Source organism: Mucilaginibacter sp. UR6-1 (genome assembly GCF_020880975.1).
Classification (GTDB): Bacteria; Bacteroidota; Bacteroidia; order Sphingobacteriales; family Sphingobacteriaceae; genus Mucilaginibacter.
Map to the genome: position 1 here is coordinate 749,730 of NZ_JAJIWP010000001.1, position 57,671 is coordinate 807,400.

The 57,671-nt window shown below is 42.6% G+C and carries 42 protein-coding genes, 1 tRNA gene and 1 riboswitch (2 of these 44 cut by a window edge); of the genes, 26 read left to right on the forward strand and 17 right to left on the reverse strand.

Features of this window, described 5'->3' with window-relative positions; translation table 11 throughout:
* From LJ707_RS03270 to LJ707_RS03280, 3 genes are all read left to right on the forward strand, one after another.
* Positions 1 to 5: the final stretch of a PLP-dependent aspartate aminotransferase family protein gene (locus LJ707_RS03270; protein WP_228949303.1), read on the forward strand. The gene continues 1,177 nt to the left of window position 1, outside the view; 5 of the gene's 1,182 nt are visible here — the last part of the coding sequence; its start codon lies off the left edge, out of view; it ends in the stop codon at positions 3 to 5.
* 13 nt (positions 6 to 18) lie between these two features.
* Positions 19 to 843 (forward strand): maleylpyruvate isomerase family mycothiol-dependent enzyme, encoded by an 825-nt coding sequence (locus LJ707_RS03275; protein ID WP_228949304.1) that lies wholly within the window; start codon positions 19 to 21, stop codon positions 841 to 843.
* Positions 844 to 1,109: 266 nt separating this feature from the next.
* A complete protein-coding gene (locus LJ707_RS03280; RefSeq protein ID WP_228949305.1) occupies positions 1,110 to 2,477 on the forward strand; it encodes an OmpA family protein in 1,368 nt (455 codons plus the stop codon).
* Between the two features lie 75 nt (positions 2,478 to 2,552).
* Here LJ707_RS03280 and LJ707_RS03285 read toward each other — a convergent pair whose 3' ends face one another.
* A complete protein-coding gene (locus LJ707_RS03285) occupies positions 2,553 to 2,936 on the reverse strand; it encodes an SRPBCC domain-containing protein (RefSeq protein WP_228949306.1) in 384 nt (127 codons plus the stop codon).
* A 23-nt stretch (positions 2,937 to 2,959) separates the two neighbouring features.
* Positions 2,960 to 3,550: an acetate uptake transporter gene (locus LJ707_RS03290; RefSeq protein WP_228949307.1), complete on the reverse strand. Its 591-nt coding sequence runs from the start codon at positions 3,548 to 3,550 to the stop codon at positions 2,960 to 2,962.
* 112 nt (positions 3,551 to 3,662) lie between these two features.
* Here LJ707_RS03290 and gpmA point away from each other — a divergent pair, with 112 nt between their 5' ends.
* Positions 3,663 to 4,352 carry a 2,3-diphosphoglycerate-dependent phosphoglycerate mutase gene (gene gpmA, locus LJ707_RS03295; protein ID WP_228949308.1) on the forward strand — a complete coding sequence of 230 codons (690 nt, stop codon included), beginning with the start codon at positions 3,663 to 3,665 and terminating at the stop codon, positions 4,350 to 4,352.
* Here gpmA and LJ707_RS03300 read toward each other — a convergent pair.
* From LJ707_RS03300 to LJ707_RS03315, 4 genes are all read right to left on the reverse strand, one after another.
* Positions 4,330 to 4,764 (reverse strand): hypothetical protein, encoded by a 435-nt coding sequence (locus tag LJ707_RS03300; protein WP_228949309.1) that lies wholly within the window; start codon positions 4,762 to 4,764, stop codon positions 4,330 to 4,332. The genes gpmA and LJ707_RS03300 overlap by 23 nt on opposite strands.
* A 76-nt stretch (positions 4,765 to 4,840) precedes the next feature.
* Positions 4,841 to 5,980 (reverse strand): efflux RND transporter periplasmic adaptor subunit, encoded by a 1,140-nt coding sequence (locus tag LJ707_RS03305; protein ID WP_228949310.1) that lies wholly within the window; start codon positions 5,978 to 5,980, stop codon positions 4,841 to 4,843.
* An 11-nt stretch (positions 5,981 to 5,991) separates the two neighbouring features.
* Positions 5,992 to 10,344, reverse strand: coding sequence for a CusA/CzcA family heavy metal efflux RND transporter (locus LJ707_RS03310; protein ID WP_228949311.1), 4,353 nt, complete (start codon positions 10,342 to 10,344; stop codon positions 5,992 to 5,994).
* A 112-nt stretch (positions 10,345 to 10,456) separates the two neighbouring features.
* Positions 10,457 to 10,837, reverse strand: coding sequence for a hypothetical protein (locus LJ707_RS03315; protein ID WP_228949312.1), 381 nt, complete (start codon positions 10,835 to 10,837; stop codon positions 10,457 to 10,459).
* A 132-nt stretch (positions 10,838 to 10,969) separates the two neighbouring features.
* A riboswitch (SAM riboswitch) is annotated at positions 10,970 to 11,078 on the forward strand.
* A gap of 73 nt (positions 11,079 to 11,151) precedes the next feature.
* Here LJ707_RS03315 and LJ707_RS03320 point away from each other — a divergent pair.
* The 4 genes from LJ707_RS03320 (at position 11,152) to LJ707_RS03335 (ending at position 15,995) form a co-directional block, all read left to right on the forward strand.
* Positions 11,152 to 12,288 (forward strand): cysteine desulfurase family protein, encoded by a 1,137-nt coding sequence (locus LJ707_RS03320; protein ID WP_228949313.1) that lies wholly within the window; start codon positions 11,152 to 11,154, stop codon positions 12,286 to 12,288.
* Between the two features lie 9 nt (positions 12,289 to 12,297).
* Positions 12,298 to 12,368: transfer RNA gene (locus tag LJ707_RS03325), tRNA-Cys, on the forward strand.
* 882 nt (positions 12,369 to 13,250) lie between these two features.
* Positions 13,251 to 14,153, forward strand: coding sequence for an AraC family transcriptional regulator (locus LJ707_RS03330; protein WP_228949314.1), 903 nt, complete (start codon positions 13,251 to 13,253; stop codon positions 14,151 to 14,153).
* Between the two features lie 3 nt (positions 14,154 to 14,156).
* Positions 14,157 to 15,995, forward strand: coding sequence for a DUF885 family protein (locus LJ707_RS03335; RefSeq protein ID WP_228949315.1), 1,839 nt, complete (start codon positions 14,157 to 14,159; stop codon positions 15,993 to 15,995).
* 123 nt (positions 15,996 to 16,118) lie between these two features.
* Here the strand turns inward: LJ707_RS03335 and LJ707_RS03340 are convergent, their stop codons facing one another.
* From LJ707_RS03340 to LJ707_RS03360, 5 genes are all read right to left on the reverse strand, one after another.
* Entirely contained in the window at positions 16,119 to 17,102 is a 984-nt protein-coding gene (locus tag LJ707_RS03340) for a DUF5007 domain-containing protein (RefSeq protein ID WP_228949316.1), read from the reverse strand.
* Between the two features lie 28 nt (positions 17,103 to 17,130).
* Positions 17,131 to 17,820: a hypothetical protein gene (locus LJ707_RS03345; protein WP_228949317.1), complete on the reverse strand. Its 690-nt coding sequence runs from the start codon at positions 17,818 to 17,820 to the stop codon at positions 17,131 to 17,133.
* Positions 17,821 to 17,844: 24 nt separating this feature from the next.
* Positions 17,845 to 19,371, reverse strand: coding sequence for a RagB/SusD family nutrient uptake outer membrane protein (locus LJ707_RS03350; RefSeq protein ID WP_228949318.1), 1,527 nt, complete (start codon positions 19,369 to 19,371; stop codon positions 17,845 to 17,847).
* 13 nt (positions 19,372 to 19,384) lie between these two features.
* Positions 19,385 to 22,549 carry a SusC/RagA family TonB-linked outer membrane protein gene (locus tag LJ707_RS03355; RefSeq protein WP_228949319.1) on the reverse strand — a complete coding sequence of 1,055 codons (3,165 nt, stop codon included), beginning with the start codon at positions 22,547 to 22,549 and terminating at the stop codon, positions 19,385 to 19,387.
* 312 nt (positions 22,550 to 22,861) lie between these two features.
* A complete protein-coding gene (locus tag LJ707_RS03360) occupies positions 22,862 to 23,347 on the reverse strand; it encodes a DUF6702 family protein (protein ID WP_228949320.1) in 486 nt (161 codons plus the stop codon).
* 117 nt (positions 23,348 to 23,464) lie between these two features.
* Between LJ707_RS03360 and LJ707_RS03365 the strand changes: the two genes are divergently transcribed.
* The 3 genes from LJ707_RS03365 (at position 23,465) to LJ707_RS03375 (ending at position 28,158) form a co-directional block, all read left to right on the forward strand.
* Positions 23,465 to 24,046 (forward strand): HupE/UreJ family protein, encoded by a 582-nt coding sequence (locus tag LJ707_RS03365; protein WP_228949321.1) that lies wholly within the window; start codon positions 23,465 to 23,467, stop codon positions 24,044 to 24,046.
* Positions 24,047 to 24,091: 45 nt separating this feature from the next.
* Positions 24,092 to 26,494 (forward strand): M1 family metallopeptidase, encoded by a 2,403-nt coding sequence (locus LJ707_RS03370; protein ID WP_228949322.1) that lies wholly within the window; start codon positions 24,092 to 24,094, stop codon positions 26,492 to 26,494.
* A gap of 98 nt (positions 26,495 to 26,592) precedes the next feature.
* Positions 26,593 to 28,158 (forward strand): M20/M25/M40 family metallo-hydrolase, encoded by a 1,566-nt coding sequence (locus tag LJ707_RS03375; protein ID WP_228949323.1) that lies wholly within the window; start codon positions 26,593 to 26,595, stop codon positions 28,156 to 28,158.
* Positions 28,159 to 28,243: 85 nt separating this feature from the next.
* Here the strand turns inward: LJ707_RS03375 and LJ707_RS03380 are convergent, their stop codons facing one another.
* Complete coding sequence (locus LJ707_RS03380; protein WP_228949324.1) at positions 28,244 to 28,735, reverse strand: YajQ family cyclic di-GMP-binding protein; 492 nt, start codon at positions 28,733 to 28,735, stop codon at positions 28,244 to 28,246.
* Between the two features lie 144 nt (positions 28,736 to 28,879).
* Here LJ707_RS03380 and ppk1 point away from each other — a divergent pair, with 144 nt between their 5' ends.
* The 8 genes from ppk1 to LJ707_RS03420 all read left to right on the forward strand — a co-directional run bounded on the left by ppk1 (position 28,880) and on the right by LJ707_RS03420 (position 44,669).
* A complete protein-coding gene (gene ppk1, locus LJ707_RS03385; protein WP_228949325.1) occupies positions 28,880 to 30,928 on the forward strand; it encodes a polyphosphate kinase 1 in 2,049 nt (682 codons plus the stop codon).
* A gap of 2 nt (positions 30,929 to 30,930) precedes the next feature.
* Positions 30,931 to 31,818, forward strand: coding sequence for an exopolyphosphatase (locus LJ707_RS03390; protein ID WP_228949326.1), 888 nt, complete (start codon positions 30,931 to 30,933; stop codon positions 31,816 to 31,818).
* Between the two features lie 172 nt (positions 31,819 to 31,990).
* Entirely contained in the window at positions 31,991 to 32,554 is a 564-nt protein-coding gene (locus LJ707_RS03395; RefSeq protein ID WP_228949327.1) for a UbiX family flavin prenyltransferase, read from the forward strand.
* Between the two features lie 89 nt (positions 32,555 to 32,643).
* Complete coding sequence (locus LJ707_RS03400; protein ID WP_228949328.1) at positions 32,644 to 33,729, forward strand: SGNH/GDSL hydrolase family protein; 1,086 nt, start codon at positions 32,644 to 32,646, stop codon at positions 33,727 to 33,729.
* Positions 33,730 to 33,990: 261 nt separating this feature from the next.
* Positions 33,991 to 38,136, forward strand: a complete 4,146-nt coding sequence (locus tag LJ707_RS03405) for a CshA/CshB family fibrillar adhesin-related protein (RefSeq protein WP_228949329.1) — start codon at positions 33,991 to 33,993, stop codon at positions 38,134 to 38,136.
* Between the two features lie 41 nt (positions 38,137 to 38,177).
* The gene (locus LJ707_RS03410; RefSeq protein WP_228949330.1) at positions 38,178 to 39,143 is read left to right on the forward strand and encodes a type IX secretion system membrane protein PorP/SprF; all 966 of its coding nucleotides are present in this window, start codon (positions 38,178 to 38,180) and stop codon (positions 39,141 to 39,143) included.
* Positions 39,144 to 39,149: 6 nt separating this feature from the next.
* Entirely contained in the window at positions 39,150 to 41,105 is a 1,956-nt protein-coding gene (locus LJ707_RS03415) for an OmpA family protein (protein ID WP_228949331.1), read from the forward strand.
* Positions 41,106 to 41,252: 147 nt separating this feature from the next.
* Positions 41,253 to 44,669: a ThuA domain-containing protein gene (locus tag LJ707_RS03420; RefSeq protein WP_228949332.1), complete on the forward strand. Its 3,417-nt coding sequence runs from the start codon at positions 41,253 to 41,255 to the stop codon at positions 44,667 to 44,669.
* Here the strand turns inward: LJ707_RS03420 and LJ707_RS03425 are convergent.
* Positions 44,653 to 45,717, reverse strand: a complete 1,065-nt coding sequence (locus LJ707_RS03425) for a hypothetical protein (protein ID WP_228949333.1) — start codon at positions 45,715 to 45,717, stop codon at positions 44,653 to 44,655. The two genes, LJ707_RS03420 and LJ707_RS03425, sit on opposite strands and share 17 nt — an antisense overlap.
* Positions 45,718 to 45,843: 126 nt before the next feature.
* Between LJ707_RS03425 and eat the strand changes: the two genes are divergently transcribed.
* Genes eat through eutC form a run of 3 tightly spaced genes read left to right on the forward strand, consistent with a single transcriptional unit; the run spans position 45,844 to position 49,326 of the window.
* Positions 45,844 to 47,196 (forward strand): ethanolamine permease, encoded by a 1,353-nt coding sequence (gene eat, locus LJ707_RS03430; protein WP_228949334.1) that lies wholly within the window; start codon positions 45,844 to 45,846, stop codon positions 47,194 to 47,196.
* 1 nt (position 47,197) lies between these two features.
* Entirely contained in the window at positions 47,198 to 48,574 is a 1,377-nt protein-coding gene (locus LJ707_RS03435; RefSeq protein ID WP_228949335.1) for an ethanolamine ammonia-lyase subunit EutB, read from the forward strand.
* Positions 48,571 to 49,326, forward strand: coding sequence for an ethanolamine ammonia-lyase subunit EutC (gene eutC, locus LJ707_RS03440; protein ID WP_228949336.1), 756 nt, complete (start codon positions 48,571 to 48,573; stop codon positions 49,324 to 49,326). The genes LJ707_RS03435 and eutC overlap by 4 nt, the downstream gene beginning before the upstream one ends.
* Here eutC and LJ707_RS03445 read toward each other — a convergent pair whose 3' ends face one another.
* On the reverse strand, positions 49,327 to 49,827 hold the full coding sequence (locus tag LJ707_RS03445) for a DUF4251 domain-containing protein (protein ID WP_228949337.1): 501 nt from the start codon (positions 49,825 to 49,827) through the stop codon (positions 49,327 to 49,329). It abuts the gene before it with no gap.
* A gap of 143 nt (positions 49,828 to 49,970) precedes the next feature.
* The gene (gene htpG, locus LJ707_RS03450; protein ID WP_228949338.1) at positions 49,971 to 51,854 is read right to left on the reverse strand and encodes a molecular chaperone HtpG; all 1,884 of its coding nucleotides are present in this window, start codon (positions 51,852 to 51,854) and stop codon (positions 49,971 to 49,973) included.
* A gap of 540 nt (positions 51,855 to 52,394) precedes the next feature.
* Here htpG and LJ707_RS03455 point away from each other — a divergent pair.
* Positions 52,395 to 53,009, forward strand: coding sequence for a porin family protein (locus LJ707_RS03455; protein ID WP_228949339.1), 615 nt, complete (start codon positions 52,395 to 52,397; stop codon positions 53,007 to 53,009).
* 83 nt (positions 53,010 to 53,092) lie between these two features.
* Here the strand turns inward: LJ707_RS03455 and LJ707_RS03460 are convergent, their stop codons facing one another.
* Positions 53,093 to 54,352, reverse strand: a complete 1,260-nt coding sequence (locus LJ707_RS03460; RefSeq protein ID WP_228949340.1) for a nucleoside permease — start codon at positions 54,350 to 54,352, stop codon at positions 53,093 to 53,095.
* A gap of 157 nt (positions 54,353 to 54,509) precedes the next feature.
* Positions 54,510 to 55,112 carry a bifunctional nuclease family protein gene (locus LJ707_RS03465; RefSeq protein WP_228949341.1) on the reverse strand — a complete coding sequence of 201 codons (603 nt, stop codon included), beginning with the start codon at positions 55,110 to 55,112 and terminating at the stop codon, positions 54,510 to 54,512.
* 296 nt (positions 55,113 to 55,408) lie between these two features.
* Between LJ707_RS03465 and LJ707_RS03470 the strand changes: the two genes are divergently transcribed.
* From LJ707_RS03470 to LJ707_RS03480, 3 genes are all read left to right on the forward strand, one after another.
* Positions 55,409 to 55,792 carry a tetratricopeptide repeat protein gene (locus LJ707_RS03470; protein WP_370632368.1) on the forward strand — a complete coding sequence of 128 codons (384 nt, stop codon included), beginning with the start codon at positions 55,409 to 55,411 and terminating at the stop codon, positions 55,790 to 55,792.
* A 686-nt stretch (positions 55,793 to 56,478) separates the two neighbouring features.
* Complete coding sequence (locus LJ707_RS03475; RefSeq protein ID WP_228949342.1) at positions 56,479 to 57,186, forward strand: hypothetical protein; 708 nt, start codon at positions 56,479 to 56,481, stop codon at positions 57,184 to 57,186.
* Between the two features lie 61 nt (positions 57,187 to 57,247).
* On the forward strand, positions 57,248 to 57,671 hold the 5' end (the start) of the coding sequence (locus LJ707_RS03480) for a PhoH family protein (protein ID WP_228949343.1). The gene runs 926 nt beyond the window's last position; 424 of the gene's 1,350 nt are visible here — the first part of the coding sequence; its start codon is at positions 57,248 to 57,250; its stop codon lies off the right edge, out of view.

Here is a 57,671-nt window from a genome sequence, read left to right on the forward strand (position 1 = left end):
AATAATTATGTAGCTATAATGAGCAGCCTGATACCGATACCTACCTTGCATTTATTTCCGGTGTTGGACAGGCTGCTTATTGAAATGCTGCGTTCGCTCTCACCGTCCGACTGGCAAAAGCCTACAGTTGCAAAATTATGGACGGTTAAGGATGTAGCAGCCCATTTGCTTGATGGCAATATGCGGGCAATATCTGCCATGCACAATCACAGCGGAAAACCGCCTCAAAATATTAATTCATATCCTGATCTGGTAAGTTATCTTAACCGGCTTAATGCCGTTTGGGTTGAGGCTATGGATAGGGTAAGCCCTGAACAGATAACAGATATGCTGGAGGCTACCGGACCTGAATATTATCAATACCTTTCATCACTTGATCCGTTTGCGCCGGCTTTATACCCTGTAGCCTGGGCAGGTGAGGAGCAATCTCTCAACTGGTTTCATATAGCAAGGGAATATACCGAAAAATGGCACCATCAGCAGCAAATACGCCATGCTATTGGCAGTAATATTTTGTTGACGCGTGAGTTGTTTTATCCTTGTATTACCACTTTTATACAGGCCTTGCCTTACAACTATCGCTATGTTGATGCACCGTATGGAACTGTAATCAATATTAATATAACCGGCGATGTTTGGTACTTACACAAGCATGAATCAGGTTGGCGGTTAATTGAGAACTTTGATAATGGAGCTACCACTACCATAACCATTAAGCCTGAAGCAGCGTGGCAAATGTTTACTAAAGCACTATCTCCGCAACAGGTGCAACAGCATTCACTAATTGAAGGTAACATACTCCTTGCTCAGCAATTTTTTAGCAGCATAGCTGTCATGGCTTGAACCCCTCTTGCTACAAAGTGTATTTAATAGAGTTCACTTTACTATGATTGTTGGCAAAACAACAAAATGTTTAAACGTTGAATTATAAAAGTGTTAACGAAAAGGTTTAAAGCTTATTGTTCAATGAATTAATTTTAATATTTCATCAATATTTCATCAAATTCTTAAAACTTAAAGTTGTGCTTAAGTTGCAGTTAGGCCGCATGGCACCAATGTTGCCCCTATTGGACAATTCCTTAATGAGGATATTGATTAATTAAAATAACATGAAAACAACTTTAAAAAAAGCTTCGCTGCTGTTGACAGGCGTAATGGTAGGAGGCAAACTTTTTGCACAAACTCCTGATACTACAGTTTCAACAACAAATTATGTAGAGCCGTTCTCAGGCGGCAGTAACCTACGCACATGGTCAGTAGGTGTGCACGGTGGTTTACTTTCACCATCATCAATACTGGTGAACATGAGCCGCCAGGATTTTAAAAGCCCGCACGAAAATATTGGCTACGGCGCTTACATCAAAAAGCAAATTCTTCCATCATTCGGCTTACAGCTTGATTTCTTACGTGGTAAGCTTGAAGGCGGTTTAGGTCAAACCAACAATGCTACAGGCAACACACCGCAAAGCTTTAGTACTGATCTGAACTGGTCGGCAGCTTTAAGTGGTCAGTTTACTTTAGCTAACATTAACTGGAGGCACAAAAAAGGCGCTATACAGCCTTACCTTACCGCGGGTGGTGGTGTGATAGCTTATCGCCCAAGCATTGTAAATGCCGATGGTTCAACCAGCAGCTTTAGTGATGGCGGTGGTAACATACACAAAGTGTACATTCCGGTAGGTGCCGGTGTTAAGGTTAACCTGGGTTCAGGTGTAAACCTTGATTTGGGTTACCAAATAGGTTTTGTTAACGGCGATAATCTTGATGGTTATAACTACTCACAAAACAATGACAAATTCTCTTACGCTCACGTAGGTTTAGAGTTTGCATTAGGCAGCAGCAAAAAACCGCAAATGGCAACTTACAACCCGGTAAACTCAATGCGTACCGAGTATTTACGCAAAACCCAGGATTTGCAAGGCCAGCTTAACATGCAGAAAGAAGAAAATGCTAAACTGCGTACAGATCTGAATACAACCAACGAAAATCTGGCGAAACTGAGCGCTGATACTGATGGCGACGGTGTGCCTGATATGTATGACAAATGTCCTGGTACACCAGCAGGTACACAAGTTGATGGTTCAGGTTGCCCTATCGGCAAACGTGAAGTTAAAGTTTACGTAACTGAAGAAGACAAAAAAGTAGTTAAAGACGCGATTGATAACCTGGAGTTTGATTTTGGTAAAGCTACCATCCGCGCTAAATCATATCCAAGTCTTGACAAAGTAGCACAATTGCTTGTTGATAAAAACTTCAGCCTGAAATTAGCCGGTCATACTGATAATGTAGGTTCAGACGCAGCTAATCTTAAACTTTCAAAAGCACGTGCTGAATCAATCAAATCATACCTGGTAAGCAAAGGTGCAAACGCATCACGTGTTGAAGCTACCGGTTACGGTGAAAGCCAGCCAATCGCCAGCAATAAAACTGCCGAAGGCCGTCAGCAAAACCGTCGTGTAGAATTTACCTTATATTAATAGCTACACATTATAAATAAACAATTAACGGCGCATGGTTTGTAAACCATGCGCCGTTTTTAGTATAATAACAATTTAGTGTACGCTGTAAAAATCAGCTATGCCGCCAAAATAAGTATCGCTCCAGCCTTCAACAATATCATCATAAGCCTCATCAGGTATATTGGTGTGTTTTAGCTCAGCCGAGGTGCCGTGTTTATCGGCATGAAGCTTAATGGTTACTATTGATGGCTCATCCTGCTCACCAAAATACCATTGCTGTACCACCTTTTTGCCATCCTCAAATTCAATATTCCTGCCTGATATACTGCCATCCCACATAGTAAATTCGGAGCCGGGCTCTGTCGACATTTCTGCCGGTTCGCCTGTCCAGAGCTCAATGGTAAGCGGATTAGTTATGGCCGCGTAAACCTCTTCGGGTGTGGCGGGTATGGTATAGTATTTCTTAAAATCTTTCACAGGTGCAAGTTAGCTAAATCCGGCTATTTTGCTACCGGGCCAAGCGGTAATACCACACGGCCATATACTTCATTCAACACCTGCGCTATTCCGGTATATATGGCTGATGCACCGCATATAATGCCTTCATAACCTGCCAGGTGCTTAATATTTTCATTTCCGGTAGCATCACCCCAAACCAATAAACCGAATAGTATAACTAACGAGCCGAATACAAATTGAAGCGCCTTACTTAATTTCAGGGTGCCAAAAAATAATAGCAGCGTGAACAATCCCCACATGGCCAAAAAGGCTACCAAAGCGTTATTGGCTGTTTTTTCGGCAAGGCCGAGTTTGGGTAAAAAATTCATACCCACAAAGGTTAACCAAAACATGCCATAGGAGGTAAAGGCGGTAAGGCCAAACGTGTTGTTCTTTTTAGCTTCAATAATGCCGGCAATAACTTGTGCCGTGCCGCCGTAAAAAATCCCCATGGAGAGGATCATGGCATTGATCTCAAAAAAACCGGCATTGTGAATGTTTAATAAAATGGTTGTCATGCCGAAGGCACATAAACCAAGCGGGGCAGGGTTAGCCGTGCTATCAACCACTGATACAGGTGTAGTTGTACTCATAATTGTAAAGGAATTAAAAGGTATATTATTGGATACCTGCAATGTATGTTTAAAAACACATTAAGCAAAATTTTTTAAACCCGGCGATGTTTTTAGCGTTGTAACATTAATTATGCAGAAACTGGTTTTGCTTCGCCATGGCGAAAGTGTTTTTAATCAAGAGAACAGGTTTACAGGGTGGACAGATGTTGACCTGTCCGAAGAAGGGTACGCGCAGGCCCGCCGTGCCGGACAATTGTTAGCCAAACATGGTTATAATTTTGATGCCGGATATACATCAGTATTAAAACGGTCTATCAAAACACTCCATATTGTTTTGGAGGAGCTGGATCATTTATGGATACCGGTTACCAAATCGTGGCGGTTAAACGAGCGCTTTTATGGTGCCTTGCAAGGGCTGAACAAAGAAGAAACCATTGCCAAATATGGTGAAGAGCAGGTGCATAAATGGCGCCGCGACCCTAATGAACATCCGCCTGCAATAACAAAAGATGATGAGCGTTATCCCGGTCACGATATCAGGTATAAAAACCTGACAGGCCGTGAATTGCCTTTAACCGAAAACCTGAGCGAAACCATGGAAAGGGTATTGCCATTTTGGGGGGAGGTGATCGTTCACGCCATGCGCGAAAGTAAGCAGGTGATCATCTGTGCGCACGGTAACAGTTTGCGGGCGCTAATTAAATATATCGACCTGATGAGTGATGAAGAGGTAACCGATCTGGAAATACCAACAGCAACGCCATGGGTTTATGAGCTGGATGAAGAGCTTAATCGCATCAGGCATTATTACCTGGAATAAGTTTTTCACTACGCATTAACCATTCGTAAAAACCCCAGGTTGCCAATGCAGCTAATGGGTACGTTATAATATTTTTCCAGTCATCAGTATGAATAGAAAAATTCCAGTCATCTTTACCAAAGTATTTACCACTAATTGCGGCTATAAATAAAACTACACAAACGCTAAAAAATTTATTTATTAGCGTTTGTGTATTACGAGTAAACAAATAATATATCAAAATAAGCCCTAATACTAACCAATTTCTGAGCATTAAGTAATATATGACATATGCACCAATGTATTCAGGGTTTTGTAAAGAATATGATGGATTGATAATGATATCGAATATATAATTTATCAAACTTAAAAACACAAAAGCCATCAAACCGGAGGAAATAGCCTTTAAGTGCCGCCTGCTTTGCCAACTCATAAAATAAGGTTATAAAAATTAAAGATACATATAAGCAGCAAGCACGGCAGTAAAAAAATACTGCCGTGCTTGCTGCTTATTCATCTTCAGCGCTGTTCTTCATCTTCATGAGCAGGGAGTAAGCATTTTTGGTAACTAAACGGGTGGTGCTGTCAATACCTGTTCCGTTAATCTCCTCGCGGCCTGCATTAACTTCGCCGGGCATAACCTCACTCATGCGGTATGTATTATTGCCGATTTGCTTAAAAACATAATGCTTGTTTTGCCAGCGTACCACGGCGTCCTCATTTACGGTAAGCGCTTTTTTATTTTTAACGGCTACTTCGGCATTCATGAACATGCCGGGCAGCAATCTCGCGTCAAATTTTTCAAAATGGCAGTGTACGGTAGCCATACGGTCCTGATCCAGGTTTTTGCTGATGAGTAATATTTCGGCTTCATACTTTTTTTCAGGATGATCATTAGTGTAAGCTATCACCCGCTGGCCGATGCGCAACTGGTTTACATCCTTTTCAAAAACATTTAGCGCAAGGTGAATATCCTTTGGGTTCACCAGTTCAAAAAGCACGTCGGTAGGTGAGGTGTACTTGCCAATATTTACGTTTACTTTAGCCACGAAACCATCAATAGGCGATAATATATTTACACTTTTTGAGATATTGCCCGGCGTTAAACGCAAGGGGTTGATGCCGATAAGGTTGAGCTTTTGTGCAAGTGCCTGCATATTAATACGCTGGCCTTCCATTTCGGTTTTACTTTGCTGTAATACCTTATCACTGCTGGCTTTGCTGGCGTTAAGCTCAAGTTGGCGCTTATATTCGGCACTTGAAAACAGGAATTTCTCTTTAGCCGAAAGATAATCCTGCTGTAGCTGGATGAATTGCATATCCTCAAGTACGCCAAGCACCTGCCCGCGTTTTACATGAACACCGGGCAGCAGTTCAGTGCTTTTTAAGTATCCGCCCAAAGGGAAACTTACACTTATAGTGCTTTGCGGCGGTACATCAATGCTGCCTTGCAAGGTAAGTTCGCCGCTTATGTTTTCTGGTTGTGGCGTGCCGGTTTCAATACCTGCGTTCTTAATTTGCTCGGGTGTTAGTTTTACTATGGTGGTATCAGCAACAGGTTCTTCCTGTTGTTTTTCGGTATTCTTATCATTGCCGCAGGCGCTGATAAGCAAAGCGGCAAAACTTAATATCGGGATGTATCTTTTCATAATGTGTGATGCTATAGGTTATTTACTTTTTGCGCCTGTATAACCGCCTGGTTATAATTGTTAAGCGCATCAAGGTATTCGCTTTTTATGTTGATCGCCTGGTCTATCAGTATTACCCATTGCAGGTAATTAATTTCACCGCCCACAAATTGCTTATCGGCAGTGGTAATAATAGTATCGGCATTTTTAAGTCCGGTAGCTTCAAAGTAATTTAAACCGGCAGCATATTTGGCTACTTGCTTAGCCACGTTTTCTTGCTCGGTTTTAAGTTGTAGTTGAGCCAGTTGGGTGTGTTTTTGCAATATTTGCCACTCAACCTTTGCTGCAGATGCTTTTGCCGACTGCGCGCCGAAGAACAACGGTACACTGATGCCCGCGCTTACATAATTAAAGCGTCTGCCGGTGCCAAAGTAAGTTTCCCGGCCTTGCACTATCTGGCTGCCTGTAATACTTTGGTTATTATATCCCACAAAAAACTCAGGTAATAAACGGGCTTTCTCCATTTTCCAGCGCCATTTTGCTGCTTCGCTCTGATGATCCAGGAGTTGTAGCTGAGGCAGATCATCCACATTACTATTATTATTTGCCAGGGGCAGCCTCAAGGTATCCGCTGATGGTACATAACGAACGCTATCACCCAGCCATGTGTTTAACTGGTTAAGCACAATATCCATATCAACATTCAGCATGCGTAACTGGTTGGCTATCTGCTGCCGATGGGTTTCGGCAGTTGTTTTTTCGAGAATATCAGCTTCGCCTACCTTAAAACGCAGGTTTGTCTTTTTCTCAAAAAGGGCATATAGGCTATCGGCATATTGTAATAACTTTTGCTTTTGGCGGAGCAATACCCATTCATAATATAAACGCCTTACACTGCTTTTTACATCCTGCTTGGTTATGGCGGTTTGCGCCTGCGCGCTTAAATAATTTTCATTCAAAGCCCGCCGCTGGTTACTGTACACCGTAGGGAAACTCATGGACTGGCTTACCGTAAATTTAGTATCATTTAAAATGCTGTTTATTTGACCATATTCACCGCCAAGTTGTGTTTTGGGCAGATCAAAGGATGTTTTCTTCCTGATCTGCTCCGCCTTTTCGTTAAGCATAGCGCTCTGAGCCTGCAAATTCTTTTGCAGCGCCGTGTTCACTGCCTCGCTAAGGCTTACAGGTGCCGGGGATTGTTGTGCATCAGCCTGTGTAACCGTTATCAAAAACAGAATGATGGTTGCAACAACACTTTTATTTATAGCACGCTTTTTTTCAAACAGCAAATACAAGGCTGGCAACACAAATAAGGTAAGCATGGTAGCGGTGATCAGGCCGCCTATAACAACAGTAGCCAAAGGGCGCTGAACCTCGGCGCCTGCACCGTTGCTTAATGCCATGGGCAAGAAGCCTAACGAGGCCACGGCGGCGGTCATTAACACGGGGCGCAGCCTGTTGCGTGTACCTGTTTTAACCAGTTCGAGCATATCGGTAATGCGGCCTTCTTTTTTAATGCGGTTAAACTCAGAGATGAGCACAATGCCGTTCAGCACCGCCACGCCGAACAAGGCTATAAAACCCACACCGGCAGATATACTGAATGGCATTCCCCTTAATGCCAGCGCAAACACGCCACCAATAGCCGAAAGTGGAATGGCCGTATATATAAGCGCGCCTTCTTTTACCGATGAAAATGCAAAATACAGCATAATAAATATCAGCAGCAGTGCAACAGGTACGGCTATGCTGAGCCGTTTTTTAGCCTGGGTAAGGTTTTCAAAAGCGCCACCATAAACAATGGTATACCCCGGCTCAAGCTTAACTTTGGCATTTACCTTTTGCTGTAGTTCTTCAACTATGGATTGTACATCACGCCCTCTAACGTTAAAGCCTACACTTATGCGGCGACGTGTATTTTCACGCTGTATTTGGTTGGGGCCTTCAACCTCATCAACATTGGCTAATTGGTAAAGCGGGATCTGGCTGCCGTTAGGTGTAGTTATCGTTAGGTTGCGTACGTCTTCAATGCTTTTACGTTTTTCGCTGCCTACACGTACCACCAGGTCGAAACGCTTTTCGCCCTCATAAATTTGCCCTGCGGAGGCACCTGCAAAGGCTGAGTTTACCGTACGGTTTATTTCGCTGATGTTTAGACCGTACTTGGCAATCTCAGCGCGATTATATTTAATTACAACCTGCGGCATTCCGGTCACTTTCTCCACATACCAGTCGGCGGTACCATCTACGGTTTTGCTGATGCTGCCAATCTGCTCGGCATAACGGGAAAGGGTATTCAGGTCTTCACCAAAGATCTTGCAAACCACATCCTGCTTGGCACCGGTCATTAACTCATTAAAACGCATTTGCACCGGGAACTGAAAGCTCTGTGTTACGCCGGGTATAGCATTTTGTACCACTGCCGACATTTTTGAGGCCAGCTCCTGAAAGCTTGACGCGCTTGTCCATTCGCCTTTTGGTTTTAATACAATGATCATGTCGCCGCCTTCAATAGGCATCGGGTCGGTAGGTATTTCGGCAGCACCAATACGAGAAACGATCTTTTCTATTTCCGGAAAATTATCCTTTAATAAGGTTGAGATCTGGTTAAAGCTTTTTATGGTCGTGCTTAGGTTAGTACCCACCAGTAACCGTGTTTCTACCGCGAAATCACCTTCTTCCAATTGTGGGATGAATTCGCCACCCATCCTCGAAAATATGAATACGGCTATGGCGAACAGTGCGAAAGCTATTGCTACGATAGTTTTACGTATCGTAAGCGCTTGGTTAAGCAAACGTTGATAAACGTTTTCAATACGTGTCATCACCCTGTCGGCCAGGTTGGGTTGATGGCTGATCTTTTTGCTGATGAATACTGAGCTGATCATCGGCACATAGGTAAGCGAGAGTATGAACGCGCCCAATATGGCAAAAGCCACGGTTTGCGCCATGGGCTTAAACATTTTGCCTTCGATACCAGTGAGTGATAATATAGGCAGGTAAACGATCAGGATAATGATCTGCCCGAAAACAGCGGCATTCATCATCCGCGATGCCGAACCGGTAACCTCCTCATTCAGTTCCTGCTGGGTTAGCTGGTTGGTATTCTGATATTTTTTAGAGAAATGCAGGTGATGCAGTATAGCCTCTACTATAATTACGGCACCATCTACTATCAACCCAAAATCAAGTGCGCCAAGGCTCATCAGGTTGCCGCTTACGCCAAAGGTGTTCATCATAATAATGGCAAACAACATGGATAACGGTATTACCGAAGCCACAATCAAACCGGCCCGCAGGTTACCTAAAAATATAACCAGCACAAATATTACTATCAAAGCACCTTCCATCAGGTTATGCTCCACGGTGCCAATGGCGTTGTTCACCATTTTTGTGCGGTCTAAAAAAGGCTCTATTTCAACTCCTTCGGGCAGTGTTTTCTTTATTTCTTCGATGCGTTGCTTTACGTTCTTGACAACATCAGATGAGTTTTCGCCTTTCAGCATCATCACGATAGCCCCGGTAACTTCACCAATCGGATGATAGGTTAACGCGCCATACCGTGTTGCCGAGCCCAGCTTAACCTCCGCAATATTTTTTATCAGCAGGGGAGTACCGGCTGCTGTTGTTTTTACCACGATGTTCTCGATATCAGCAATACTGCCCGCCAAACCCTCGCTGCGGATGTATAATACGGTAGGCCCTTTTTCGATATACGCGCCGCCGGTGTTCTGGTTATTGTTTTGCAGGGCATTAAACACATCTGAGATACTTAAACCCATTGATTTTAACTGCATAGGATTAACCGCTACCTCGTATTGTTTAAGCTCGCCGCCAAAGGTGGATACATCGGCTACGCCTTTTGTGCCTAATAACTGGCGGCGTACTATCCAGTCCTGAATAGTACGGAGATCGGCCAGGGAGTATTTGTCTTCATAACCTGCTTTGGGGCGTAATACGTACTGGTATATTTCGCCAAGCCCGGTTGATACAGGTGCCAGTTCGGGTTTGTTGGCGTTCTCGTTGATTTCTATCTGTTGCAGCCGTTCAGTAACCTGCTGGCGCGCCCAGTAAATGTCTACACCATCCTCAAATACTACGGATATAAGCGACAAGCCGAACCTTGAAAGGCTGCGGCTTTCTTTTAAACGCGGAATATTGCTGAGCGCCTGCTCAATTGGAAAAGTAATAAGGCGCTCTACATCCTGCGCGCCCAATGATGGCGCCGTGGTGATGATCTGTACCTGATCATTAGTAATATCGGGTACGGCATCAATAGGCAAGCGGCTAACTTCAAACACACCATAGATAACCCATAGCGCTATGAATATGCCAATTGCCAGTTTGTTTTTAACTGAAAATTGAATGATTTTATTAAGCATGATTTGCCTGTTAAATGATACAGAACAGTATTAAACAATAGCGTGTAAGCGTATACATTAAGTGTACGCTGCTAATTATTTGATACCGGTTTAAAAAATAAATAAAGGCAAATCAGGCACAGGGCGGACGGAACAGTGCAGATAAGGCAGGATCAGGAATAAAGCCCTGCCTGTATAAAGAGTATGGTTTATTTAATGTTTCAATATAATTTTTAATGGTGATGCTGCGCACAACAGGCAGAAAGAAAACATGAGTAACATGCACATCCAGCTTTTTAAAGGGGAGCTGCATATCGCGATCATTGTCATTGTCGTTCAAATCATCGCCCCAATAGTGCATGGATAGGAATTCCATCAAACTAACACTTTTATCACGTTGCTTATGCTCTGCAAAATGCTCAAATAAAATGGGCAGCTTAAAAAGCTGGTGCAGCTCGGTAGTATCGGCGGCAATAAGCAATAGCAATATGTAAACGTAGAGTTTGTTCACCATTACAAATGTAATGGTTAAAGGCGCTTATGCCAAACCTTAAATAAGGCCTGTTTGTAACAAAAGAAAAATTATTCTATAAATTCTATGTAGTTAGTAGAATATATTCTATATTTGCATTGTTGTTCTTTTAAATACTTATCCAGAAAGACGGAGGGAAAGGCCCTATGACGTCTTAGCAACCTGTACTTATATGGTATAAGGTGCTAATTCCTGCCCGGTAACATGCCGGGATAGATAAGATGGTGTTATGTTTCATACGCACTTTCCCGGATAAGTTAACTGTTTAAAAAAATTAATTTATAAAGGATTTATATATGAGCATTTACTTTGATAACGCCGCAACAACCCGTATTGACGGAGAAGTATTTAACCACATCACTCCGTACCTTATTGATAATTTTGGCAATCCTTCATCAGCCCATCAGCATGGGCGCGCAGCAAAGCAAGCTATTGAGCAATCGCGCGAAACCATAGCCGGTTTAATTAATGCCAGCCCAACCGAGATCATTTTCACCAGCGGCGGCACAGAGGCCGATAATACAGCCATATTATCAGGAGTACGTTTGCAAAACATCAAACATGTAATAACTACTCCGTTTGAGCATCATGCGGTATTAAATACGCTTAAAGCATTACAATCGGCAGGAGAAATAGAATTAAGCTACATTAATATTGATGACTCCGGCAATCTTGACCACGACCATCTGGAGTATTTGCTGCAAAGTAAAGGCCGCGCTTTGGTATCGGTTATGCATGCCAATAATGAGATAGGCAACATCAATAATATTGAGCTTATATCTGAGCAATGTTGTAGGCACAATGCTATATTTCATACTGATACCGTGCAAACCATGGGGCATTACAGGCACGATCTTAAAGCGCTTGGTGCACATTTTATAGCGGCATCGGCACATAAGTTTCATGGCCCTAAAGGCATAGGTTTTTTATACTGCCGCGATGGTGTGAGCCTGGAGAAACTGATACACGGTGGCTCGCAGGAGCGGCGCTTACGTGCCGGTACCGAAAACATACCAGGTATAGTAGGTTTGGCAAAAGCGCTTGAGGTAGCCTACAGCCATATTGATGCGCATGCCGACTATGTACAATCACTTAAAAGCAGCATGATACATAAGCTGACCGAGCTGGTACCGGGTGTACAATTTAACGGTAACTCAGCCAGCGCTGATAAAAGCCTGTATACTGTATTGAGTGCCGCCTTCCCTTTAAATTTTGCTAATGGTAACCTAATCGGGTATCTGGATGATAACAACATCTCTGTTTCGGGTGGCAGTGCCTGTTCAGCGGGTTCGGCGTCGCATGTGCTGCAGGCTATCGCGGCCGATCCGTCAAAACAAACCATCAGGTTCTCGTTCAGTAAATACAATACCATAGCAGAGGTTGAGCATACCGTTAACCTGCTGGCCGCGGTGCGCAATACGCTTGCGGCATAATAATAAAATAGTCGCGTGACCGAGAGGAGAGGTGGGGGTCTGCAAAACCTTATACGGCAGTTCGAATCTGCCCGCGACGTCAGTACGCATCAACATGTGGTTGTATAGTGCATTTAACAAATAATCTGCCTGCAATAGGCGGATTATTTTGTTTTAAACCCTTTGTGTTTAAATACAATTAAACAATTGTTAAAAAATTGAAATAGCGAAACAAACAGGTACGCATTCCGTTTACAGCTATAAAATTATAATTTACAACAAAATGCATTGCCAAAAGAGGAAAAGGAAATTTGTGAAGTATCCGTATGGCTCCCGTAACATTACATTCACATTAGGCGTCGGCATCATCACGATAGCCGCGATAGTATTATCATTTATAACAGTCGGCAAGTAAAACCGGCTGTTAGTTTAATGCTTATTGCCTTAATAAGCATATTCTTTTTTCAGGCTGCATCATCTATTTGGCGCTATCACTCCTCGCAATTATCTGTCAATTGTAACAAACATGTTAATATCGGACTATAAGCGGTTAATAACCTGCGAATTAACCGGTAATGGTTTCATTAAGTTTGTTAAGTGATCATATCACATAAAAATGAATTTATTATAGCCGTTTCGGTTTGTAATATGATTAGTTAAAAGTTGGATGGAGCACCGCCGCGATGGAGGTGCTTTCTTCATTTTAATATTATGATATATATAATAATACATTGCTGATATTTTTAATTCATCAGCTATATCTACCATCTAAGAAATACCTTATAATCTTTTATATTATCCTGTATAATCAATTTATTGTACTGCACAACCTATTGTTGTATAGAATTTGATTTTACGATCATCTTATGTAGCAATATATTATCTACTCCTTATTGAATATTATCAATATGCTGTTAATAATTGATTTTTAGTGTTAAATAACTGTAAATTGAGGTAACTATTAACTCTCTAACTAATTAACGATGAAAGTACTACAGTTCACCATCCCCATGCCATACGATAAAAGTGTGGTAGTTGAAAAAGTGTGCCAACCGCATCATTACCCCTTTTTGCATCGACACAAAGAAGTACAGTTAACCTGGATACAAAAGGGGGAGGGAACACTTATTACCGGTAATAACATGCACGATTATTCGCCCGGAGATGTATTCTTTATCGGGGCAAACCTGCCGCATGTATTTAAAAGCAACCCGGAGTATTTTAGTACAGACAAGGGAAAGCAGATCGAGGCATTGACGATCTTTTTTAACCCTGAAGGTACACTGGCACCGCTTTTCGCTTTACCCGAAATGAAGATCAATTCCATGTTCTTACAGCAGAATCAGCAGGGCTTTAAGTTTCCGCATTACATGGTAAATGATATAATGCAGATCATGGCTGATCTGCAAAAAACTTCGGGCCAGGATCAGTTAGTAGAATTTTTTAACCTGATGAAGAGCATGAGCGGTATCAAAACCAAGCTTGAGCCTTTATCAACCTATGGTACCCTGCCCGGTATTACTGATAGCGAGGGCTTGCGCATAGGTAAAATATATAACTACATTATACAGCACTATGCCGAGCCGCTTACACTGGAAGATGTAGCCAAGGTGGCCTACATGACGCCCGAATCATTTTGCCGCTACTTTAAAAAGCATACCGGGCATACATTTGTATCATTTTTAAATGAGATACGCATAAATGAGGCCTGTAAAAAGCTTATATCTCAACGGTTTGAAAATATAAACATCATTGCCTATAAATGCGGTTTTAAAAGCATAACCAACTTTAACAGGGTGTTTAAGTTCATAATAGGTAATTCGCCGCGCGGCTATCTGGATGCCTATAACAATAACCTGATAAACTTAAACCGTGCCGCAAGCTGATATATGAAGATACCTATACGTAAACGTACATTAATAAGGCACTACATCAGGCAAACAAAAAAAGCAAAATATAACTCATTAGCTGCTGTTTGTGCATTGCTGGCATTGGCCGGCAATGCACTTGGGCAAGTTCAGCCGGCATCTGTTTTGTACGAGCAATCAAGCGAGCTGGCAGGGCCCATTATACAATATGAGCAGGATATTGATGCCATACGCGATTTTTACGCACCTTATGAAGTTAATGAACGCAGTGAGTACCAATACAAAATACGTGTACTTAACTCTCCTGAACAACGGTACCGTTTAAAACAAATTGATAGTACCTATATGGCCGATCTGAAAAAGATCGACTTTAATAAAATAAGTGTTTACGGCCAAGCCGATTACCTGATGCTTAAAAAGGAGATCCGCAAGCATTTGGCCGGTTTAAAAGAAGAAGAAGTAAAATATAACAGTATTAAAGAATACATCAGTTTTGCTGATGATATTTACTCGCTCGAAAAAAAACGCAGGCGGGGGGATTGGGTCGACGGAGAGAAGATAGCCGCTTTACTTGATGACCTGTCGAAAAAAATCGCAACTGATTCGGCAAAACTTAGCAAGGTGCCGGTGTTGGATATGCCATTGGCCAATACCCTTCGAGATGCAGCATCGGCACTAAAAGCCCGGTTAAAAAGTTTTTTTGATTTTTATGATACTTATGATCCGGCTTTTACATGGTGGGTACCTGTACCTTACAAACGTGTAAACGGCAAACTTAGTAGCTTTGCCGACCTTGCCGGCTCAAAAGGTAAATTAAATACCACACAAAAAGATGATGGCAGTGGCATTAAAGGTAAACCTATCGGCCGTGACGCGTTAATAGCGCAACTGCATGATGAATTTATACCCTATACTCCCGAAGAACTTATTGAACTTGCCAACAAAGAATTTGCCTGGTGCGATAAAGAAATGCTGAAAGCCTCGCGCGAGATGGGTTTTGGAGATGACTGGAAAAAGGCGCTCGAAAAGGTAAAGAACAGCTATGTGCCAATGGGGCACCAGCCCGAGCTGATTGTAAAATTATATAACGATGCTATCGGTTTTATAAAAGCCCGCGACCTGATCACGATACCGCCATTAGCCGAAGAAACCTGGGGCATGGTGATGATGTCGCCCAGGCGGCAATTGGTAAACCCATTTTTTACAGGAGGTAAGGAGATCAGTATATCATACCCAACCAATAGTATGGCTTATGATGACCGACTGATGAGTATGCGGGGCAATAACCCATATTTTTCACGCGGTACCGTGCAGCACGAACTAATACCCGGCCATAACCTCCAGTATTTTATGAATAGCCGCTACAAGCCTTACCGGCACGAATTTTCAACACCTTTCTCGGTTGAAGGGTGGGCGCTGTATTGGGAGATGCTTTTGTGGGATCAGGGTTTTGCCCAAAAGCCCGAAGAACGCGTAGGAATGCTTTTTTGGCGCATGCACCGCTGCGCGCGTATTATCTTTTCAATGAGTTACCACTTAAACAAATGGACACCACAGCAATGTATCGATTTTTTGGTTGACCGGGTAGGGCATGAACGAGCCAATGCGGCAGGAGAAGTGAGGCGATCATTTGAAGGGGGCTATAGTCCGCTTTACCAGGTAGCATACCTGTTGGGTGGTTTACAATACATGGCCCTGAAAAAGGAGCTGGTTGATAGCGGCAAAATGAGCTATAAGCAATTTCATGATGCTGCCATCAAAGAGAACCTGATACCTGTTGAAATGCTGCGCGCTATTTTAACCAAGCAACCGCTAAGCGCTGATTTTGAAACCAGGTGGCGCTTTTACAATCTTAAATAACAACATCAGTTATATAACAGAACGCCCCGCCAAACGAGGCGTTTTTTATTGCAGCAGATTGTTGAAACAAAAAAACGACCTGTGCAACAAAGCACAAGCCGTTTACTATTAAACTGTTATAAATTAACCTTTTTTAGTAACATCGGTAAATTTTACCTGGATGATGTAGGTGCCCTCAAGCTTCAACTGCCATGACCAACGCGGGTTAACCGAAAAGGTGCCAAGCGTTGCGGGAAAACCATCAATATTCACAAACTGGCTTGGTATACGGTAATACATTAAAAAACCCCAGTCAGTAGTTGGTGTAATATATTTGGTTAGCGGAAACGGCGCGATCTCAAAATCACATATCATAGCCGTATCTGTTAACGTTACCGGATTGAATTTAGCGTAGTTTTCAAAAACCGGCCTGTCACCACGTTTTATAATTTCGCCGGCTTTAGGATTAAAGGGTTTTCCGTTTTTATCAACCATTTTAAGTATGGCCCTGGCACCTTCGTTTGAAATTTTGGTACAAGTGATCTGCGGATTTTTCATAGGTGTTACAGCCCCTGTTACATCATGAAAAGCATTAGCTACGTTATCGGTAATGGTAAAAAGGTCATCAGTGGCCGGATCAACAACATTGATGGTAGCTAATGATGGATACATTTTTGTACCCGTCGGATTGGTCATCTGCACATCAAAAATATATCTGCCCAAGGGTAAATTTGCTGATGCCCTGTTGAAAGTAAGCTGCCCGCTCGTTTCGTTAAATTCCATGGGTAAGCGTTTAACTGTTTCTCGTTTTAGGTTAAGCAGTTCAATGGTGGTATCCGTTTCAGCATTGAATGACATTCCCGGCTTAAATAGCGTTATTTCATACTCGGTGTTAAATTCTTGAGGTAACGGACCACCATCCACATTACGAAGATTCAACATTTTGTATTTGTAGGGCGGGGTAGATCCGTCGGCATTTATCCTGTCTGACTGGAATAGTATTAATCCTCGCTTGGCATAAATATTATTGTCTTTATAACGAATGTAATCACTTTGAAAGCCATTGTCGATCTTTTTACAAGCCACGGCGCTTGCTATGATAAACAAACCCAATATAACTTTTTTCATATCTTTTAAATTATTGATCTGTTTATAATTAATTTCCTAACGGTTGCGCGTTGAAGAACAAGCGATGCCTACCGTCAATTACGTGCACTATACCGGTTTTGGTAATAATGCCAGAAGTTTGGCATTCAATTGATCTGTCTTTTTGACTTTCCGGTATTTTGTCAGGGTCGGGTTCTCTGTCGTCACGCGTGCCTACTACTTTAACATAGCTTACGTAATCAACATAATCAACAAACTGACTATAGTCAAACGTGCGTCTGAATTTTATCAGATAACTTACTCCGGCGGGTGGTGTAGTTAGCAGGGTAGGATAGAACTTACCGGAAACTGTAATTACATCACGATTAATCTTGCCCGGAAACATGTAGGTTTTCATCGAGTCAGCAAGCTCATTTGCGGGAATATCTTTTATTCCAAAATCAATATTTTCATTATCTACCTCTACTGATTTTTGATATTTTTTAGCCGCTACGTAAGGTACAGCGCTGTAATTTGTGGTTGCAAAAAATGTAACGTTACCATTAACAGCATCTTTAAGTCCCGCATGGTCTATTATTTTAACCAACGAGTCAAACTGCGGTTTCGACTTCAGGAAGTCGTAAGTGGTCATGTCCACATAAGGGTTGCTTGTGCCACCGTCATTTTTATAGTCATCTTTTTTACATGCGCTTAGCAAAATCGCGGTAGCGCATACAATTGATCCTATATATTTTTTCATAATTAAATTCATTTGAGTTTAATATTATACTTTGCCTAACCAGTAAGTAGTTTGTTTAAGCTTCGGATTTTGCCTGAACAACGCCGGGTCAACCGGGAAATAGAAACCCTCGAGTTGAAACCGTTGGTCTGTAAGCCAATCAACCACGTTGCCATATTTGCGCGTGCGCAGTAAATCATAAAACAAATGGCCTTCCAGAAATAATTCCCTGCCGCGTTCTACAATATACTCGTCCATCACTTCGTCTTTTGTAAGATTGTTTTCAAGTAGTGTTGGATTGGCGTTGTGGCGTCTTCTTGAGTCGTTAATAATATTAATAGCAGTGCCTACATTATTTTTATAAAGCGCTATTTCAGCTCTTAGCAGGTTAATGTCACTCAACCTAAAAACCACCATATTGTTGCTCAGGTAAGGATCAAGCTGCTGCCCCTGGTTGCGGTAAACAACGTTGGCATATTTAATACACATCGGCCTTTCAGACGTAGTAAGTGCGAAGTTCTTTTTAAAACGTACATCACTGGTATCATTACCCTGGTAATGGTTACGAATATAAGTTGGTGTAACAAACATGCGCGGGTTGTTTGTACCGTTGTTTATGTATGAGCCGTTTAAGAAGAACATACCGATTGAGCTGTTTGAGCCTTCGAGAGTATTTTCGCTTACATTTATTTCAAAAATACCTTCTGACGAGCGACCTACAAATATGCTTTTGTAGTTAGCTGTATCAACCAGCCTGTAACCACCTTTACTAACTATCGCATTTATGGTGGTATCAGCACTATTTACATCCGCCATATTAGGAGTAGCGCTGCTAACATCAAGCATTGTGGCTCTCCAAAGGTATAGGTGTGTAAGTAAAGCGTATACCGATCCGCGGTTAGCTGTAACCTTTGCATCGCCAACATTTGCATAAGTCCAGCTCAGCAACGGTGCAGCCTTATGGCAATCATCCTCAATCAGCTTCATCACCTCAGCTTTAGGGCTTCGGGCAAGTTGCGGCGCGTTTATCGGGTCATCATAAGCCTCGGTTACCACCGGAACATCGCCCCATACCCTAACCATCATAAAATAACTCAAAGCACGTAAAAAGTAGGCCTGGCCTAATATCTTGTTTCTGAATTCTTCCGGATCATCAGCATCCTTTAATTGTGCATCAGTCATCTTGCTTACATTCTTCAATATGATGTTTGACATCGCTACTGATTTAAAGTAGAGCGTATAGTTAGCTAATGAATTTAAGTTGTATTGAAAAGTGAAATCGCCACCTTGTATGCCCTCAATGCCATCACCACCATATTGAATGGTGAAATAATTTTTAGCAACGGCATCACCATACATATAGTACCGGTTGTATTTATTGCTCATGGCGTTACGCAGCAGCGCATAATTACCCGCTATGGCGTTGTTAGCATCTTGGGCGGTTTTCCAATAAACATCAAAGTAGGTTGAGTTTTTTGGTGTTTGTTCAAGCAGTTTTTTACATGAGCTGAATGTTGATAAAGCCGCCACGCAACCTATCACACTTACTACTTTATATATTTTTCTTATCATGATTTATGCGTTATTAAAATTGAATGTCAAGGCCTAAAGTATACTTTTTAGGTATTGGATAACCTGCACCGTTATATTCTCCATACGGGTTAACTGCCTCTGCATCAGGCAGGCGTTTTGATTGCTGGAACATCTTAACGTTGTCCATAATACCATAAACTCTTAATCTACCTAATCCCAATCTCTTTAAAACTTCCGGACGGAAATCATAACTCAGTCTTACACTTTTGATACGGAAATAACCACCTTTTTCCAAGAAGAAGGTTTGAGCGCCGGTATAGTAGTACCTGAAAGTACCTATATCGTATTTAGCGTACTGCGCGTTATCTCCCGGCATTCTCCAAATGTTAAGCTTGCTGAAATCAGGCGTTGAGTAGTAAGCAAATCTGCCTATCGGGTCATTATCGGTTGAGTTAGAGAAACGGTCAGACTCAAAAAGGTTCAGCACATCCCTTTTAAAAGTGAATGTCGAGAAAATGTTTAATGAGAAGCTCTTGTAATTGAAATCATTGCTCCATCCACCTACATATCGCGGATTAGGGTCGCCTATAGGTTTTTTATCGGGATTGATTCCGTCGTTAAAAACATCAACATAATAATCTCCGTCAAGGTCAGCCAGATAAAAATCGCCCGCGTTGTAAGTACCATTGCTATTGCGGTAACGCTCACCAGTATATGGGTTAACCGGAATGCTCTCAACTGTTGGAAACACGCCCAGCGTCTGATACAGATAAAATGCATTAATAGGAGAACCCACTGACAATATATGCGATTTATCAAACCTGTCGCCGCTCATCACCAGGTCACGGTTGCCGTTTGGCAGGTTCATAATCTTGTTTTTATTGTAAGTAACGTTTAAGCGTGTATACCATCTAAAGTTACCTTCTAAAGGGTTGGCTGATATAGTCAAATCAACACCCGAGTTACGAACGCCAATGGCATTGGTAAGTGCCAGGTCATAACCGGTTGTAACAGGTAAGTCAACGCTAAATAATTGCAGAGACGACTCTTTATTGTAAACGTCTAACGATACCGCGTATTTACCATTCTTTATTTCAATGTCGGTACCAATATTCCATTGTTTTGAACGCTCCCAGCTTAAGCTGTTTTGTGCAGCTCCGTCGTAAAAGTTTGGTGTAATAGCGGTAACACCATTGTATGATGCTGCACCACCGTTACCTTCAAAGCCACCATTGTTAACGTTATACAGGTTATATTGCAGGTAGTTATTGGTTGGCAAACTACCTGAAGTACCTATACTACCACGTAATTTTAACAAAGTGAAAGGATTGTTTTCATTATCCTTCATAAACGACTCTTCAGAAATCAACCAACCGATTGACGCGGCAGGGAAGAATCCCCATTTGTGGTTCTTACCAAAGCGGGATGAACCGTCTGTACGGGCACTAACTGATAACAGGTAACGGCTATCATAATCATAGCTGGCGCGACCGTAGTATGAAAGTAGTCCGTAAGCCTGATAATCAGATCCGGCACCAATTTTTGATTGTTGAAAACCTCTTACAGTTTGTATATTATCTGAAGGTCCGTTAAAACCAGAAGCGGTAGTGGTTTGAAAAGTATTATATAATATATCCTGACCGGCCACACCACTTACGTTATGCTTACCAAATGAGTTGTTATAAGTAAAAAAGTTTGATGTATTTATTTGCATACCTGCATCAGCATAGCTATATGAGTAGTTACCCTGGCCGTTTTGCAACAAACTACTTCGGCTCAAATCGCGCCGGGCGTTTGTTTGCAGGAACGATGATTGCGAGGTTAGCGTTAAGTGTTTGTTTATTTCAAGCGCGAGGTTTAAATTGAAAGTCAACTGGTTACTTATATTCTTATCAAGGTTTGACTGATAAGCGCCTAAGTAGTAGTCCTTTTTATCAGGAGATAGATTAAATAATGATGAAGGCATGTTGCCGGCACCCAGACTGATCGGGCTTGAGTTATCACCATTACCACGTGCCCTGTCAGAGCGTGAATAAGCAATAAGCGGATTAATGGTAAGTTTATTGTTTAGCGCGTGTGCGGTAAGATTTAACCTGCCAGTATAACGTTTAAAGCCTGTAGCTTTAATGATACCTTCCTCGTTATAATAGCCGCCGCTAAAGCGGTATACCATGTTACCTGCGCCGCCACCGCTTAAACCAAGGTCGACGTTTGAAATTTTACCGGTTTGGTAAAATAGATCCTGCCAGTTGGTATTGCCATTAAAAGCTTCGTTCAAGCTATCAGTAAGCATAAAAGGAAGTTGTTGCTTCTGATCGTAATTTAACTGACTGTTCAATATCTGCATTTTTTGGCGGCGTTCTTCGGCGCCAAGGGTAACATCACGCAACTGGGGGCGTTGCGTTAAACCATAGTAACTGTTAAGAGTCACCTTCGGATCGCCTGACAAACCTTTTTTTGTCGTGATCAGAATAACGCCGTTTGCCGCACGCGATCCGTAAATTGCAGCCGCCGATGCATCTTTAAGCACGTCGATACTTTCAATATCATTAGGGTTAATACCTGCTAAATAGTTAGCGCCTGTACCTGTGCCTGGGCCAACATAATCTTCAGTAGGTTGAGGCACGTTGTCAACAACATAAAGCGGGCTGTTTACCACGTTATACTCGTTATAACCACGGCTCACCAGCGAGTTACCACGTACCGACACGGTTGGCGTGGCGCCCGGCGCACCCGAAAAGTTTTGCACGTTAACGCCTGATAAGCGGCCTTGCAATAACTGGTCAAAACTTGCGGCAGGTAAGTTTGCTATTTCTTTTGCTGATAAGCTGGAAACCGCTGCTGTCGATTTTTTACGGGTGATTTTTTGATAACCGATCAAAACAACCTCGCTTAGCTGCTGTGGGTTGTCCTTTAATGAAATGGTTAAGTTTTGTTTGCCTGCTGCTTCAATTTCGGCGGTTAAAAAACCAACAAAAGTAACCACAAGTACAGGTTTTGCCGTGGTTGTTTTTAAAGTAAACTCGCCTTGCGCATTGGTTGAGGTAGTGGCGGTTCCACCTTTTTCTCTTACGGTTGCGCCAGGTACGCCAAGGTTGTCTTTGTCAACAACGGTACCTTTCAATACCGTTTGTGCAAAGGTGCTTTTGGGTATGAGCCAGCACAAAAAACCGCACACAACCAAGAAGCTCTTGATAAACGTAAATCTTTTTGTCATAAATTAATTGTTGCGTTGTGAAAGTTTTGAATAATGATCAAATCTATCTTTGAACGCAGCCAATTTTTTTTAATATATTATCTCAAAATAGCTCTATCTTAACCATTTTGTTACAATACAGCTATTGTATTTAACAAAATGATAATATTTAACTATAGTGAGATAATAATGTATCAGTAAAAAGATAAAACGAATTATCAATATGTAACAGATTTGCTACAATAATTAAAGGAATGTGATAAGTATTTTCAACAAACAGTAACTATTATTATCATAAATACAACATATAAACGGAGAGAGAAATAACAAACATCAAAATGTTTGGCTGACTTGTGTTTCCGGGTAATCAATTTTTGTGCTTTTGCGTTTGCCGTTTACAGTAATGTGCACAATATTCATCTGATCGGTATACAGATCATACAATAGATTTATACTACCGTCAACGCGTTTAGGGGTAGTTGCAGTGTCTGATTCGAGATAAACATTAACAACCTCCTTCACTTTTTCAAATCCCAGATAATTAAGCTTGATGGCTGTAGCGGCATTTTTTAATTGTACATGATGATCTACATAATCTTTCACCAACTTATCCATAGCAGCATGTACTTTTGTATCCGACAGATCTGTTTTTGCATGGTATTGTTTAGCTAATACTGCCTCAAAATCATCAGTAAATATAGTGCAGATCACTTCCAGCTTTTTATCCTGCGGGTTAAAACTAATATCAGTGGTACTTACATGCAGCGGGTGAAAGGCGGGCTTATCGGTTGATTTATAGGTAGGGGCACCAAAAATCATGTAACAAAATAATAGCGAATAGTTAAATAGTGCGTACATAACAGCAGCCGGCAATTCCTTTTTTAATAAAAACCGTTAAATTTAGGTTTTATTATTTTAGTTAAAGCTGATTTTCTTTTGCAGGATCTCTATTTTTATTTCGCGTTAGGTTGGGAACACATCATAAGTTCTGATGCGCTCGATCACCAGTTATTTATTTTAGCATTGGTAGCCGTTTATACTTTTGCCGATATAAAAAAGGTATTGATACTGGTGACCGCTTTTACCATAGGCCACTCGCTAACGCTGGTATTAAGTGTGCTTGATATATTCAGGTTTGATAGTAAATGGGTGGAATTTTTAATACCTTGTACCATTTTTATTACCGCCCTTAATAATCTTTTTAATCTTAAAGCCGCAGCAAACGGTAATGCCAGGTCAAACTATTATCTTGCATTAGGCTTCGGGCTGATACATGGTATGGGCTTCGCTAACGCTATCAGGGTAATGCTGGCTAAGGATCAGGCTTTAGGCTGGGGGCTGTTTGGGTTTAACATAGGCCTTGAAGCCGGACAAATAGTTGTTGTAGCGGTGCTATTGCTGGTTACCATGCTGGTATTGCAATTCAGCAACATCAAAAGGCGCGATTGGGTGTTTTTCCTGTCTGCCGGTGTGTTTGCTTTAACTGTAAAAATGGCCCTTGAACGCTTGCCGTTTTAAGTCTTTTTAATTTGTATTATCTGAACTCATAACAATACACCACACATGAAGAAACTATTTACCACAGTAGTTATCCTTTCGTTATTAGCAGGGGAAACCTTTGCGCAGGACATACAGAACAACCCTGGCAGCAACCACGGCAACAAGTTTGAGCAATTGGGTACCATTTTAACTACTCCTAATGAGCAGCGCACCGCAAGCGGCGCGCCGGGTGTTAAATACTGGCAGCAACGTGCCGACTATAACATTAAGTGCGAACTTGATGAAAAAGCGCAAAAACTTACCGGTAGCGAAACCATTACCTACTTCAATAATTCGCCCGATCCGCTGGATTATATTTGGCTGCAGTTGGACGAAAATGAGCATAACAATTTAAAAAATGCCAACTACCAGTCCAGTTCATCAATGCCAAGGGCGGCAACCCTGCAAATGATTGACAAGAGTGCCACTTCGGCAAAAGATAATGGCTATGGCTTTAACATTATTAAACTTACCGATGCCACCGGCAAGGCCTTAAAATATACCATTAACAAAACCATGATGCGTATTGATCTGCCGGTGGTTTTAAAACCCGGCCAGCAATATGTATTCAACGTTAACTGGACATATAATATATCCGACCGTATGACGTATGGCGGCCGCGGTGGTTACGAGTACTTCCCGGAGGATAAAAATTACCTGTTCACTATGGCGCAGTGGTATCCTCGCTTATGTGTATACAGCGATTTTCAGGGCTGGCAAAATCACCAGTTCACTGGTCGTGGCGAATTCGCTTTAACCTTTGGTAATTTCCGTGTGCAAATGACGGTTCCTGCCGATCATATTGTTGGTGGTACCGGCGAGTGTATCAACTACAGCGCGGTACTCAACCCAACGCAACTGGCCCGTTACCAAAAAGCAAAAACGGCTACAGCACCTGTTGAGGTTGTAACCCTTGCCGAAGCTAAAAAAGCCGAAACAGCACCCGTAGCCACTAAAAAAACCTGGGTATTCCAGGCCAATAACGTGCGCGATTTTGCCTGGACATCATCACGTAAATTTGTGTGGGATGCCATGGGGCAGAAGATTGAAGGCCGCAATGTAATGTGTATGAGCTATTATGGTAAAGAGGCTTATAATCTTTATAATAAATTTTCAACCCGTGCCGTAGCCCATACCATCAAAACCTATTCGGATTTTACCATACCATACCCATACCCGGTAGCGCAAAGCGTTGAGGCTGCTAACGGTATGGAGTACCCGATGATCTGCTTTAACTATGGCCGTACCGAAAAGGACGGAACCTACAGCGAAAGCACTAAAAATGGTATGCTTGGTGTAGTGATACATGAGGTTGGCCACAACTTTTTCCCGATGATAGTGAACAGTGATGAGCGCCAGTGGACCTGGATGGACGAAGGACTTAACTCGTTTGTTGAGTATTTGACTGAAGAACTTTGGGATAACAAATTCCCGGTTAAAAAAGGCGCTGCTTACACTATTGTTGATTACATGAAGTTGCCGAAGGATGAGTTGGAGCCGATCATGACCAATTCTGAGAACATCGTTCGTTTTGGGCCTAATGCCTACTCAAAACCGGCAACAGGTTTAAACATATTACGCGAAACCATTATGGGGCGCGAGCTGTTTGATTATGCTTTTAAAACCTATGCTAAACGCTGGGCATTTAAGCATCCAACACCTGCCGACCTGTTCCGTACCATGGAGGATGCCAGCGGTGAGGATCTGGATTGGTTTTGGAGAGGCTGGTTCTATGGCACAGATCCGGTAGATATAGCGCTTGACTCTGTTAAATTCGCCCGTGCTGATCTCACAGCCAAACAACTGCCGGGTAATGGTGGTCGTCGTGGTCCGGCCAAGGTTGATCCGCCTGCGGTAAACAGTTTTGAGGATATCTCCAAAATATTGAATCGTCAGGATAAAGGCATTAAGTTCTACACCGACCGCGATACCGCCGCTCGCGATTTTTACTGGAAATATGATCGTGGTTTAGCATCTGTAGATACCAATAAGTATAACGATAAGGTTAAAGCTACCGCCGCCGCTCAGTCGCCATCAAGCATGTTAGATACGCCTACAGATGAAGATGTGCAAAAATACGGCAGCAAATATTTTTACGAGTTATCATTCACCAACAAAGGCGGTATGGTAATGCCTATTATTGTAGAGTTTACTTATAAAGACGGAACAAAGCAAACCGACCGTATACCGGCACAAATATGGCGGCATAACGAAAAGCATGTAAGCAAATTTTATGTTCAGGATAAAGAGGTAGCCTCCATCAAAGTTGACCCAATGCGCGAAACTGCCGACATTGACGAGAATAATAACTACTGGGGTTCTGCACCGCAGCCATCAAAATTCCAGTTATTTAAACTTAAATCAGGCGGGCCGGTACGTGGCCAGTCAACAGGCGTTAACCCGATGCAGGTTTCGGCGAGTAAATAATTTTTTTGAGTTAAGATAAGCAAGCCGCAGGTATAACACCTGCGGCTTTTCTTTTTGATTATAAGTTGATTATATTTAACCAACAATCCTTTAAATCAATGAGATCACTTATCACCAAAGTACTATGCGGTACACTTTGCTGTACTGCAACGGCCACTTCTGTATTGGCCCAGAACGAGCCGGATACCGCCGTTTTCAATCGTATAAAGGCGGCTGAGCTCAACAGCTCACAAATACCACAGATAGCGCATTATCTGACAGACGTATCCGGGCCGCGCCTTGCTAACTCTCAGGGTTATAAACGGGCCGCAAACTGGGCTGTATCAACCATGAAAAAATGGGGGTTAGTAAATGCAGGCCTTGAGGAGTGGGGCGAGTTCGGCAAACAATGGGATATTGATGATTTTAGCATAACCATGCGCGTACCCTATGCCGCGCCATTGCGTGCCTATCCAAACCCATGGTCGGCTAACACCAAAGGCGTACAGCAGGGGCAGGTTATAATATTATCGCCGCAACAGTATATGGATACAAACTATGTAGCCAAACATGCGACTGAATTTAAGGGTAAATGGGTGCTGATTGCGGGTAACCCACCAAAAAACGATGGTAAGTTCAAACCTGCAGCAGCGCGTTTGGCTGATACTGCCCTTGCCAATATGAAAGATACCTACATGGTAAAACGGGAAGAGATAGAAAGCTTTAGTAAATACATCAGCATTTATAAAAAACTTGATAAACTGATTGAAGATGGTGGTGGTTTAGGCTTGATCACTGCGGGTCGGGCAAATGCTGACGGAGCGGTGTTTGTACAAGCATTCAGCGGCAACCGTGTTACCGATCCTGAAGGTATACCACAATTAACCATGGCCGTTGAGGATGGGCAACGCATCAAGCGCCTTATAGCATCAGGTCATCCGGTTGAAATTGCGGTGAATATTAAAACCATTACATCTACCGCTGATACCAGGGGCTATAATGTTATTGCCGAGATACCGGGCACTGATCCTAAATTAAAATCAGAAGTAGTGATGCTGGGTGGTCACCTCGACTCGTGGCAGGCCGCTACAGGCGCAACCGATAATGCTGCCGGTTGTATTGTAATGATGGAGGCGGTAAGGCTGCTTGATTCGCTGGGCCTTAAACCTAAGCGCACCATACGTATAGCTTTGTGGGATGGCGAAGAGGAGGGACTTTACGGCTCATACAATTATGTACAAAAGCACTTTATGGATGCCGCTAAGTTCAAGGCAAAACCGGAACAATCTAAAATATCAGCTTATTTCAACCTCGATAATGGTACCGGGAAAATTCGGGGCATTTTTGCACAGAGTAATAAAGAGGTGGCACCAATATTTGCGCAATGGTTTAAGCCATTTAATAGCCTGGGCGCATCAACAGTAACGTTAAGCAATGCCGGTTCAACCGATCATTTATCCTTTGATTGGGCGGGTATACCGGCCTTTCAGTTTATTCAAGACGAGATTGATTATGAAACGCGCACCCACCATAGTAACCTTGATGATTACGACCATTTGCAGATAGACGACCTTAAACAGGCGGCCATTATAGTAGCCTCATTTGTTTACCAAACCAGCGTTCGCACGCAAATGTTGCCGCGTAAACCTTTGAAAAAGGAAATTTTTGTATTTGATGGCTTATAATTATTGAATATTAACTTTGAATTAGTTACCAGCAAAAAGCCCGTCTTATTATTTAAGCCGGGCTTTTTGCTGGTAATAAGTACTATTAATTGCGCATGTTGATATATTGCAACGGCTGGCCAAAATCGCCGCTGCGGCACAGGCTAATTACGGCTTGCAGATCGTCGAGCTTTTTGCCTTGTACGCGCACCTGATCATCCATAATGGATGCCTGTACTTTTAGGCCGCTGTCTTTTATCGCCTTAACTATTTTTTTGGCGGCTTCTTTATCTATGCCTTCCTTAACCTTTATCTCTTTGCGTATCATGTTACCGGCGGCATAATGCTCTTTACCAAAATCAAGCGCGTTGGCATCAAGGCCTTGCTTGGTCATGCGGCTGATGATGGAGTCGGTTATCGCTTTCAGGCGCATATCGTTTTCGGTAACAATGGTTATCTCGTTGCTTTTCTTTTCAAGTTCAACAGTACTTTTTGAGTCGTTGAAGTCATAACGATTCAATATCTCTTTTTTAGCGTTATTAATAGCGTTATCAAGGGTTTGTCCGTCTATCTTGCTTACAATATCAAATGATGGCATATTGGTAGTTTTTAGTTTGCAAAAATAGCACAAAAAGCTAACTTAACAGTTAATAAACAATGATGCTTACAATGAGTTAATACTAAATTAACAAATAAATAAGCACATTTGTCAATTCGGCTGCGAAGCTGGATTGTTTACTATATGGATGCCAAACAGATACCGTTAACCAATCGTGAAATAAGCTGGTTATATTTTAATGACCGTGTGCTGCAGGAGGCCGCAGACCCAACTGTGCCGCTGATAGACCGTATACGTTTCCTTGCTATCTTTTCATCCAATCTTGATGAATTTTACCGTGTTAGGGTTGCTACATTAAACCGTTTGGCTAACCTTAACCAAAAATCAAAGCAAATATTAGGTTACAACCCTAAAAAGCTGCTTAACCAGATCAAGAACATTGTAGTAAAACAGGAGCGCAAATTCAACAACCTGTACGAGAATATTATTATTAAGCAGCTTGCCGAAGAAAAGATATTCATACTTGATGAAAAGCAGTTGAACGTAGCCCGTGGTACCTTTGTTAAAAACTACTTTCGCGAAAAGTTGCTATCAACGCTGGTGCCTATCATGCTTATTGATGGCGCGCAATTGCCTGAATTAAAGGATCGTGCCATTTACTTTTTTGTTAAGCTTACCAAAAATAAAAAATCCAGGTACGCGCTTATTGAATTCCCTGATAACCTTTCAAGGTTTTTGGTACTACCTGAAACCAATAACCTGAAGTTTATTATTCTGCTGGATGACATCATCAGGTATAATCTGGAGGATATGTTCTTCATCTTCGATCATGACAGCATTGAGGCATACTCCATACAGCTTACCCGCGATGCCGAGCTTGATCTGGATAAGGAAGTAAGCGAAAAATTTGTTGACGCCTTATCAAAAAGCCTGGTTAAACGCAAAAAGGGCAAACCCATGCGTTTGCTTTATGATACTGATATGCCTGCGGACATGCTGCAGCACCTGGTTGGCAAAATGGGCCTGCATGGCGAAAGCATGATACCCGGCAGCCGTTACCATAACTTTAAGGATTTTATAAAATTCCCTAACGTTGGCAGGCCTGAGCTGGAGTATAACAAGTATCCGGCTTTACCTGTAGATAGCCTTTCATTCGGCAAAAGCCTGATGGGCCTTATCGCTAAAAAGGATTACCTGGTAAGTACGCCCTACCAGTCGTTCGATTATATTATCCACTTTTTACGCGAGGCGGCTATTGATCCCAAGGTTAAGGAGATCAGTATATCCGTATATCGCCTCGCTGATAATTCAAGGGTGGTACATGCTCTTATCAACGCGGCAAAAAATGGTAAAAAGGTAAACTGCCTGGTTGAGCTGCGCGCCCGTTTTGATGAGCAGAACAACATTTACTGGAGTAACCGACTTGAAGAGGAGGGTGTACGCGTGGTTTACGGTATACCGGGCTATAAGGTACACTCAAAAATATGCCTGGTAACCCGGCTCGAAAAAACAAAGCTGGTACATTATGCCTGCCTTTCAACCGGTAATTTTAATGAGAAAACGGCAAGTATTTATGCCGACCATACACTATTTACGGCTAACAAAAAATTAACAGACGAGCTTGCCGAGGTATTTAAAGCTTTAAACAGAAGCGTACTACCCAAAGGGTTTAAAAACCTTATCGTATCGCCGGTTGATTCGCGCCCGGCTATTTATAAGCTTATTGATAACGAGATAAAAAATGCCAAGGCAGGTAAAGAGGCTTACATGATATTGAAGATGAACAGCCTTGCTGATGAACAATTAATAGCCAAGCTTTACCAGGCCAGCAATGCCGGCGTTAAAATACAAATGATAGTGCGGGGTATGTGTTGCCTTATACCGGGGGTAAAGGGCTTTAGTGAAAACATCAATGTTGTAAGTATAGTTGATAAGTACCTGGAGCACGCCCGTGTACATGTTTATTGTAATGGGGGCAATGAGTTGGTGTACCTTACGTCGGCCGATTTTATGACCCGTAATATTGATAACAGGGTGGAGGTTGGTTTTCCGATATATGATGAGGATCTGAAAAAGGAGATCAGGGATATCATTAATTTGCAACTGGCCGATAATACCAAATCGCGCGATATTACTTCAAACAACAATAACAAATACCACCGCACCAGGAATGTTAGTCCGCACCGTGCGCAGATAGACATATATAATTATCTTAAAAACAAAAATATTTAAAAGTGAGATACGCCGCTATTGACATAGGATCTAATGCTGTAAGAATGCTGATCGCCGAGATAGTTGAAAACAACCACTCGGTATCTTTTAAAAAAAACACCCTTATACGTGTACCGCTAAGGCTTGGTGACGACGCCTTCCTGAATCAGCATATCTCTGATAAAAAGGCAACCGACCTGGTGAAAACCATGCAGGCTTTCGGTAACCTGATTGATGTATATAAAGTAACGGATTATATGGCCTGCGCAACATCAGCCATGCGTGAGGCAAAAAATGGCCCGGATGTAGTTGCGGAGATCAAAGAAAAAGCAGGCATCGAGCTGGAGATTGTACACGGTGCCAAGGAGGCTAAGATAATTTATAACAGCCATGCCGATCAGGAGATAGATAAAAGCAAAAATTACCTGTATATTGATGTAGGCGGCGGCAGTACCGAGCTTTCGTTATTTTCGGCAGGGGAACTGATCGCATCGCACTCATTTAACCTGGGTACCATACGCATACTTGATAACCAGGACAAGGAAGAAACGTGGGAAGAAATGCGTGAATTTATACGCAAACACACCAGGGGATTTAAGGATATTGCAGGTATAGGTACAGGCGGAAACATCAACAAACTATACCGCCTTGCCGAACTGAAAGATAAAGCGCCGATGCCTTTCAACAAACTTAAATCGCTTTATAGTTACTTGAGTTCCTTTTCATTAAAGGACAGGATAAATGTTTTAGGATTAAACCACGACCGCGCAGACGTAATAATACCTGCATGTGAAATTTACATTACCGTAATGAAAACAGCCGGTATAAAGCAAATTTATGTACCAAGCGTAGGTATGGTTGATGGCATCATTCAAACGCTGATAGAGAAAAATTTCCCGCAGTACCGATAAGGAATTATTTGAAAATAAATTATTAAGTTTTTGTAAAAATCTTAGTATATTTGTAGTGCCCTCTCATAGGGTATGTTTTTCATAGGTAGATGTAGGGTCGGGTACATAGTATTCGACCCTTTTTTTGTGCCCCAACTTTATCCTCCGGCTTTTGTTATACTTGCATACAGATATGAAAAAGAAGATTGTTATTGCTATAACCGGTGCAAGCGGAGCTATTTATGCCAGGCTATTGTTAGATAAATTACAGCAGTTGCAAAGTCAGGTGGCTGAGGTTGGCATCATCATGTCTGACAATGCGCGGGAGGTTTGGCGTATTGAACTCGGTAATGAGGATTATCAAACTTACCCTTATACATTTTATTCAAAATACGATTTTAACGCGCCTTTCGCCTCCGGTTCGGCAAGGTTTGATACCATGGTGATTGTACCATGCTCAATGGGTACAATGGGCAGGATAGCCAGCGGCATATCTGACGATCTGACCACCCGCGCTGCCGACGTAATTTTAAAAGAGCGCCGCAAGCTTATTCTGGTAGCCCGCGATACGCCTTTAAACTTGATACAGATACGCAATATGGCCACCGTTACCGAAGCCGGCGGCATCATATGCCCGGCCATACCATCCTTTTACAGCAGGCCCCAAACCATTGAAGAAGTAGCCATGACGGTTGTAAACCGTATTATAGATTTAACAGGTTTAGAGAACGACAGCTACCGGTGGGGAGAAGAATAATATCTTCACAACAAACTTCAATTAATATAACAGTATAAGCAGATATTATATATTTGTGGTGCCTGCACGCTCAATGCAGTATTACAATTATGAACAAACTTTTACTGTATCTCGTTTCCTCAATATTTGTACTATCTGCAACTGCATGTTCGGCGCAGGAGGTGGTTATAAAAAATAATGACAAGCACATACTTTATACAGGCAGGGTAGCTGTTACCGATAGTAACACCATGCTATCGTGGACGGCTACAACAGTAAAAGTGAATTTTAAGGGTACAGGTGTAAAAGTGCTTTTAAATGATGAGGCAGGTGATAATTATTATAATGTTATTATTGATGGCAAAGTAACCAGTGTGCTCCATCCTGAAAAAGGGAGAAAAGAGTATACACTTGCTGCTGATCTTACAAATGGCAAGCATGATATGGAGCTCTTTAAGCGTACCGAATGGTCAATGGGCCGTACCTGGATATATCAATTCGCTTTTGATAAGGGCACAACCTTGCTGGCAGCGCCTGCACCTAAAAAGCGTAAGATAGAGGTATTTGGCAACTCCATAACCTGTGGTTACGCTGTTGAGGATACTACCGGGCAGGACAGGGGCACATCGCCTTATGAAAATGGCTACATCAGCTACGCCGCCATAACAGCCCGGCATTTTAATGCGGATTATTACAGCACCTCTAAAAGTGGCATCGGCATTACCATAAGCTGGTTCCCGCTGGTAATGCCCGAAATGTACGACCGGCTTTATGCCAATGATCCGCAGGTGAAATGGGATTTTTCAAAATACACCCCTGATGTGGTTGTTATAAACCTTTTTCAAAATGATTCGTGGCTTACGTTAAAGCCGGAGCAACCTGAATTCAAATCGCGGTTTGGCACCACAGCACCAACTGCACAGCAAATCACATCCGCTTATCTCGGTTTTCTTAAAAGCATAAGGGCTAAATATCCTAAAGCCGATATTATATGTGCTTTAGGTAATATGGATGCTACCAAAGAGGGTTCTCCATGGCCGGGATACATAAAACAAGCAGCAGCTACGCTAAATGACAAAAAGGTTTACACCTGTTTTTTTCCATATAAGGAAACTCCGGGGCATCCTAATGTTGCTGAACAGCAAGCCATGGCCCGGCAGCTCATATCTTTTATCGATAAAAATATTAAATGGTAAAGCCAATCGCTTACTACTTTTCGGAATAAATTATTATGCTCAAAATACAGCAAGAATGGGTTTGCATGTAACCATTTGATGTGCATAATAGTATAAGGTTGTATTTAACCGATAAAATATTAACCCAATGATACCATTTGGATATCGCTTTTTTCGGGGCCAATTTTGTTTGTATAATTTTAAACCGGTCATCCCATTAGTACGTATGTTATTTTCCTCATACCACTGCAGGCAACTATTGATTATTTTTAATACCCATTCATGAGAAAACTATACCTTTTCAAGATATTCTTATTATTTGTTGCTGTAATTTTATGTAGCGTAACTGCACGTGCGCAATATGCCATTGGTGGGGAGGCCGGTACTAATCTGGTAAACTCGGTTTACTGGCTCACATGGGATAAAAATGCTACCGGTACAACACTTGTATCGTCACCAGCCGGGTCAGACGCGCAGCATGTGCTTGCCGGCAATTACGTATGGCAATTTTCGCCAACGGTGCAAATACGGGCTACCATAAGCAACCTGGTTACTACCAATAACCAGCCTATGCAAACCTACACGCCGGGCAGTTACCCGAGTGACGGGCTTGACCTTATCTATTCAAGCAACAATCAACCCAAACCTAATTCGCGCGGTATAGCTGCATCAGGTCTGGTTACCCCGTATGGCGGTACGGCTACATTTAATATAGATATTAAGGTTTTTATACTGATAAATAATGTTTGGACGGATGTAGTATATCCGGGTATGATTATAGCTGATGCCGAATCTATCGACGCGGGAGGCGAATATATATCTGCCGATACCCCTAATCCTATTGCCTGGCAGTTATTGAACAAGCGTACACAAAATAACGCTGCCGATAATCAATATAAATTGCAACTGAGCAATGGCGGCCGGTCATTCAGGCTTTTTGCTGATTTAGCTCCGGGTAACTTTGGTGTACAGGCCGTTATGTTTGCCCGCGGTGCACGTAACCTTACCAATGTTGGCATGAAAGGCTCAGGACTGACAGCCATGGCCATAGGTTTTGTGTTACCTTTTGACCTGGGTGATGATCCGCTGGGTTATGGTAATACCGGCCACTACATGGAAGATTTTGAGATAACCAACTACTTTGCAGGTGATGGCACCTACGCTGTGGTTAATTACCCAACCACTCCTCTTGTAGCACGATCAACAGTTTATATAGGCGAAAATAATGTTGACCCGGATGGAGAGCCTGAAGGTACATTAAATGCCGATGGTGATGATACCACAGGCAATAATGACGAGAATACCATTAACCCGGCTAATTTGCCTGTTGTAAAAGTAAACCAGGCCGGTAACATTGTTTTTAGTGTGCCGGTAACCAACACCAAAAGTACAGCGGCCACACTGCGTGTATGGCTTGATTTTGATGGCGATGGCCGGTTTGAAGCAGACGAGCTGGTAAGTGTTAATGTGCCTGCAAACACCATTAATCAAACGTATACTATAACCTTCCCCAACGCGCAATTTGCGGGTAAAATACGGGTAGGTTTACTATATGCCCGTATGCGTATTACAACCACACCTTTAGTTGATGATACGGCAACGGCAGTTGACGAGCGCAGCACATCGTTCGCTGCTGATGGCGAAACAGAGGATTACAGATTGAAAGATATTGCCGGCATCACAATATCTGGTACGGTATTCAATGATGGTAACGGGGGTAACAACGGCACCATATCGGGCACAGCTTTACAACAGGTATCAGGCTCACCTTTATATGCTTACCTTGTTAATGTTGCTACAAGCACAGTAGTACAAAAGGTTGCTGTTGCGGCTAACGGCACTTATGCACTTGCCAATAATAATAACGGTAATTACACGGTTGCCATTTCAACTAATAATGTTGATTCGGGCGCTACACTTGCCGCTGTCACAGCTAATCTGCCGGTAAACTGGAAACCATCCGGCGAGGCTTATGGCACCAACAATACCAGCGGTACAGGTATCGAAACCGGAACACCAAACCTGCAGATCAGCGTAAGCACCCCGGGTACCAGTCTTGACATTACCGGTGTTAACTTCGCGCTTAACCAAATACCTGTTGCTGCTGCCGATGCGGATACAACTACCGCGGGCGTTGCTGTTACACTTAATGTTCCGGCTAATGATACCGATGCTGATGGCACCATAAATCCGGCACAGGTGTTTTTGATAGACCCGATAGACAACACAAAAAAACGTACGGTTACGGTTGCCGGTCAGGGTACTTACGTAGTTAATACCACAACAGGGCGGGTAACTTTTACACCGATCGCATCATTTGCAGGTAAGGCTATACCATTGTCATACACAATCAAAGATAATTATGGATCAGAAAGCTTGCCCGCGTTAATATCAGTTATAGTAAAACCAACCGGAAATAATGATGCTGATACAACTGCGATAGGCACACCTGTAACTACTGTTGTTAAGGCAAATGATGGTACTGATGCTACTGCAACAACTGTTACGGCAACCAATGGTACCCGTGGTACAACTACAGTTGATGCACAGGGTAGGGTAACCTATACGCCGCAGGCAGGTTACGCCGGTGTTGATACCTACACTTATGTACTAACAACAGGTGACGGTATTGCATCTGACCCAATAACTGTAACTATAAATATCACCCCAAATGGTGTTAATGATGAGGCGATAACCAATATTAACACACCGGTTACAACAAATGTAAAGGCTAATGATGGGCCTGCAGCCACGGGTGCCACGGTTACATCAACACCCGGAGCACATGGCACCACAACCGTTAATACTGACGGTAATGTTATCTACACACCGGTTACGGGCTATATAGGCAAGGATGTTTACACTTATACATTAACACGAGATGGTATAGTATCGCCGCCTATTACGGTTAATGTTACCGTAAAACCGGTCCCGGTGAGTGATACTGATATTACACCGGTAAATACAGCGGTTACAACTACCGTTAAAGCTAATGATGGCGCAAGCGGTACGGGCACTACGGTTACCAGCACCCCGGGTCAGCATGGTATTACCTCAGTTAACGCGCAGGGGCAGGTAGTATATACCCCTGTTGCAGGCTATACCGGTATTGATACCTATACGTATACCCTCACTACGCCTGATGGGGTTGTATCTGATCCGGTTACGGTAACTATTACAATATACTCGGCATCGGTAGCGCTTACCAAGCGGGCTGATAACACCGGCAGCAAAGCAGGCGATGTGATTAATTATACCCTTGTGGTTACCAATACCGGCCAAACACCGGTTACAAATCTTGTTGTTACCGATGTTGGTGCCGATGCAGGCAGCATATCACCGGCCAATATTCCGAGTTTAGCTGCAGGTGCATCACGCACGGTAACCGCACGGCACACTCTTACACAGGCTGATATTAATAACCGCCGGTTCAGCAATCAGGCAAGTGTAACAGGTACAGATCAAACCGGCAGACCGGTTAGCGATAATCAGTCAGATGATCCTACAACATCTGCGGCTAATGATCCAACCATTGTGATTATTAATCCCGTAGGAGCCATAAGCCTTGAAAAAACAGGGGTATTCGCAGCTAACTACATCACCTATACATTTACAATTACCAACACAGGCGATGCGGTGCTTAATAATGTAACACTTACTGATACTAATCTTGGTTTAACCAATACGGCGGTTACCATACCTGCCGGTGGTTTAATACCAGGCGGCACAGCAACACTTAACTTCAGGTATACACTTACTCAAGCAGATAAAGATGCCGGAAAAGTAACCAACAATGCCTCTGTAAATGCTGTTGACCCCGTAGGCGCTACTGTTACCGACAACGCTACCGTTGATGTAACTGTTGACCCGGCACCCATAGCCGTAAATGATAATTCATCAACGCAAAAAAATACACCTGTTACTATTGATGTTGACCGTAATGATTTACCGGGTAATTCAAGCTTCGATCAGCAGTCTATTGAAATACTTACGCAGCCTTTACACGGCAAAGTGCAGGTAGGCGCTGATGGTACCGTTACCTATACACCTGACGATGGTTACACCGGTACCGACTCATTCACTTACCGCATTAAAGACTTATATGGTTACTATACCAACCCGGCAACCGTTAACCTCACCATTAACGCTAACGCGCCGTTTAAAATTCCTACTTTATTTACCCCGAACGGTGATGGTATTAACGATGTGTTTGAGATACGTGGTATTGAACAGTATGGGCAAACCAAGCTATCCATTATAAACCGCTGGGGCAACGAGGTTTACAAAGCTACCAACTACCAAAACAACTGGACAGGCGAGGGGCTGAACGAAGGCACTTACTACTACCTGTTACAAGTAAGGGATGCACAGGGTAACTGGAATGTGTACAAGGGGTACATTACGTTAATGAGAAGTTTAAAAAAATAAGCTGATGAAACATCCGCCATTGCGGTGGTGAAATACAGGATATGAAAAGATTTTTAACCATATTAATACTACTTATAAATACAGGCTTGCTGTATGCCCAGCAGGATGCACAGCAAAGCCAGTATATGTTTAATGGCATTTATATTAACCCGGCTTATGCGGGGTATAAGGAAATACTGAACCTGCATGCATACTACCGTTCGCAGTGGACGGGAGTTGAGGGTTCGCCGCGCAGTATGTCATTAGCTGTTGATGCTACGGCCAACAATGGCAATGTGGGGTTGGCTTTCCAGGTAGCGAGTGATAAGCTTGGCGCGCAGGAGTACCTCTCGGCTTATGCCAATTACGCCTACCGCTTACGCATGAACGAGGACGGCAGTTCACGCCTGGCATTCGGCCTGGGGGCAGGATTGATGCAGTTGGGCATGAATGGCTCAAAGCTTAACCCGAATGACCCTGAACCGGATATGTTTACCGGTACACAAAGCACCATTGTGCCCGATGCAAGGCTGGGTGTTTACTATTCTGATGACAAATTCTATGCAGGCCTTTCGGCCGATAACCTGATAGCGCAGCATATTAATGTGCGTAAAGATGGTTACATCGCGCAGCCAAAAGCGCATTATTACCTCACAGGTGGTATGCTTTTCCCGTTGAATCAGGATATTATGCTGAAGCCGAGTTTTTTGCTAAAAGATGACCGGGGCGGGCCTACAAGTTTAGATATTAACGCCTTTGTGCTGCTTGGCGAAAAGCTATGGCTCGGCGGCTCATACCGTACTGCTGTAAAGCTTTATGATAAGAGTTACCTGCAAAATGACCTGTCGCCATTAAACTCCATCACCGCCGCTGCCGAGTTTTTCCCTAACCCGTATTTGAGGATAGGCTATGGTTACGATTTTTCTATCGGCCCGCTGCGTGGTTATGATGGTGGCACGCACGAGATATCAATCGGTATCTACTTTAAAACCAAACAAAGCCGAATGTTAACGCCAAGATATTTTTAAAAGCAGATGAAAAGAACACTAACCAGGATCGGACTTTTTGCGGCACTGCTTTTAGGTTTTGAGGCTGCATACGCGCAAAACGCATTAAAGCAGGCCGACGAGCAATATAACCTGTACAATTATAAAAAAGCTGCCGAATTATACCTTACTGCCTATAAACGCGATTCGTCATCATTACATATTGTTGAGCGCTTAGCCAACTCATACCGCATGATGCATGATTACCCGGAAGCTGAAATATGGTATGAAAAAACGGTTGTAATACCCGAAAGTAACAACGCCAATATTTATAGGTATGCTGAGGTGTTGAAGAACAATGGTAAATACGCGGAGGCTAAACGCCAGTTTGGGAAATATTACGCGTCAAACAAAGCCATTGATAAAACGCAGCTTAAATTCTGGACAGAATCATGCGACTCGGCATTGAAATGGATAAAGAACCCAACATCAGTACAGGTTAAAAACGAGCAATTGCTAAACAGTACATTCTCTGATTGGGGAGCCCGCAGTTTTAACGGTCAACTGGTTTTTGTATCAGACCGGGAAAGTCGCTTTAACAAAAACGTGGTGAGGGATGATGAACCATTTTTTAAGTTTGACGGCGCGAAAACTCCAAATAAACTAACATACGGCTGGACAGGCAATAGCTACCTGCATTTGTACGAATCGGCCAATGCGGATAGCGGCCGCTTATTTCCGCTGGTAAATAATGTAGCCTACCATACCGGCCCGGCCTCATTTACGGCTGATAGGAACGAGATGTATTACACCATTACCCGTGTGCCTAAAAACTGGGATAAAAATCTTTCAGGTATTAAAACCTTCAAACTCGAGATATACTCAAGCAAAAAGGATGCTGCCGGTAAGTGGACAAAACCTGTTGCCTTTAAATTCAATAATGAAAAGAAATATTCTGTAGGCGATCCATTTATCTCTGCTGACGGCAACACGCTTTACTTTGTGTCAGACATGCCCGGAGGCACCGGTGCTACCGATATTTATTACTGTGTAAAGGATGAAGCAGGCAACTGGCAAATGCCGGTAAACCTGCAAAGCGTAAATACCGCAGGCAGTGAGCGTACACCGTTTATTGATAAGGAAGGCAACCTCTTTTTTTCAACTGATGGTTTGATAGGTATGGGAGGGCTTGATGTATTCCGCGCTGTAAAAACAGGCGATTTTACCTTTGCCAAGGCCGAAAATCTGCAATATCCTGTTAATTCACCACGTGATGATTTTTCATATATTATATATGATGGCCGTACCGGATACCTTTCTTCAAACCGTTTGGGTGGTGTTGGCAGCGATGATATTTACAGCTTTGTACAGCAACCTGAACTTAACCTGCGCCTGGAAGGCATTGTTTACGAAAAGGGAACACGCCAGCCTATAACGAACGCTAAGGTTGGTTTAAGCGGCGGTGCTATTATTACTACCACCAATACCGGCTATTACAGCTTTGGCATTAAGCAAAACATCAATTATAATTTACGTGCCGAAAAGCCTGGTTACCTGAGCGATAATCAGCAGGTTGCACCCAAAGGGCTAACAACATCGCAAACTATTAAAAAGGATTTGTACCTGGAAAGGATCGTGCTAAACAAAGCCATCAGGCTCGAAAATATTTATTATGATTTTGACCGTTGGGAGATCAGGCCAGATGCCGCCGTTGAGCTGGATAAGCTGATTAAAATATTGCAGGATAACCCGACCATACAAATTGAGCTTGGCTCGCATACTGACAGCCGCGGCGATGATGATTACAATATGGATCTGTCGCGCAAGCGCGCTAATGCCGCTGTTGAATATATTTTGGACAATGGTAATATTGACGAAGGCCGCATCGTAGCCCGAGGTTATGGTGAGTCGCGCCTGCTTAACCGCTGCGCCAATGGCGTTAAGTGCAGCGATGCAGATCATCAGTTAAATCGCCGTACAGAGTTTACCATCGTAAAAATGTAATTGCAACACCACCGTATAAATTCAAAAGCCTTGCTGCATAACAGTAAGGCTTTTTTGTTGCTATCATAACCGAAATATTACGAAAGCTTATTGGCATACATCATCCAAATCAATATGTTTGTTTTAAACCAGTTAAACCCATCAGCCTTGAAAATCAAGTACTATTATTTTGCACTCATCCCATTATTGGTTATAAGTATCCTGTCGTTTACAAAAACAGATAAACGGCTGAGGGTATTGGTATTTTTTAAAACAAAAGGCTACCACCATCAATCAATAACTGCCGGTATTACAGCCATCCAAAAATTAGGTGCTAAAAACGGGTTTGATGTTGATACTACTGCTGATTCAAAACACTTTATTGATACCGAGCTGAAGAAGTACGCGGCGGTAATATTTTTAAATACGACAGGCAATGTTTTAAACGCGGTACAACAAACCGCTTTTGAACGCTACATACAAGCAGGAGGGGGCTTTGTGGGTGTACATGCCGCTGCCGATACCGAGTACGACTGGCCATGGTATGGCAATTTGGTTGGCGCTTATTTTGAAAGCCATCCTAATAATCCGAACGTTAAAAAAGCTACAATAAATATAACTGATAATAAACATGAGGCAACAAAAGGGCTGCAGGCAAAATTTGAGCGTACGGATGAATGGTACAATTACCGTTCGTTTTATGTTGACCTGAAAACATTGGCAACACTTGATGAAGCTACCTACGAGGGCGGCACCAATCCGCAAAACCACCCGATAAGCTGGTACCATGATTTTGATGGTGGCCGGGCATTTTACACGGGCATGGGCCATACTACTGAAAGCTATACGGAACCTTTATTCTTAACGCATTTACTTGGGGGTATACAATATGCCATAGGCGATGATAAACCGCTGGACTACAGTAAGGCACATGCTGTAGTTATACCTGAGCAAAACCGCTTTGTAAAAACAGTTTTGGTTGATGACCTGGATTCGCCGATGGAACTGGCAATATCTAACGATGGGCGCATATATTATACACAATTAGGCGGCGATCTGTCGGTTTATGATACGCGTAAAAAATCCTATAAAAAAATTATAAAGATGCCTATTACTGACAGGCACACCGGTTTGATCGGCATCGCACTTGATCCCGGATTTGAGCAAAATCATTTCATTTATCTGTATTACACACCGGCAGGCCAAACTGCGGAGCCGATCTATTTCAGGCTGTCACGGTTTACATTAGATATTAATGATAATATCGATCTGAAATCAGAAAAGCTACTTATCAGCGTGCCTGTGCAGGAGAACAGTGGTAACCACCACGGCGGCTCATTAGCGTGGGATAAAAATGGTAACCTGTATCTGTCAACCGGAGATAGCACCAGTCCGTTCTCCTCCAACGGCTATTCGCCTATTGATGAACGCCCGGGTAAAGAATATTACAGCGTGGATGCACAGCGCGGAGCCGCTAACACCAATGATTATAAAGGTAAGATACTACGGATACATCCGGAGCCGGATGGTAGCTACACAATTCCGGATGGTAACCTGTTTGCTAAAGGAACTGATAAAACCAAACCCGAAATATTTGTAATGGGTTGCCGTAACCCTTACCGTATCGCGGTCAACCCTAAAACATCAACCGTATACTGGGGTGAGATAGGACCCGATGCAGGCAAGGACGGCATACAGGGCCCCAGGGGATATGATGAATTTAACCAGGCTAAAAAAGCGGGCAATTTTGGCTGGCCTTATTTTGTGGGCAATAATTTTGCCTACGCTAAATGGGATTTTGCAACCGCCACCGCCGGGCCGCATTTTGATGTACAGAAACCCATAAACACCTCACCTAAAAATACCGGCTTAAGGGAGTTGCCCCCGGCACAGCCCGCCATGATATGGTACCCGTATGCTGTATCGGCAGAGTGGCCCGAACTGGGTATGGGCGGACGTTGTGCCATCGGCGGTACGTTTTATACGTATGATAAAAACTCGGCATCGCCCAATAAATTCCCTGAATATTATGATGGTAAACTGTTTGTTGCCGATTGGATGCGTAACTGGGTGATGGCTATCAGTTTTGATGATCAGGAAAATTACCGATCCATTGAGCCTTTTATGAGTGGCAGTGGTGATTTCAGGCGGCCAATTGACATGACCTTTGGCCAGGATGGTGTGATGTACATGCTGGAATATGGCTCGGTTTATGGTGCCGCCAACAAAGATGCCAGGCTGGTGAAAATTGAATACAACAGCGGCAACCGTGCACCGGTAGCCAAAGCTGCGATCATTGATTCAACTACGCTTGAGTTACGTAAAAGGGTATGGATAACCAATGAGGGTAAAAATATTCCGGGTGTTAAGCAGGCTTCAGGCCAGGCGCCTTTAAAAATAAACTTCTCAGCTAATGGAAGCGCGGATGCTGATGACGATGATGAAATTACCTATCAATGGTATTTTGATGGCAAAACGCCCGCTGCTAAAACTGCTGATGCCAGCCATATTTACCGTAAGCCCGGTACTTATAAGGCTATTTTAAAAGTTACCGACAAAGCCGGTAAAAGCAGCTTTGATACCCTTGCCATAAAAGTTGGTAATACCGCGCCGGTTGTAACTATAGCAAGTGCCGATAACAGATCCTTTTACTGGCTCGGCAAGCCATTTAAGTATAACATAAAAGTGGAGGATAAGGAAGATAAAACAATAGTACCCGCACGTATTAAGGCATACTATACCTATTATCCTTCGGGATTGCCGACAAAGTTAGGTGCCGCTGGACAAAAGGGAGGCCATCCGGGTTTGCTTATTATGGCAAAGAGCGATTGCAAAGCTTGTCACCTGATTGATAAAAAAGCAGTTGGGCCAAGCTTCATCGCTGTTGCCAATCGGTATAAAAAACAGGAAGGATCAGTAGAAAAACTGGCCGCTAAAATTATAAGCGGCGGTGGTGGTAGCTGGGACAAAGAACATGTAATGAGCGCCCACCCGCAGTTATCAGTTACCGATGCGAGCGAAATTGTAAGATATATTTTCTCGCTTACCGATAAACAGAATGTAAGCCAACCAATGCCATTAAAAGGCTCATTAAACCTTACTTATAACGATAAAGAGCCTGAAGGGGTTTATCTATTAGAGGCTTATTATACAGACAAAGGAAGCAAATTTACCGGGCCGATAACAGCTAATGACAAATTGTACCTGCGCTATGCTGATTTAAAATCTATTTATGCAGATGAATACAAGGGTTTTGAACGCTTCAGGATGGATCTGTCTGATGGGGACAATAAATCTTACCTAATGCTGCGCAACATTTACCTGAATGGCATTAAAAATATAGTTTTCAGCTACTCATCGCAAAAGGTTAACGGTGATATATTATTACGCATTGATTCGCAGGCCGGTCCGGTGATCGGTAAAGTAAGTTACACTGCAACCGGGGGCTGGGATAAAACGGCAGAGGCTACATTAACCTTAAACCAGTGGCCAAAAGGAAAGCACGATATTTACTTTGTAGCCTCTAAACCCGGCGAAAAAAATATCATTAAGATAACCAATATTAAATTTAACGTGCTAAAATAACTTCGGGCTGATGGCGGTATTTGCCGATATAATAGCTGGATAATAAGGCTACGATCTTACTGATGTAAAATATAAAAAAGATGACCTGAGCATTTTCATTCATCATACTACCCAGCAACCAGATAAACAAAGGGGCAACCTGCGCTGCCGCGATGTTGGTAAAGCCGTTTTTAGAGTAACTCAGCATCCAGCCAATAATGGAAAACAATATTACCGAAAGGCTGATAATTATTGTGGCTCGTACTGTATCACTACCACTAAAAATATGTGAGAACTGTATTGGCGTTTGCGCAAGCAGGCCAAGTATCAAAGCATGTTTCCAGTTAATGTTGCGATTAAACTCCTTAAATGATACACTCTCACGTGCATAATACCTGATGGTAGCAAAAGCGGCAACAAATATCAGAGGAAAATAAAAGCCGAACATCAGTACACTAAAAGCGATACGTGTATCATCGCTATAACCATTTATAGTGGCAGCCATCGGATATTTTACAAACGTGATATAGCTGCAAAAGCCTGCCCATAACCCCGCTATTATAGCTACAATAGCATACAACGAAGCGTTTTTAGTAAGCGAGTTGGTAAATCGGTTAATAAAGTAACCACTGCGCAGCGTAACCAATACAAATAATACAAATAGTATCACTGCCATGGCGTAATATTCATTTTTGATAAAGCTGTCGCTGTTAACCGGCTGAAAAACACTGATCACCGTTTGATTGAAAACCTGCGGCATCACAATAAATATAGCCTGCAATATTAATACGCCAACAGCGCCCCAAAGCATCATCATCCAGTTGCGGTTAGCATTATTTGCCGATGATTTTTCAACAGGAGCAATTACAGGCTCAGGCTGGCCAATGCGATGGGTAGCTACCAGCCAGGCCTCCTCATCGCTCAGGTTAATAGCGCGAAGCTCCAGGTACGTATCCTTTAACAAGGTGGCAAGCTCGTCAATGTCTTCAGCAGTAAGCTGCGAGTTGGTAAAATTTTGTTTCCAGTTTTGTATGCGGGCCTCTAATGCGGCAAGTTGATAAGTATCCATAAGGCATTTATATCGGTTTTATAAATGTAGCAGAAAATACAATTATGCAAATGTTTTTTAAATATTGATTATAAAAAATGCTTTAACTAACTTAAAAGCGCATAATTACAATAGTAACCACAAAATATGGAGCACACCACGGCGGGGCAACTAAAACGGGTATTAAAACCTATACACTTATGGGCCATAGCCGTGGGCCTTGTTATTTCGGGCGAATATTTTGGCTGGAACTATGGCTGGAAGGATGCGGGTACCATCGGCTTTTTAATAACCACCGGTGTGGTTACCATAATGTATCTTACCTTTATATTCAGCTATACCGAGCTTACAACTGCCATACCACATGCCGGGGGAGCCTTTGCTTATGCCTACCGTGCCATGGGCCCTTTTGGCGGGCTGGTAGCCGGATACGCGACATTAGTAGAATTCCTGTTCGCTACGCCGGGTATTGCTTTCGCGCTGGGGAGTTACCTGCATTTTTTGTATCCGGATATATCAGTATTAGGCTCGGCATTGTTTTTTAACGTTGTGTTCATTCTGCTTAATATATCCGGTGTAAAAGAGTCGGCCGCTTTTTCCGTATTCATTACCTTGCTGGCGGTTGCCGAGTTGCTGTTGTTTATGGGTATCATAGCGCCATCATTTAAGATGGATAACTATCTGGCCAACGCCATGCCTTTAAACTGGAGCGGCATGATTGCCGCCTTACCTTTTGCCGTTTGGTTTTACCTGGCTATTGAGGGCGTGGCGCAGGTTGCCGAGGAGGTGAAAGACCCGAAACGAAACATCCCCAAAGGTTATATATCAGCCATGCTCACCTTAGTGTTGCTGGCCATTGGCGTAATGGTGCTTACCGGTGGTATAACTGACTGGCGTAAACTAAGTAACCTTGATTATCCCTTACCCGAAGCCATAGCCATTGTACTGGGCCGTAGCAGCGGCTGGACGAAGATATTTGCCAGTATAGGTCTTTTTGGGTTGATCGCCTCATTTCACGGTACGATCCTGGCATCCTCACGCCAGGTATTCGCCATGGCCCGCAGCGGATATTTACCAAAAGGTTTATCAGTAGTAAACGCAAAATTTAAAACGCCACATTGGGCTATAGTTGCAGGCGGGGTGGTGAGTTTTATTGCCCTGTTTACCGGCACCACCAGCCAAATCATTATTCTATCAGTAATGGGAGCTGTATTGATGTATATGATGAGCATGGTAAGCCTATTCATCCTGCGGAAAAAGGAACCCGATCTGGAACGACCATTTAAGTCACCTGTATATCCGGTTTTTCCGGCCATCGCGCTCATCATTTCTACCATATGCCTGATAACCATTATGTATTTTAATCTGATGATAAGCCTGATATTTGTTGCCGGGTTATTGTTATCCATCCTGATATTTACAGCGATGGGCAAGCATAAGGTGAAAATACTGAATGATGGATTGCTGGAGATTCCGGCTTCATTAATTAAAGCAGAATGATATGAGCTACCGGTATACCATAAAAGACAGAGTTTACCGGTTTAATAACCTGAAAGACTTGCTGGCGAAAGCTTCGCCATACCGCAGCGGCGATGTATTGGCCGGCGTAGCTGCCGAAACCTATGAAGAGCGTGTTGCAGCACAGATAGCTTTGAGCGATGTGCCTTTAAGTAACTTCCTGAATGAAGCGATCATTCCGTATGAAACGGATGATGTAACCCGGCTGATCATTGATAGCCATGATAAAGAATCTTTTAAATCGATCAGCCACCTTACTGTTGGCGGTTTTCGGGACTGGCTGCTGAGTGATGAAACAGACTGTAATACCTTGTACAATATCAATAAAGGGATTACGCCCGAAATGGCTGCCGCTGTTTCAAAACTCATGCGTAACCAGGATTTGATAGCCGCGGCAGGCAAATGTGAGGTGGTTACGCGCTTCCGCAATACCATTGGTTTAAAGGGGCATTTCTCCACCCGCTTACAGCCTAATCATCCTACAGATGATGCCAAGGGCATTGCAGCCAGTATTATTGATGGGCTATTATATGGCAGCGGCGATGCCGTTATTGGTATAAACCCGGCTACCGATAGTGCAGTAGTAAGTGCCAACCTGCTTAACCTGATGGATGAATTACGCCAACGTTTTGAAATACCAATACAAACCTGCGTGCTTAACCACATTACTACAACTATAGGTTTAATGGAAAGCGGGGCACCTGTTGATCTGTGCTTTCAATCCATCGGAGGTACAGAACTAACTAACAAAAGCTTTGGTATCAGTCTTGATATGATTGAGGAAGCATACCAGGCTGCCCTTGCCCTGAACCGGGGTACTATTGGCCAAAATGTAATGTATTTTGAAACCGGGCAGGGGAGTGCACTGTCGGCAAATGCCCATCATGGCGCCGATCAGCAAACCTGTGAAGCACGTGCTTATGCCATTGCCCGTAAGTTCAACCCGTTATTGGTGAATACCGTTGTAGGCTTTATCGGTCCTGAATATTTGTATGATGGCAAGCAGATCATCCGAGCGGCGCTTGAAGATCATTTTTGTGGAAAGTTACTTGGACTGCCTATGGGTGTAGATATTTGCTATACCAACCATGCCGAGGCCGATCAGGATGACATGGATAATCTGTTGACACTTTTGGGCGTGGCAGGCTGTAACTTTATCATGGGCATACCCGGCTCGGATGATATTATGCTGAATTATCAGTCTACCTCATTTCACGATGCTTTATATATCCGTAAAATGCTGGGTTTGCGGCATGCGCCTGAGTTTGAACAATGGCTGCTAAAGCATGATATTATTGATGATAAGGGCTTGCTCATATCAAACAGCCGTAATCATTTACTAAAAGCAGCTAACCTATGAGCGACGAACTGGATAAACGTAGCCTGTGGGATAAGCTGAAGGAATATACATCGGCACGCATAGCCATTGGGCGCACAGGCAACAGCATTCCTGTACAAAATTCCCTGGAATTTAAACTGGCACATGCCCACGCGCGGGATGCTGTTTACTCAAAGCTTGACGTTGAAAAATTGCATCACGAACTTGAGAAGCATGGTTTGCCAATCATCAACCTGAAGAGCAAGGCAGACTATCGCGAGCAATACCTGCAACGGCCTGACCTTGGGCGTAAAATTGATGATGACGCGTATAAACTGTTGGAACCACATAAAGGCAACTATGATATTGCCATAATTATTGCCGACGGACTGTCGGCAACGGCCATTAATCAAAATACAAGCCCCTTGCTGGATGTATTGATACCTGCCTTTGCCCTTGCAAAATACAGCCTTGCACCTTTATGTTTGATAGAGCAGGGCAGGGTAGCTATAGGAGATGATGTTGGGTCGATACTGAATGCTAAATTATCGCTTATATTGATTGGCGAACGCCCGGGTTTAAGTGCTGCTGACAGTATGGGGGCTTACCTAACCTATTTGCCTAAACCTGGGTTAACCGACGAAAGCCGGAATTGTATTTCTAATATCCGTCCGCAAGGGTTGCCGGTACATCTGGCGGCCGAAAAGATATTTTACCTCATTCAGCAATCATTGCGCAGGCAGCTATCAGGTGTTCAACTAAAAGATGATGCCGACGAAAAATATTTCCCGTAATCAGATCTGGATATCAATATTCCCCTGAAAATATATCGGGTCGCGGCTATCGCTGATGATGTTGGCCGTAGCGGTACCATTCTTAAACACATCCATAGTTAAACGACGCGCCTTACGGGTATCCTTAAAATTGATGATTACCTGCCAGCGGTCTTTTTTAGGCGTGATCTTGTAATCAAATTTGGTAGAGGTAAATTTAATGCCGCCATCTTCTCCTGCTAACGGCGCATTCATATACACACGGCCAAAATAGGGTAGAAAAGCTATCACCGAGTCCTTACGTATCTTAATATCGTAACTGTTTGCCGGGGTAAGAAAAACCTGACGACCACCCATCGGATTCATCCACTGCGCCACAAAAGTATATTTTACAGAATCGATCTTTCCTTTTACAGCCTGTTCTTGCTTAGCTTTTTTATCAGCCTTGGTATTTTGAGCGAATGCGGTATTTACAGCCAATCCTAAAAAGGCTATAAAAAATATTTTGATGAGATTTTTCATGAGAATATACCTGGTTAGATTATCTGATTAACAAAAGGTTTAACCATAAGTTGCTGTTAAACTGAATTTTATTTCAAATCTCAAACAAAAAACGGCCTTTCAAAAACTGAGAGGCCGTCTTTTAAATAGTTTATTAATGTTACTTATATCAAATTAACACTGCGGTTAACAAACTCTGTGAGCTCAGGGCCGGTTAGCAAGCCTTGTGATAACAAGGCCAGGTCAAACGCCTGTTTAGCTAATTGCGATTGCGTATCATCGCTCTCAGCATCCAGTATACGGCTGATCAGTTTATGGTTGCCGTTCACTATCACTTTATAGTTATCAGGCATGCTGCCATAAAAGCCCATACCGCCGCCCATGGCAGCCATATCCTTCATGCGGCGCATAAACTCGTCCATGGTAACCGTAACAGGCAATTCATCCGGGCTAAGGCTCTCCAACTCCACACGGTAAGCCGGTTTATTGATGGCTTTGGTAAATATATCCTTAACCCTGGTGGTTTGTTCCTCGGTCAATACGGTTTCAGGCGCGTCGTCCTTTTTAATCAGTTTATCGGCAACATCAGCATCAACACGTTTAAGAGATGTTTTATCCAGCTTTTGTTCCAGGTGACTGATGAAGTGATTATCAATAGGAGAGTTCATCAGCAATACATCATAACCCTTTTTATTGGCTGATTGGATGAACGAATCCTGCTTTGCGGCATCATTGGTATAAATGTATACCAACTGGCCGTCTTTATCAGTTTGTGTGGCTTCTACCTTTTCTTTATACTCGTTCAGGGTAAAGTTTTCGTTGTTGGTATTGCTTAACAACACAAAATCCTTGGCCTTTTCGTAAAATTTCTCTTCGCTTACAAATCCGTATTTAACAAACAAACCAATATCGCTCCATTTTTCTTCGTAGGCTTTACGGTCTTGTTTAAATATCTCGCTAAGCTTATCGGCTACCTTTTTGGTGATGTAATTGTTGATCTTTTTAACGTTGCTATCGGCTTGCAAAAAGCTGCGCGATACGTTAAGAGGAATATCCGGAGAATCAATTACACCATGCAGCAGCATCAAAAATTCAGGTACTATATCCTTCACCTCATCGGTAATAAATACCTGGCGCGAGAATAATTTGATCTTGTTGCGCTGTACCTCAAAATCGTTCTTCAACTTAGGGAAGTAAAGTACACCGGTAAGATTGAACGGATAATCAACATTCAGGTGAATCCAGAACAACGGATCTTCTGAAAAAGGATAAAGCTCCTTGTAAAATTTCAGGTAATCTTCGTCCTTTAATTCATTAGGTGCTTTCGTCCAGATGGGGTTGGTATCATTGATAATATTGTCAACCTCAATGGTTTTATATTTGGGTTTGCCTTCCTCGTCAACACCATCTTCTTCTTCCTGCTCGTTGGTGCCGAATTTAATAGGCACAGGCAGAAATTTACAGTACTTATCCAGTATTTGCTGAAGTTTGTGCTTTTCTAAAAACTCTTCAGACTCGCTGTTGATGTACAGGGTGATCTCGGTTCCGCGCTCTTCTAATACGCCATCGCCAATTTCAAACTCGGTGCTGCCATCGCAAACCCAAAAGGCTGGTTTAGCACCATCCTGGTAGGATAGGGTTTGAATCTCAACCTTATCGGCAACCATGAAAGCTGAATAAAAACCCAGGCCGAAACGACCGATGATCTCGTTCGCGTCTTTAGCTTCCTTGAATTTCTCCATAAATTCAGTGGCGCCTGAGAATGCGATCTGGTTGATGTATTTCTTGATCTCCTCGGCGGTCATACCAATACCGTTATCAGATATGGTGATGGTTTTGGCATCCTTATCAAATGCTACCTCAACACGAAGGTCATCAACCGGGCCATTGTACTGGCCTAATGACGATAAGCGTTTAAGTTTTTGCGTAGCATCAACCGCGTTTGATACCAGCTCGCGCAAAAATATCTCGTTATCTGAATAAAGGAATTTTTTGATTATCGGGAAAATGTTCTCGGTGTGGATTGAAATTGTGCCTTTTTCTTGCATAATTCTATACTATTATAATTTTAATAATGATCGGTGAACAGCAAACATCAATGCCTGTTCCAAAGTACAGGAGATTGTCAAATTGGCAGTGATAACTATGTGTGTTTTACAATATCTGATATATGTGCCAAAAACAAACAAATGAACAAGCCATAACCGAAAAGGTAAAGCACTTTTGACCGTACCGGTTTTTCTTTGATATAGCTTTTTATTAAAAAATATGATCCGGCAAAAGTGAAATAAAATAATAAAAGGAATGGTATGAGGAGTATTAAGCTTGCGAAAACAGAGGTTTCAACATATTTGCTCCCGGTAGCTTTAGCAAATTGCGTAAATAAGATAATTGATACAATTGCAATCATACCATACTTAAAATATCTTTTAGCCTTATTATAGTTTTTAAGCGGATCAGAGGCAGGGATTTGTGACATACCGGTTTAAGCGTTTTAATTTCATGCCAAAAATATCACACGTTTTTCATGTATTTGCTGTTACTTAGCACAAAATTTCAATCACTTTGTTAAACAAAATAAATCTCTCATGAAAAAAATCACACTCATGTTGGCCTTCTTTTTTGGGGCTACTTATTTTGCGTCGGCGCAGCTTATACCAAATTTTCAGTTTGGTGCTAAGGCCGGTGTCAACTTGTCAAGCTTTAGTTTATCAAATAACAATTTTGACGGTGCCAACCGTGCCGGTTACCTGGGCGGTTTTTGGGCAAGGGTAGGCGGTTTGGGTTTTCACTTTCAGCCGGAGCTTTACCTTACAGGCAAAAACGTAAAGATAGAGCAGGAAGTTGGCGGCGTAACCGCGGTAAATAACGTAAAGTTTACCAGTATTGATGTACCATTATTAGTAGGTACCAAAGTAGGTGCATTAGGTTTTGGCGGTCGCTTTTATACCGGTCCGCTTATTTCATTTAAAATCAGCGATGATCAAAGCTTTGGTAACGCTGTAGGTAACGCTGTTACGCTTACTGATATTAAAAATCAAAATTTTGCCTGGCAGGTGGGTGCAGGTGTTGATATTCGTGACCTTTCGATCGATCTGCGCTATGAGTATGGCTTAACCAAGCAAACTTATAATGATGGTGCATCAAAAGCCCGTATAAACCTGTTTAACCTTACACTGGCATACAAGCTATTCGCGTTATAATTTTATACAGAAATCATAATATAATAATAAAGGCTCCTTCAAAATAAGGAGCCTTTATTGTTTACAGAGCATTCATAAATAGTTTAAGCGTGTTCAATAGCGTGTTTAAGCGCCGCGTTGTGTTTATACTTGAATACGAACGGAAATATAACCGCTATAATCAGCGCGTAAGCGGCAAAGGTGAGCCATATGCCATGCCAGTCTTTAGTGTTATCAGCATTAGTGAAAAACCTATCGATCAGGAAACCGCTGGCCAGGCTGCCAAAAACGGCGCCAAAACCGTTAACCATCATCATGAAGAGGCCCTGCGCGCTGCCGCGAATTTCGGGTGTGGTTTGGGTTTCAACAAAAAGGGAACCCGATATATTGAAAAAATCAAACGCCATGCCATATACAATGCACGACAGGATGATCATCCACAAACCGTCGGCAGGGTTACCAAAAGCGAATAGTCCGAAACGCAATACCCAGGCCAGCATACTGAAAAGCATTACGTACTTAATGCCAAACTTGCGCAAAAAGAACGGTATAGCCAGTATGAAACCGGTTTCGGAAAATTGAGAGATAGACATGATGATAGCCGGGTACTTTACCGCCCAGGTATTTTTATAAGCTTCTACCTCGGCAAAGCCATGAATATAGGTATCGCCGTAAGCATTTGTTAATTGTAATGCCGCGCCAAGCAATAGCGAAAAGGCAAAAAAGATGGCGAAACGCGGATCGCGCAATAACTTAAACGCGTTTAAACCTAAACTGCCCGAAGCCAGCACACCGGTTGCTTTGTTAAGCATGGGCCTTGCTTTTGGTAAGGTAAAGGCATATAAACCTAAAGCCAGGGATACGGCTCCGGCGATGTAGAACTGGTTGGCCGAAGTTTCGTTACGGCTGATGCTCACCGTCCACAAGGCGGCTATAAAACCAACGGTTCCCCAAAAGCGAATGGGAGGGTAGTCTTTTACAACATCCTTTTGCTCGTTTTTAAGTGCCGAGTAAGCAACAGTTATGGATAACGATAGCGTAGGCATGTAAAAAAACATGTTAACCAACATCACCCAAAAAAACGTAACCGGGTTGGTAACCATAGGCAGGCAAAAAAGCACACAAGCGCCGCCAATATGCATTATGCCATACAGTTTTTCGGCGTTGATATATCTATCAGATATGATACCCGCTAACGCCGGCATGAAGATAGCCGAAATGCCCATGGTCGAAAATATGGCGCCAAACTGCGCGCCCGACCATTGCTTGTTTTGAAACCAATATGCACCAATGGTGAGCAACCACGCCCCCCAGATAAAAAACTGCATAAAGTTCATCAGTATTAAGCGATACTTAATATTCATAAGGGCTTGAGTAGTAGTATAAAAGTCAGTTACGTTTTTAAAAGCGGAAAGTAGCGAAATATTGCGATAATATAAAACGTGCAAATTATTAATCTATAAACATAAAACGCCGCCTGATAAGGCAGCGTTTTGTTATAACAATGTTGCGGAGAATGTATCAGGACGACTTGCGGCGATTAAGTTCATCGCGCAGTTTGGCCGCCTTTTCGTAAGCTTCATCATTCAATGCTTCCTGTAAACGTGTGCGCAGTTCATCTTCACTTAACGATGCATAGTTGCCCGCTGTTGATGTAATGGTTGGCTTTTCCTCAGCGCCTTCGTTAATGTTTTCGAGGTATACAAACTCATTGCCCTCAATAACAATACCCGCTGTTGAGAGGATAAACTCATAAGTATAAATAGGGCAGCTAAACCTTACCGAAATAGCAATAGCGTCTGACGTGCGTGCATCTATCTCCATCGTGCGCTTGCCATCACTGCATATCAGCTTCGCGTAAAAAATACCATCAACCAGGTTATAAATAATTACCTCCTGTACGCTGATGCTGAATGATTGCGCAAAGGTTTTGAACAGATCGTGCGTAAGCGGACGACTGGGTGTCATCTTCTCAATCTCGATAGCTATGGCCTGTGCTTCAAAGCTGCCGATGATGATCGGTAACCTGCGCCTGCCATTTATTTCGCCCAAAACAAGGGCATACGCGCCGGATTGTGTTTGGCTGTATGATAGCCCTACAATATCCAGCTCAATTTTCTTCATGTTGTTTCCCATCGCAAAACCCTTCGGCCCATGCCGTGTGTATTCTGTATGTTTTTATTTTAAAGGCCTTAGCTAAATTTTAGCCTGCCAAAAACTGTATAATCCTATCTGCAAAAAACGATGCGCAGGCATCTTTGTTTAAAAATTATTACAGTTATGGTTTGTTGGCAATTAACTAACTTAATTTAATAAAAATTGAGCCGAATATACAAAATTGCCCCGACAGCGCGCTGCATAAATTAAGTGTTTAGTACTTTAAACCTTACTTTTGTGCCACGCAATGTATTTTAATACTGATGCGTTCAACTTTTGATCATAAAATAATCACCAATATTATGCAGGCAAGCAGGTTAGAAAAACTGTTGGAATTTATAAAGAACGAGCCGGATGACGAATTTTTAAAATACGCCTTAGCTACAGAGTATCTCAGGCTTAATGATACAGACAAGGCGCTTGCTTATTACGAGGACCTGACAAGCAACCATCCGGGTTATACGGGCACCTATTACCATTTAGGTAAATTGTATGAGGCGCTAAACCGTAAGGATGATGCCATTGCTACTTATCAAACCGGCATGCGCATTACCCGCGAAAAGCGCGATAATCATGCCTATTCAGAATTACAGGCAGCTTATAACCAGGCTGCCGGGGTGTTTGACGATGATGATGACGATTATTAATTCAGATAACAAGCGCTGATCAACATTTTTGGACATAAGTATATTATGGCATTTTGATGTATTTCGTGAATAACGCCATTGTTCATAAACGTTAAATATTGCCATAATTTATACTTAAATCGCACTAAAACAACACATTAAAGTGTTAATTAATTTGTGCATAACCTGTTAATAAAAACATTTAAATTACACTTGACAAGCATTAACATAGTGACTATCTTAGTATTATCAAGAACGACGTATTTTGACAGCCTCACAGGAATACAGAAATTGAATCGGGCGAGCCTTCGGGGGAGCTAAAGATCAAGGGAGTACCTGAATTACATAAAGATTAAAAAACGAAAGTGATTTAAACAAAACGTGTAATTAGCGGGGTATTGCGGAAATTGTGGCGCTCTACGGAGTTAAAACAATGAGAAGAAATGACTTGGAGAGTAGTTGTAACCTGCGAAGGTATACAGCGAGGGCCGGTCGGTTAAAGATCACACAAAACTTGATGCCTTTGGGCGGCTACGGCTGTTAAAAGGTTAAAAACGGAAGCTGAATCGAACAGAGGAGGCTTCCGTTTTGCTTTTATAGCTATTTTTGCTTGATCAAGTATTATCTTTAGGTTGATTTTATTGCCTCTAAAATAAAATTAACTGTTTGATGGTTATAATGTTATCTGTTTATCAAAAACATTATTCATGAAGACCATCATCTTGTCTGTTTTAACAGCCATCACACTAACCACTGGTTTGCATCAGCAAAGCTATTCATCAACTAAAAAATATATCCACACCGTGGCACCTGCTATTGAAGGTTGGTATTTCAGGGCTATAAGCGGCTATCCGGCTGCAATTAGTTTTGAATTGGTAGTGCTATTTAAAAATGGCGAATACCTTGAGGTAGGTGATGAGCCCGTTGAAACCATCGATGTGGCCGCGTCAAAAAAATCACGGCCGAAAGCATGGGGAACATGGAAAAAAACTGGCGCTACATTTTATCTCACCAACTCGAAAAACCAAACACATGATTACAAACTTGGGGCAGGCAACTGGTTCCCGGCATTTGCATACAGTGCATCATTACCGCTAAAAAAGGGCTATGAAAAAGCCACCGGCGGAGATTATGGTAATGGTACAATAGCGTTAACCATCAACAAAATAAATTTTATTGATGCCACGCATTTTACAACAGGCAGCAACAGCGGCATATCAACGCCAAATGCTAAAGCAGGCAAGGTAACCAGCGCTAAAGGCACCTACAAAATTTCGGCACATGCCATTACGTTTACTTATGATGATGGTAAAACAGTCACCAAATCATTCGCAATGGGTGCATCAGGCTCACCGGCAAAGGCTACCAATACCATGATATTTATTGGCGGCGATCCGTTTACTGATACCGAATAATGCCGTACATATCAAAGTGGCTCTTGCTTTTCTGCAACATTAATTCCTAATTTAGTAGGATATGGCAAAGGAAGGCAGGAGCAGGCAGGCTTCACAAAAAAAGATATTTGTACTTGATACTTCGGTTATTTTATATGATCATAACGCGTTTGAGAGCTTTCAGGAGCACGATGTAGCCATCCCGGTTGAGGTGCTTGAGGAGCTTGATAATAAAAAGAATGGTAACGATACCCGTAATTTTGAAGCCCGGAGTTTTTTAAGGCTGATAGATGATGTATCGCGCGATAATCTGCTGAATGAGTGGACACCTCTAAAGAAAAAAGGGTTGGGCAGCTTTAAGGTGATCATGAATACCACGGCCACCAAAGATGCCGAGAAAATATTTGGTTCAGAAAAAACAGACCATCGTATACTTAATGCCGCGCTGAGCGTTCAGGAGGAATATCCTCAAAAAAAGGTGATACTGGTATCAAAGGATATTTGCC

Bases quoted from the DNA above. Each gene is read 5' to 3' on its own strand.
- LJ707_RS03360 (WP_228949320.1), bottom strand. From the start codon at position 23,347: ATGATTTTTGGTGCCCCTACCTATAAATCAACCGATAAGCCCGCCTTT.
- LJ707_RS03290 (WP_228949307.1), bottom strand. From the start codon at position 3,550: ATGAGTACAACTACACCTGTATCAGTGGTTGATAGCACGGCTAACCCT.
- LJ707_RS03310 (WP_228949311.1), bottom strand. From the start codon at position 10,344: ATGCTTAATAAAATCATTCAATTTTCAGTTAAAAACAAACTGGCAATT.
- LJ707_RS03320 (WP_228949313.1), top strand. From the start codon at position 11,152: ATGAGCATTTACTTTGATAACGCCGCAACAACCCGTATTGACGGAGAA.
- LJ707_RS03435 (WP_228949335.1), top strand. From the start codon at position 47,198: ATGAGCTACCGGTATACCATAAAAGACAGAGTTTACCGGTTTAATAAC.
- LJ707_RS03330 (WP_228949314.1), top strand. From the start codon at position 13,251: ATGAAAGTACTACAGTTCACCATCCCCATGCCATACGATAAAAGTGTG.
- LJ707_RS03475 (WP_228949342.1), top strand. From the start codon at position 56,479: ATGAAGACCATCATCTTGTCTGTTTTAACAGCCATCACACTAACCACT.
- LJ707_RS03410 (WP_228949330.1), top strand. From the start codon at position 38,178: ATGAAAAGATTTTTAACCATATTAATACTACTTATAAATACAGGCTTG.
- LJ707_RS03335 (WP_228949315.1), top strand. From the start codon at position 14,157: ATGAAGATACCTATACGTAAACGTACATTAATAAGGCACTACATCAGG.
- LJ707_RS03300 (WP_228949309.1), bottom strand. From the start codon at position 4,764: ATGAGTTGGCAAAGCAGGCGGCACTTAAAGGCTATTTCCTCCGGTTTG.
- LJ707_RS03445 (WP_228949337.1), bottom strand. From the start codon at position 49,827: ATGAAAAATCTCATCAAAATATTTTTTATAGCCTTTTTAGGATTGGCT.
- LJ707_RS03470 (WP_370632368.1), top strand. From the start codon at position 55,409: ATGCGTTCAACTTTTGATCATAAAATAATCACCAATATTATGCAGGCA.
- gpmA (WP_228949308.1), top strand. From the start codon at position 3,663: ATGCAGAAACTGGTTTTGCTTCGCCATGGCGAAAGTGTTTTTAATCAA.
- LJ707_RS03340 (WP_228949316.1), bottom strand. From the start codon at position 17,102: ATGAAAAAAGTTATATTGGGTTTGTTTATCATAGCAAGCGCCGTGGCT.
- htpG (WP_228949338.1), bottom strand. From the start codon at position 51,854: ATGCAAGAAAAAGGCACAATTTCAATCCACACCGAGAACATTTTCCCG.
- ppk1 (WP_228949325.1), top strand. From the start codon at position 28,880: ATGGATGCCAAACAGATACCGTTAACCAATCGTGAAATAAGCTGGTTA.
- LJ707_RS03280 (WP_228949305.1), top strand. From the start codon at position 1,110: ATGAAAACAACTTTAAAAAAAGCTTCGCTGCTGTTGACAGGCGTAATG.
- LJ707_RS03465 (WP_228949341.1), bottom strand. From the start codon at position 55,112: ATGAAGAAAATTGAGCTGGATATTGTAGGGCTATCATACAGCCAAACA.
- LJ707_RS03425 (WP_228949333.1), bottom strand. From the start codon at position 45,717: ATGGATACTTATCAACTTGCCGCATTAGAGGCCCGCATACAAAACTGG.
- LJ707_RS03305 (WP_228949310.1), bottom strand. From the start codon at position 5,980: ATGAAAAGATACATCCCGATATTAAGTTTTGCCGCTTTGCTTATCAGC.
- LJ707_RS03345 (WP_228949317.1), bottom strand. From the start codon at position 17,820: ATGAAAAAATATATAGGATCAATTGTATGCGCTACCGCGATTTTGCTA.
- LJ707_RS03375 (WP_228949323.1), top strand. From the start codon at position 26,593: ATGAGATCACTTATCACCAAAGTACTATGCGGTACACTTTGCTGTACT.
- LJ707_RS03405 (WP_228949329.1), top strand. From the start codon at position 33,991: ATGAGAAAACTATACCTTTTCAAGATATTCTTATTATTTGTTGCTGTA.
- eat (WP_228949334.1), top strand. From the start codon at position 45,844: ATGGAGCACACCACGGCGGGGCAACTAAAACGGGTATTAAAACCTATA.
- eutC (WP_228949336.1), top strand. From the start codon at position 48,571: ATGAGCGACGAACTGGATAAACGTAGCCTGTGGGATAAGCTGAAGGAA.
- LJ707_RS03460 (WP_228949340.1), bottom strand. From the start codon at position 54,352: ATGAATATTAAGTATCGCTTAATACTGATGAACTTTATGCAGTTTTTT.
- LJ707_RS03315 (WP_228949312.1), bottom strand. From the start codon at position 10,837: ATGGTGAACAAACTCTACGTTTACATATTGCTATTGCTTATTGCCGCC.
- LJ707_RS03355 (WP_228949319.1), bottom strand. From the start codon at position 22,549: ATGACAAAAAGATTTACGTTTATCAAGAGCTTCTTGGTTGTGTGCGGT.
- LJ707_RS03415 (WP_228949331.1), top strand. From the start codon at position 39,150: ATGAAAAGAACACTAACCAGGATCGGACTTTTTGCGGCACTGCTTTTA.
- LJ707_RS03455 (WP_228949339.1), top strand. From the start codon at position 52,395: ATGAAAAAAATCACACTCATGTTGGCCTTCTTTTTTGGGGCTACTTAT.
- LJ707_RS03395 (WP_228949327.1), top strand. From the start codon at position 31,991: ATGAAAAAGAAGATTGTTATTGCTATAACCGGTGCAAGCGGAGCTATT.
- LJ707_RS03370 (WP_228949322.1), top strand. From the start codon at position 24,092: ATGAAGAAACTATTTACCACAGTAGTTATCCTTTCGTTATTAGCAGGG.
- LJ707_RS03350 (WP_228949318.1), bottom strand. From the start codon at position 19,371: ATGATAAGAAAAATATATAAAGTAGTAAGTGTGATAGGTTGCGTGGCG.
- LJ707_RS03380 (WP_228949324.1), bottom strand. From the start codon at position 28,735: ATGCCATCATTTGATATTGTAAGCAAGATAGACGGACAAACCCTTGAT.
- LJ707_RS03400 (WP_228949328.1), top strand. From the start codon at position 32,644: ATGAACAAACTTTTACTGTATCTCGTTTCCTCAATATTTGTACTATCT.
- LJ707_RS03275 (WP_228949304.1), top strand. From the start codon at position 19: ATGAGCAGCCTGATACCGATACCTACCTTGCATTTATTTCCGGTGTTG.